We start from the raw sequence: 55,326 nt of genomic DNA, 5'->3' as shown, positions 1-55,326 counted from the left end.
GGCGGGATCATCATCGTCCCGGTGCTGGTGTTCAGTTTCACCCTGCAAGGTTTCGATCAGTCGATCCTCACGCATCTGGCGGTGGGGACGTCGCTGGCGACGATCATATTCACCTCGGTCAACGCCGTGCGTGAACATCACCGTCGCGGCGCAGTGCGCTGGGCGATTTTTCGCTGGATGACCTTGGGTATTCTGCTCGGCGCCGGTTTCGGCGCGCTGACGGCAGAGGCGATCTCCGGGCCGAACCTGCAAAAAATCATCGGCGTATTTGCTCTGGTGATTGCCGTGCAACTGGCGCTGGATGTCAAACCCAAGGCCAGTCGAACGGTACCGGGCAAGCTCGGTCTGACTGCCGCTGGCACGGTGATTGGCTGGGCCTCGGCGATCTTCGGCGTTGGTGGCGGCTCGCTGACCGTGCCGTTTCTGACCTGGCGCAGCGTGCCAATGCAGCAGGCTGTGGCGACGTCGTCGGCGTGTGGTCTGCCGATCGCTTTGGCCAGTGCGGCAAGTTTCATGATTCTGGGGTGGCACGATCCGTTGTTGCCACCGCATAGTCTCGGTTTTGTGTATTTGCCGGCGTTGTTGGGCATTGCCCTGACCAGCATGGTTTTCGCCCGTCTCGGCGCGCGTCTGGCGCACAGGTTGTCGCCGCGTTTGCTGAAACGGCTGTTCGCCGCTTTGCTGTTCAGCGTCGGGTTGAGCTTCCTGCTGTAAAAATCCTGGCTTAATCCTGTGGTGGCAGTGTCGCCCGGGAATTTTGGTTTCACTCTTACGAGGAGTCGCAATGCTGCCTTACCCGCAGATCGACCCGGTGGCCCTGGCCATCGGTCCGCTGAAAATCCACTGGTACGGTCTGATGTACCTGATCGGCATCGGCGGCGCGTGGCTGTTGGCGTCGCGCCGGCTCAATCGTTTCGACCCGACCTGGACCAAGGAGAAACTCTCCGACTTGGTGTTCTGGCTATCGATGGGCGTGATCGTCGGCGGCCGTCTGGGTTACGTGCTGTTCTACGACCTGAGCGCTTATCTGGCCAACCCGACGCTGATTTTCGAAGTGTGGAAGGGCGGCATGTCGTTCCATGGCGGCTTCATCGGCGTGATGCTCGCGGCCCTGTGGTTCGGCAAGCGCAATGGCAAGTCGTTCTTCCAGTTGATGGACTTCGTCGCGCCGATGGTGCCGATCGGCCTGGGCGCCGGGCGTATCGGCAACTTCATCAACGCCGAGCTGTGGGGCAAGGCCACTGACGTGCCATGGGCGATGGTGTTCCCACCGTTCAGCGATCCGGCGCAACTGCCGCGCCACCCTTCGCAGCTGTATCAGTTCGCCCTCGAAGGCGTGGCACTGTTCCTGATCCTGTGGATCTTCTCGCGCAAACCGCGGCCAACCATGGCAGTGTCGGGCATGTTCGCGCTGTTCTACGGCATCTTCCGTTTCATCGTCGAGTTCGTCCGCGTGCCTGATGCCCAGTTGGGTTATCTGGCGTGGAACTGGCTGACCATGGGCCAGGTGCTCTGCGTGCCGATGATCGTCGGCGGGCTGTTCCTGATCTGGCTGGCCTATCGTCGCGCCCCGGCAGCGCCGCTCGCACCGACGGCATAAACTACGAACCCCGGCGCGCAACGCCGGGGCTCAAAGGACACAGGTAACTCATGAAGCAATATCTCGAACTGGTCTCGCACGTCATTCAGAACGGCACCAAGCAGGCCAACCGCACCGGCATCAACACCATCAGTTTCCCGGGGGCGATGCTGCGTTTCGATCTGCAGGAAGGCTTCCCGGCGATCACCACGCGCAAAATGGCCTTCAAATCGGCCATCGGCGAGATGTGCGGCTTTCTGCGTGGCGTGAACAACGCCGCTGAATTCCGCGCGCTGGGCTGCAAGGTCTGGGACCAGAACGCCAACGAAAACGCGCAGTGGCTGGCCAACCCGTTCCGTCAGGGCGACGACGACCTCGGCGAAATCTACGGCGTGCAGTGGCGTAAATGGCCGGCGTACAAGCAGATCCCGCTGAGCAATACGGCCGCTATCGAACAAACCCTGAGCAATGGCTACAAGCAGATCGCTCAGGGCGAAGAAGACGGCCAGGCCTACGTCGTGCTGTACAAGGCGATCGATCAGGTGCGCCAGTGCGTCGACACGATCATCAAGGATCCGGGCAGCCGCCGCATTCTGTTCCACGGCTGGAACTGCGCCCAACTCGATGAAATGGCCCTGCCGCCGTGCCACCTGCTGTATCAGTTCCACCCGAATGTCGAGACCAAGGAAATCTCCCTGACTCTCTACATCCGCTCCAACGATCTGGGCCTGGGCACGCCGTTCAACCTCACCGAAGGCGCCGCGCTGCTGAGCCTGATCGGTCGCCTGACCGGCTACACGCCGCGCTGGTTCACCTATTTCATCGGCGATGCGCACGTCTACGAGAACCACCTGGACATGCTCAACGAACAGCTCAAGCGCGAGCCGTTTGCCATGCCGAAACTGAAGATCTCCGATCGCGTGCCGGAGTTTGCCAAGACTGGTGTATATCAGCCGGAGTGGCTGGAATTGGTCGAGCCGAGCGATTTCTCGCTGGAAGGCTATGAGCACCATCCGCCGATGACCGCGCCGATGGCGGTCTGATAGTCCATACGCAAAACTCTGTGGGAGCGGGCTTGCTCGCGAAAGCGGTGTATCAGTTAACGATGATGTCGACTGACACGCTGCTTTCGCGAGCAAGCCCGCTCCCACATTGAATGCCGTGCCAGTTTAATGGCCGTGGCTACGGCCCACATGGGAATGCTCAACCTCGGTCGCCACAACCCCGCCACTCACTTCCAGGCGCTGCAAAATCCCGCATTGATCCGCCTCCGGCCCTTCGCCACAGCGTTGGCGCAGGTCGAGCAGTTGTGTCTGCAACGCCAATAACCCATCAATTCGCGCCTTCACGTGCTGAATATGTTCGTCGATCAGCGCATTGACGCTCTCGCACTGATCCTGCGGGCTGTCGCGCAGGGCGAGGAGGCTGCGGATTTCTTCGAGGGTCATGTCGAGGGTGCGGCAGTTGCGGATGAAGGTCAGGCGCTCGGCGTGGGCCTGGGTGTAGACGCGGTAGTTGCCGTCGCTGCGCGCCGGTTCCGGCAGGAGGTTTTCGCGCTCGTAGTAGCGGATGGTTTCCACGGCGCAGTCGGTGAGTTTCGCCAGTTCGCCGATCTTCATGACGGCCATCTCCAAAAGGGTGCTTGACCCTATAGTGGCTACAGGGTCTTTACTTGGCAACAGGCACCTTCATGGACGCGACCAATGAGCGATTCCCTGCACACCCACAAGCCCGGCGACGGCCACGATCACAGTCATAAATTGCAGCCGGTGCATAAACACTCCCACGGCGGCGATGCCTGCTGCTCGTCGAAAGCCGCAGCGCCGGCATTGGTGCAACTGAGTGACAAGACCAGCGCCGACGCGCGCCTGAGCAGCTTCCGCATCGAGGCAATGGACTGCCCGACCGAGCAGACGCTGATCCAGAACAAGCTCGGCAAACTGGCCGGCGTGCAGCAGCTGGAATTCAATCTGATCAATCGTGTGCTTGGCGTGACCCATAATCTGCCGGGCACCGAGCCGATCACCGAGGCGATCAAATCCCTCGGCATGCACGCCGAGCCGCTCGAGGCGGGTGTCGACGCGCCGGCCCCGGCTGCGGTGAAAAAACACTGGTGGCCACTGGCGCTGTCCGGCCTGACCGCGCTGGGCGCCGAAGTCATCCACTTCACCAGCGCCGCACCCGACTGGGTGGTGGCGATTGTTGCGCTGGTGTCGATCCTCAGCGGCGGCCTCGGCACCTACAAAAAGGGCTGGATTGCCCTGAAGAACTTCAACCTCAACATAAACGCACTGATGAGCATCGCCGTGACCGGCGCGATCCTCATCGGCCAGTGGCCGGAAGCGGCGATGGTGATGTTCCTCTTCACCGTTGCTGAACTGATCGAAGCACGCTCGCTGGACCGCGCGCGCAATGCGATCAGTGGCTTGATGCAAATGACTCCCGAGCAAGCCACGGTTTTGCAGGCCGACGGCAACTGGCGCGAACAAGAGGTCAAAAGCGTCGAACTGGGCGCCCGCGTGCGGGTGAAACCCGGCGAACGCATCGCCCTGGACGGCGCGGTGGTCAGCGGCAGCTCGACCATTGATCAGGCACCGATCACCGGTGAAAGCCTGCCGGTGGAAAAAACTGTCGGCGATAAAGTCTTCGCTGGCACCATCAATCAGGCCGGCTCGCTGGAATACACGGTCACCGCTGCGGCGAACAACTCGACGCTGGCGCGAATCATTCACGCCGTTGAACAGGCCCAGGGCGCGCGGGCACCCACGCAGCGCTTCGTTGATCAATTCTCGAAAATCTACACCCCGGCGGTGTTCGTCTTCGCCTTGGCCGTGGCGATCATCCCGCCGTTGTTCATGGGCGCGGCGTGGTTCGACTGGATCTACCGCGCGCTGGTGTTGCTGGTGGTTGCCTGCCCGTGCGCACTGGTGATTTCCACCCCGGTGACCATCGTCAGTGGCCTCGCGGCAGCCGCGCGCAAGGGCATTCTGGTCAAGGGCGGCGTGTATCTGGAAGGCGGTTTCAAGCTCGATTATCTGGCGCTGGACAAGACCGGCACGATCACCCACGGCAAACCGGTGCAGACCGATTACCTGTCGCTCGATCCGACAGCCGATGCCAGCGCGCCGGCCATCGCTGCCGCGCTGGCCGGGCGCTCCGATCATCCGGTGTCGCTGGCGATTGCCAGTGCCGCTGTGGATAAAAACTTAAGCGCACTGCCTGTGGACAACTTCGAGGCACTGGGCGGGCGGGGCGTCAAAGGCGATATCAACGGCCAGACTTATCACTTGGGCAACCATCGTCTGGTTGAAGAATTGGGCCTTTGCTCGCCGCAACTGGAAGAGAAGCTGTTCGCGCTGGAACAACAGGGCAAATCCGTGGTGCTGCTGCTCGACAACTCAGGCCCGCTGGCGCTGTTCGCCGTGGCCGACACGGTCAAGGAAACCAGCCGCGAAGCGATTCGTCAGCTGCATGAACTCGGGGTGAAAACCCTGATGCTGACCGGCGACAACGTCCACACCGCGCAAGCGATTGCCGCCCAGGTCGGCATCGACGAGGCGCGCGGCGATTTGCTGCCGACCGACAAGCTGCAAGCCATTGAAGATTTGTACAAGCAGGGCCACCGGGTCGGCATGGTCGGCGACGGCATCAATGACGCGCCGGCACTGGCTCGCGCCGAGATCGGTTTTGCCATGGCCGCTGCCGGCACCGACACCGCGATCGAAACCGCCGATGTTGCCCTGATGGACGACGATTTGCGCAAGATCCCGGCGTTCATCAGCCTGTCGCGCAATACCGCCAGCATCCTGAAACAGAACATCGCCCTGGCCTTGGTGATCAAGGCTATCTTTCTTGGGGTAACCTTCGCCGGGCTCGCCACCATGTGGATGGCAGTGTTCGCCGACATGGGCGTGAGCCTGCTGGTGGTGTTCAACGGTTTGCGCCTGCTGCGCAAGTAAGTGACGAGGGTGGGTTGTGCTGAGTGCCGAGCTGAAAGCGTTTTACATGGTCGCCCGCCTGGGCAGCATCACGCTGGCGGCGAAGAAACTCGGCCTCAGCCAACCCACCGTGACCACGCAGATCCGCAATCTGGAAAGCCAGTATTCGGTGGAGCTGTTCTACCGCGGCGGCCGGCGTCTGAGTGTCAGCGACGAAGGCGCGCGGCTGCTGCCGATGGTCAAGACGCTGTTGCAGCAGGAGGCCGACATAGAGTTCTTTCTGCGCAACAGCGGCCAGGTGCAAGGCACGTTGCGCATCGCCGCGACGGCGCCGTATTACATCCTCGATCTGGTGAAGACCTTTCGCGAACGCTTGCCGCAGGTGGAAGTGTCGGTGGAGATCGGCAACTCGCAGCAAGTCCTCGAAGCGCTGGAGGATTACCGGGTGGACATCGCCGCGTCATCGCAGCTGCTGGATGACGCGCGGCTGATTCGCCGCGTGCTGGGCACCGATCCGCTGGTGCTGGCGGTGCATCGCAACCACCCGTTGGCGACGCAGACGCATGTGGCGTTGACCGCGCTGGCCGGGCATACCTTGTTGATGCGTGAGTCCGGCTCGACCACGCGGAGGCTGACCGAAGAGTTGCTGGCCGGCGCCGGCGTGAGCTTCGGGCCGTTGCTGGAGATCGGCAGCCGCGAATCGATCCGCGAGGCGGTGCTGCGCAACATCGGCATCAGCATCATCGCTCGCCAGGAAGTGCCGCACGATCCGCAGCTGCGCGTGCTGAGCATCGAGAATGCGCCGCAGATTCCCGAGTATCTGTATTGCCTGAAAGAGCGCAAAGGCGCGCGGTTGCCGGCGGCATTTCTTGGCCTGGCGCAGGAAATGTCCCCCGCATAATGATCGTTCCCACGCTCCGCATGGGAACGATCGGCGGTGAACCAAAATCCCCGAATGTCACTATCGGCGCTTTTTGCCTCGCTGCCACATGACGGACGCATTACAACCCTAGGATTGGCCTCATCCGTTTGATGAGGTCTGTCCATGAACCCTGCCATCGCAACTGTCCTGACCCACCCCGGTGCGCCGATGAAAGTGCGGAGCGTACAGAAGCGCTTCGGCGCGTTCACCGCGCTGGATAACGTCTCGCTCGATGTCGCCGCCGGTGAACTGGTCTGTCTGCTCGGCCCGTCGGGCTGTGGCAAGACCACGCTGCTACGCTGCATCGCCGGGCTGGAGAAGCAGGACAGCGGCGAGTTGTATCTGGGCGAGCGCGACGTCTCGCACCTTGCCCCGCAGGCCCGCGATTACGGGATTCTGTTCCAGTCCTACGCGCTGTTCCCCAATCTGACCGTTGAAGCGAACATTGCCTACGGCCTCGCCGGTAGTGGTCGCGATGAAGTGCGTCGCCGGGTCGGTCAAATGCTCGAACTGGTCGGCCTGACCGGCAGCGAGAAAAAGTACCCCGGCCAATTGTCCGGCGGCCAACAGCAGCGTGTAGCGCTGGCCCGCGCGCTGGCGCCGGCACCGTCGCTGTTGTTGCTTGATGAACCGATGTCAGCCCTGGACGCCCGCGTTCGTGAGCATCTGTGCACCGAGCTGCGCCAACTGCAGCGCAACCTTGGCATCACCACGCTGATGGTCACGCACAACCAGGACGAAGCCATGCTGATGGCCGACCGCATCGCCGTGATGAACAACGGCCGCGTCGAGCAATACGCCACCCCGCAGGAAATCTACAACCGCCCGGCCACGCCGTTTGTGGCTGAGTTCGTCGGCCAGGGCAACTGGCTGCCGTTCCAGCGCAGCGGCGACAGTCACGCCCAGGTCGGCGGGATGAATATGCGTCTGGCCGATGGCAGCGTGCAGAGCGCCTCGGGTCGACTGTTCTGCCGCCCGGAAGCGATCAACGTCAACCCGCCGGTGCACGAAGAAAACCTGTTCCCGGCCAAGGTCCGCGAGATCACCTTTCTCGGCAACCGCTGCCGCATGAGCTTCGAACTCGATCAATTGCCGGGCCATGCACTGCTCGCCGAACTCGCCCCGGAAGCGATGCCGCGCCTCGGTGCCCAGCAGATCATGGTCGCCTTGCCGCCGCGCAGCCTGCAGGTGTTTGCCTGATGAGCGCCGGGATTGCCTTGCCCTTGCCGACCAAGCAGGTACGGCAGACGTCCCGTGCCGAGGTGGGCGACCGGGTCTTCGTGGTCGGCGGCAAAATCCTTTTGCTGCTGTTGCTCGGTGTCGCGGTACTGCTGCCATTGCTGGCGATCTTCTGGCGCGGTTTCAGCAATGACGCCGGGCAGGGCGGCGGATGGCTCGCGGCGAAAGAACTAGTGACCAGCGCGAATTTCCACTGGCTGCTCGGCAACAGCCTGAAAGTTTCCCTCAGCGTCGCGGCCATCGTCGTACCGCTGGCCTACCTGTTTGCCTACGCGTTGCAGCGCACGCTGATTCCTGCGAAGGGCATCTGGCGTGGCATCTCGTTGCTGCCGCTGATGGCGCCGTCGATGCTGCCGGGCATTGCGCTGGTCTATCTGTTCGGCAACCAGGGCATGCTGCGTGGGTTGCTCTCGGACAATATCTACGGATTCTGGGGCATCGTGCTCGGCGAGGTGATTTACACCTTTCCGCATGCGCTGATGATTTTGCTCTCGGCGTTGTCGCTGGCCGATGCGCGGCTGTTCGATGCCGCATCGAGCATGGGCGCCAGCCCGGCCAAGGCGTTTCGCAGCATCACCTGGCCGGCGACCCGCCAAGCGGTGTTCGCCGCGTTCTGCCTGGTGTTCACCCTGACCATCACCGATTTCGGTGTGCCGGTGGTGGTCGGTGGCGATTACCAAGTGCTGGCGCTGGAAGCCTATAAGGCCGTGGTCGGCCAGCAGCAATTTGGTCGCGGCGCGTTGATCGGCATGGTGCTGTTGCTGCCGGCGCTGTTCAGTTTCGCGGTCGACGCTTGGCTGCGTCGGCGTCACGGCGACTCCATGAGCGGGCGCGCGCAAGTGTTCAAACCGCTGCCGTCGACAATGCGCGATGGCTGCTATCTGGCGATTGTGCTGTTGATCAGCGCGGCGTTGATTCTGGTGTTCGGCATGGCGGTGTTTTCGTCGCTGGTGAAGTTCTGGCCATACAACCTTTCGCTGTCGCTCAACCACTATCAGTTCAACGAGACCGCCGGCGGTGGCTGGCTCGCCTACAGCAACAGTCTGAAAATGGCGTTGGGCACCGCGCTGATCGGCAGCGTGCTGATCTTCACCGGCGCTTATCTGATGGAGAAGACCCGCACCCAGCGCGGCTTGAACCTGACGTTGCGCATGCTCAGTTTCATCCCGATGGCGGTGCCGGGGCTGGTGCTTGGCCTGGGTTACGTTTTCTTCTTCAACCTCACCGGCAATCCGCTGCACGTGCTCTACGGGACGATGACGCTGCTGATCGTCTGCACCATCGCGCACTATCTGACCACCGCACAAATGACCGCCACCACCGCACTGCGCCAGCTCGACGCCGAGTTCGAAGCGGCGGCGCTGTCGCTGAAGGCGCCGCTGTACCGGCATTACCTGCGCGTCACCGTGCCGATCTGCCTGCCGGCGCTGCTGGACATCGTGCGCTACCTGTTCGTCTCGGCGATGACCACGGTTTCCGCTGCGATCTTCCTCTACAGCCCCGACACCATCCTCGCGGCGGTGGCGGTGCTGAACATGGACGACGCCGGCAACGTCGGCGGTGCGGCGGCGATGTCGACCCTGATTCTGTTCACCTCGGCCGGCGTGTCGCTGCTGCTGGCATGGGCTTCGCGCGGTTTGCTGCGCCGGTCCCAGGCCTGGCGGCAAACCGCGCCCGGTCACTGATTGCAAACCCGATCAACTCATCTACAGGAAAACGCTCATGTTCAAGCCTATGGCCCTGGCCGCTGCTGTGCTCGCGACTTTCAGCCTGAATGCCTTCGCGGCAAAAACCGAGTTGACGGTGTACACCGCCCTCGAAGCCGAACAACTGAAGTCCTACAAGGAGGCCTTTGAAAAGGCCAACCCGGACGTCGAGATCAAATGGGTGCGCGATTCCACCGGGATCATCACCGCTAAACTGCTCGCCGAAAAGGCTCGTCCGCAGGCTGACGCGGTGTGGGGACTGGCGGCGTCGAGCCTGGCGATCCTCGATCAGCAAGGCATGCTGCAAAGCTATGCGCCGAAGGACCTCGGCAAGATCGGCGCGAACTACCGCGACGCTGCCAACCCGCCAGCGTGGGTCGGCATGGACGTCTGGGCGGCGACCATCTGCTTCAACACGGTCGAGGCCGAAAAACAGGGTTTGACCAAGCCAGTGAGCTGGCAGGACCTGACCAAGCCTGAGTACAAGGGCAAGATCGTTATGCCTAACCCGGCGTCGTCCGGCACCGGTTTCCTCGACGTCAGCGCCTGGCTGCAGACCTTCGGCGAGAAGCAGGGCTGGGCCTATATGGACGGCCTGCACCAGAACATCGGCCAGTACGTTCACTCCGGTTCCAAGCCGTGCAAACTGGCGGCCGCGGGTGAATTCCCGATCGGTATTTCCTTCGAGTACCCGGCCGTTCAGCTCAAGCGCCAGGGCGCGCCGCTGGACATCATCCTGCCGAAGGAAGGCCTGGGCTGGGAGATCGAAGCGACAGCGGTAATCAAAGGCACGCCGCACGAAGAGGCGGCGAAGAAACTCGCCGATTTCTCCGCCAGCGCCGAGGCGATGGACCTGTACAAAGAGAACTTCGCCGTGCTCGCCCAGCCGGGGATCGCCAAACCGCAAACCGAATTGCCCGCCGATTATGAGCAGCGTCTGATCAAGAACGACTTTGCCTGGGCCTCGAAGAATCGCGACGAGATCCTGGCTGAATGGCGCAAGCGCTATGACGGCAAGTCCGAGAAAGTGGCTGCCAAGTAAGATTTCTATCGACTGACGAGGCCCCTTCGCGAGCAAGCCCGCTCCCACATTGGACCGTGTTCACAGCACAATTCCCTATGGGACTGGCGAACTCTCGCATTGGATCTTTAGTGAACACACATGTTGTGGGCACCAAAATCACCTGTGGGAGCGGGCTTGCTCGCGAAAGCGGTCTTTCATGCAGGACAATCCCATATGACACAACACAAAGACCTGCTCATCGTCGGCGCCGGCATCCTCGGCCTGTCCCACGCCTACGCCGCCGCCAAACGCGGGCTGAAAGTTGCGGTATTCGAACGCACCGCCACGCCCCTCGGCGCTTCGGTGCGCAACTTCGGCCAGGCGCTGGTCACCGGCCAGCCGCCTGGCACCATGCTCGAACTGGCCAAGGCCAGCCGCGAGATCTGGGGCGACTGGGCGCAGCTCGCCGGTCTGCAGATCAAGCGCAATGGTTCTTACCTGTTCGCCCGCAGCGAAGCCGAAGAAGATTTGCTGGAAGCGTTCTGCGCCGCTCGTGCGCTGGAACACGGCTACAACGTTGAGCTGCTGCGCGGCGCTGCACTGCGCGATCTGTATGGCGGCCAGTTCAGCCATCACCGCGCCGCGCTGCATGGCAGGGATGATCAACAGTTATATTCACGCGAAGCGATTCCGGCGCTGATCGACTACCTGCGCCGCGATCTCGGTGTCGAGTTTCATTTTTCCACGCTGGTGCGCGACGTTGAGCCGGGGCGACTGCGCAGCACTGTCGGTGACTTCACTGCAAAGCAGATCATCGTCTGCTCCGGTCACGATTATCAGACCCTGCTGGCCGAGCCGATTGCTGCGCTCAATCCGCAGGTGTGTCGTTTGCAAATGCTCCGCGCCAGACCAAGCATCGAGTTGAACCTGCAACACGCCGTGCTCACCGGCCTGAGCTGCGTGCACTACGGCGCTTTCGCCGATCTGCCGGAAGCCGCAGCGGTGCAGGCGCAGATCATCCGCGAGCATCCACACCTGCACGCCAACGGCATTCACCTGCTGATCAGCCCGACGCCCCATGGCGAGCTGATCATCGGCGATTCGCATCATTACGGCAGCGATGCTTCACCGTTCAACGCCGAGCAGATTGACGACTGGATGCTGCAACTGGCCGAGCAGACGTTGGGCTGCACGCTCCAAGTGGTCGAACGCTGGCAGGGCGTCTATGGTGCTCGTGGGCCGGGGCCGTTTTCATTCCTGCGCCCGGCACCGGGGTTGAGCGTGGCGCTGATGCACACCGGCGTCGGCATGAGCGTCGGCCCGGCGATGGCCGAGCGCGACATTGCGCAGTTGCTGGAGGAGGCATGAATCCGGAGCAAGTGGTGGCGCGGGTGTTCGGCTTGTACGAACGCTTCGGCGCCAGTGATTACATCGGCGAACCGGTGTCGCAGCTCGAGCACATGTCGCAAGCGGCCGAGCTGGCCATGGCCGAGGGCTGTGACGATGAAGTGGTGCTGGCGGCGTTTTTCCATGACATCGGCCATTTGTGTGCCGAGGGCGCGGACAACATGGGCGGTTACGGCGTGGTCAGCCATGAACGGCTCGGTGCGGCTTATCTGCGTGAGGCCGGTTTCAGCGAGCGGCTGGCGCGGCTGGTCGAATATCACGTTCAGGCCAAGCGCTATCTGACGTTGCGTGAGCCGGGGTATTACGCGCGGTTGAGTGAGGCGAGTCGGCGCACGCTGGAATATCAGGGTGGGGTGATGAGTGAGGCTGAGGCGGATATGTTTGAGCGGGATCCGTTGTGTGCTGTCAGCCTGCGGATGCGCCAGTGGGATGAGTTGGCCAAGGAAATGGCGGTGCCGGTGATTGATTTGGCGATGCTGAAAGAGAAAGCGGCGCGGCTGCTGGCGGCGTAAACCCTTGGAACCGAGGTGCTGCATTCGCGAGCAAGCCCGCTCCCACATTTGACCGGGTACCCCCTGAACGAATGCGATCAAACTGTGGGAGCGGGCTTGCTCGCGAAGAGGCCGGAACAGCCGCTACAACGCCTTGACCAACGCCTCAACCTGCTCCTGCCTTTGCGCCTGATTCAGCTTCGGATGGGGATTGAGCGACGACCACTGCGGATGCGCCCGGGCCTTGCCCAAGGCCTCGGGCAACTTGCCCTCGCGCCAGGTTTTATCCACAGGCGTGGCAACTTTAATGCTGTCCATCGCCGCATGCCCGCGCTGATCCAGCGCCAACAGCAACTGGCGCTGGCGCAATGCCAACAAACGCAGCACGGCGTCATCCACCGTCAGTTCCCGCTGGCCTTTGATCTTGCCGAGCAGGCGACTGCCGTAACTGCGCGCGGTTTGCAGGGCGCCGCCGGCGATCGCCCCGGCCAGTGCTGCCGCGCCGAGGGTAATGCCGCCGACCAGCAAATCCACGCCAGCCCCGGCCGCTGCACCGGCAGCAATGCCGCCGCCGACGCGCACGCCGAGTTGTTTCAGGGTTTCCGGGTTGAACAGGTCATCGCCCCAACGCCCGTCGAGCAGCGGCAAGTCACTGGCCGCCGCGTCCTGCGGGCGAAACGCGTAGAGCTTGAGCAACGCCTCAACGCATTTCTGCTCACGCTGGCGTACGGCTTTGCGCAGCTCGCTGATCGCCTGCTGTTCCTGCTCGGCTTCGCTGACCACACTGCGCCGGCACGCAGCGCAGTCGATCAGCAATTCGGCAATCAGGCGTGCGGCGCTTTGCTGACGGGCGAGGCGCTGCGCCTGCTGGTCGGCGATCAACCGCTCCAGTTGCGGCCGGGCGTTTTCCAATAGCAGGGCGAGGCTCTCGTACAAGCGCCGCTCGCCATCCTCGGGTGGCGCGACGCTGTCGAAACGCACCAAGGCGTGCAGCCCGAGCCGCGCCAAGGCTTCACGCCAGTCGGGTTCGCGATGGTTGGCGCTGCTCACGAAATTCAGCACTGGCAGCAGCGGTTTGCCACAACTGGCGAGCACTTGCAGCTCGTCGCGGTACTTGGCCAGCACCGGCTCGCGGGCATCGATCACATACAGACCGGCGTCGGAGGCGAGCAGCTGTCGCAGCACCTTGGCTTCCTGTTCGAAACGCTGGCGCGCCTCGCTGCCGTCGAGAAACCGCGCCAGCCGCGCCGGGCCGTCGAGGCGTTCGCCGGGGCGTTCCAGACGCTCGAGAAAATCGAGCAGGGCAATCGCATCTTCCAGCCCCGGCGTGTCGTACAGATCGAGTAACGGCTCGCCATCCACCGACAACCGCGCGCCTTCGACATGCCGTGTGGTACTCGGCCGATGCGAGACTTCGCCGAAGCCGACGTCACGGGTCAGCGTGCGCAGCAGCGAGGTCTTGCCGACGTTGGTGTGGCCAACCACCGCCAGTTTCAGCGGCGCCTTGCGTGTATCAGTCATGTCCGCTCTCCAGCCAGTTCATCGGCGCGCAATCGGCGAACGGCAATTCCAGTTGTTGCAGCGCCGCGTGCCAGTCACCCAGACGTTGCCCGTCCAGCGCTTCGCCAGGCGGCGCTTGCAGCAGCCAGATGCGAGTGGCGCCGGCATTGCGTGCGAGTTCGGCGATCAGCGCGAGGCTGCCGCGATCCGGCGAGCGTCGCGGATCGCAGGCGATGGCCAGCCGCGCCGGCGGGAAGCGACTGAGTTGTTCGAGCAGTTTGTGCCGCGATTCGCGACTGTCGAGGATGCCCGCGTTGCTGACGTTTTTCGGCAGCGCGGGTGGCCATGGGCGCTGTTCGTCCAACTCGATCGCTACCAGCAGCGCGCCCTCGCTGGCGATTTCGCCGACGTTGCTCTCGACACGATGCAGTTGCGCAGGCGCAGGGTCGTTGACGCCGAGGCGTTCGCTGGTTGGCATCAACCGTTCGCGCAGTTGCGCGTAGCCGGGCAGATTCAGGTCCAGGCGCAGCGCGGCTTTGCCGCTGTTCCAGCGCCACAGGCAGAACAGCGCGAGCAGCAGGCGCGGCAGCACGCCGTAGACCACCAGCACACCGACCAGCCACGTCGCCCAGGCCTGTCGCGCGCTTTCAATATCCAGTGCGCCGGCGCCGCTGGCGCGGATCATTTCCTCAGTCGGCACGTTGAAGCCAAGCAGCGACGGCAAATAGCCGAGGGCCTGGGTGACGTGGATGAAAGTGTCGGCGCCGAGGATCGTGGTTTCCCAGACGAAGCCGTAGCGCCGCGTGGCCATCAGCGCCAGCAGCAGGATCAACGCGCTGAGCATCGCCAGCAGCCACAGGCCATTGACCAACGCGCCGAGTGCCCAGCGGTTGAGCTTCTTGCGTTGCAGCAGCAACAGCAGGGCCGGCGCCAGTTGCGCGGCTTTGGCATCGCGGGCGAGTTTTTCGCTGAGCCACAGCCACAAACGCCCAAGCGTGGCGCCGTGTTCGCCAGCGAAAATCAAACCCAGCGCCCAGCTCAGCAGCAAAATCAGATTGATCCCCAGCAGACTGCCCAGCGCCCAGAACACATTCACCGGCGTCTGCCCGAGGGCGGCGAAAGCCAGGCCGGCGCCGCTCAGCACCGCGAAGATCATCAACAACACCAGCGCCAGGCGCGCGCCTTGCAGCCAGTGCTTGAGCGCGGCGGTCAGCCCGTCACGCTCGGCCAGCCATGACGCCCGGCGCGCAATACGGCTCGGCAGATCGCCGCCAGCGGCGCGGGCCAGACGATTGGCTTCCAGATCATCCAGCGGCCCCGCGTGTTCTTCGCGCAGGCGGATGGTTTCGGTGAGCCAGAGGTTTTGCAATGGAGTCAGTTCAGTCACGCGGCGTCCCGTCGCTAAATCGAGCGCTGAGCATAACCGCTGTGGCGCTTATCGGGGTAAGCGCGGCTCTGGTATCCTCGCCGGCATGACTAAATCACTTCCCCTCAGCCTGATCGCAGCCCTCGGTGAAAACCGCGTGATCGGCGTCGACAACAGCATGCCCTGGCACCTGCCGGGGGACTTCAAATACTTCAAGGCGACCACGCTCGGCAAGCCGATCATCATGGGCCGCAAGACCTGGGATTCGCTGGGTCGGCCGTTGCCGGGGCGTCTGAATATCGTGGTCAGCCGTCAGCCCGATTTAGTGCTGGAGGGCGCCGAGGTGTATGCATCGCTGGAAGCTGCCGTGATTCGCGCCGAGGAATGGGCGAAGGCGCAGGGCGTTGATGAATTGATGCTGATTGGCGGCGCGCAGTTGTATGCGCAGGGACTGGCGCAAGCTGATCGTCTGTACCTGACCCGCGTGGCGCTGAGCCCTGAGGGCGATGCGTGGTTTCCGGAGTTTGATGTGCACCAGTGGAAACTGGTGTCGAATGTTGAAAATCCGGCGGTTGAAGATAAACCCGCGTACAACTTCGAAGTCTGGGAAAAAGCCTAAAAGATCGCAGCCTTCGGCAGCTCCTACAGGATGTACGCATCTCTCCTGTAGGAGCTGCCGAAGGCTGCGTTCTTTTGATCTTGCTTTACATCACGCCTGAGCCAACTCGGCATGCTCATCAGCATCCAGCAATGCTTTATCCGTCTGCTGCATCACCTGACTGGTAATCGCCCCGGCGGTAATCGAGCCACTCACGTTCAGCGCGGTACGCCCCATATCAATCAACGGCTCGACCGAAATCAGCAACGCCACCAATGACACCGGCAAACCCATCGCCGGCAGCACGATCAGTGCCGCGAACGTCGCGCCACCGCCGACCCCGGCCACACCGGCCGAACTCAACGTGACAATCGCCACCAGCGTCGCGATCCACAGCGGATCCAGCGGATTGATACCCACCGTCGGCGCCACCATCACCGCCAGCATTGCCGGGTACAGGCCGGCGCATCCGTTCTGGCCAATGGTTGCGCCGAACGACGCAGCGAAACTGGCGACCGACGACGGAATCCCCAGACGCCGGGTCTGCGCCTCGATGCTCAGCGGAATGGTCGCCGCGCTGGAGCGGCTGGTGAAGGCAAACGTCAACACCGGCCAGATCTTGCGGAAGAAGCGCAGCGGGTTGATCCCGGCGGCCGACACCAGCACACCGTGCACCACGAACATCAGTCCCAGGCCGAGGTACGAGACCACGACGAAACTGCCGAGCTTGATGATGTCCTGCAGGTTGGAACCGGCGACCACTTTGGTCATCAGCGCCAGCACACCGTACGGGGTCAGCTTCATCACCAGACGCACCAGGCGCATCACCCAGGCCTGCAGGGTGTCGATGGCATTGATCACTTTCTGACCTTTTTCCACGTCATCCTTGAGCAGTTGCAGCGCGGCGACCCCAAGGAACGCGGCGAAAATCACTACGCTGATGATCGAGGTCGGTTTGGCCCGCGCCAGGTCGGCGAACGGGTTCTGCGGGATGAATGACAGCAGCAACTGCGGCACATTCAGGTCGGCGACCTTGCCGGCGTAGTCGTTCTGAATGGTTTGCAGACGCGCCATTTCCTGAGTGCCGGCAACCAGACCTTCGGCGGTGAGGCCGAACAGGTTGGTCAGGCCGATGCCGACCAGCGCCGCGATGGCGGTGGTGAACAGCAGCGTGCCGATGGTCAGGAAACTGATCTTGCCCAGCGACGAGGCGTTGTGCAGACGCGCCACGGCGCTGAGGATCGAAGCGAAGACCAGCGGGATCACGATCATTTGCAGCAACTGCACGTAACCGTTGCCGACCAGATCGAACCAGCTGATCGAGGCTTTCAGTACCGGGTTGCCGGCACCGTAAATCGTGTGCAGGGCAACGCCGAACGCCACACCGAGGACCAGTGCAAGCAGGACTTTTTTCGCCAGGCTCCAGGTCGTGTGGCGGGTTCGCGCAAGACCCAAAAGCAGGGCGAGGAACACCAGCAGGTTGAGAATCAGCGGTAGATTCATGGGAACTCCAGAAAAGACTGTGCCAACAGCCATCCGAGGCTGCTGCGAACCGGCAAGCCTAACAGCTTGATTTGCAATGATTTAATACCGAAATGGCTGGGCGTCCGTCGTTTTTGGAATAAGCGCGTGTCGCTGTCGGCAATGCATCTGGCGCGCAGGGGACGTATGCAGTCGCTGACAGGCGAGGGTTGTCACACTTATTTGTTAGCGTCGAACTCTTTGCATCGGGGGAGTAGCGCTATGAGAATTGCACGCACGTTGTTGGCTGTGGCATTGGCGGCGGGCCTCGCCGGTCAGGTGTTTGCCACGGAGCTCAAGCATTGGCCGGCGGATCAGGCCAAGGCACTGAACGCGATGATCGCCGCCAACGCCAACAAGGGTCATTACGCGGTGTTCGACATGGACAACACCAGTTACCGCTACGACCTCGAAGAGTCCTTGCTGCCGTTCATGGAAAACAAGGGCCTGATCACCCGCGACACGCTTGATCCCTCGCTGAAGCTGATGCCGTTCAAGGACACTGCCGAACACAAGGAGAGCCTGTTCAGTTATTACTACCGGCTCTGCGAAGTCGACGACATGGTTTGTTACCCGTGGGTGGCGCAGGTGTTTTCCGGCTTCACCCTCAAGGAGCTCAAGGGCTACGTCGACGAACTGATGGCTTCGGGCAAACCGGTGCCGGCGACGTATTACGAAGGTGATGTGGTGAAGAAGCTCGACGTCAATCCGCCGAAAATCTTCACTGGCCAGCAGGAGCTGTACAACAAACTGATGGAGAACGGCATCGAGGTCTATGTGATGACCGCCGCTTCAGAGGAACTGGTGCGCATGGTCGCGGCGGATCCCAAGTACGGCTACAACGTCAAACCGCAAAACGTGATTGGCGTTTCACTGCTGCTCAAGGATCGGAAAACCGGTGAACTGACCACCGCGCGCAAGCAGATCACCACCGGCAAATATGACGAGAAGGCCAACCTCGGCCTCGAATTGACGCCGTACCTCTGGACTCCGGCAACGTGGATGGCTGGCAAGCACGCGGCGATCCTCACCTATATCGATGAATGGAAAAAACCGGTACTGGTCGGTGGCGACACCCCCACCAGCGACGGTTACATGCTGTTCCATGATGTCGACGTGGCCAAGGGCGGCATCCACTTGTGGATTAACCGCAAGGACAAGTACATGACGCAAATCAACGGCATGATGGCCAAGCACGCCGCGGCGCAGGCCAAGGAAGGGCTGCCGGTGACGGCGGATAAAAACTGGGTGATCGTCAAGCCAGAGGATATTCAGTAACCCACACCGTATTCCTGTAGGGACGTGAGCCAGATTTGATCGTTCCCACGCTCCGCGTGGGAATGCAGCCCGTGACGCTCCGCGTCACTGGACGCGGAGCGTCCCTTGAGGCATTCCCACGCAGGAGCGTGGGAACGATCAGTGTCAGACGGCTAAAAAAATGCCCCGCACGTTGGCGGGGCATTTTTGTTTCTGCGCCTGGACGTTTACAGCCCGTCGAGCATCGCTTTGTTACGCACCGCACCCTTGTCCGCACTGGTCGCCAGCAGGGCGTAGGCCTTGAGCGCAGTGGTCACTTTGCGTGGACGCACCTCAACCGGTTTCCAGCCTTTCTTGTCCTGCTCGGCGCGGCGTGCCGCCAGTTCTTCATCGCTGACCAACAGGTTGATCGAGCGGTTCGGAATGTCGATCAGCACTTTGTCGCCGTCCTGCACCAGACCGATCGCTCCGCCAGCCGCAGCCTCCGGCGAAGCGTGGCCGATCGACAGACCGGAAGTACCGCCGGAGAAGCGGCCGTCAGTCAGCAGTGCGCAGGCTTTGCCCAGGCCTTTGGATTTCAGGTACGAAGTCGGGTAGAGCATTTCCTGCATGCCCGGGCCGCCTTTCGGGCCTTCGTAGCGAATGATGACGATGTCACCTTCCTTCACTTCGTCGGCGAGGATGCCGCGCACGGCGCTGTCCTGGCTTTCGAAGATTTTCGCGTTGCCTTCGAAGACGTGGATCGACTCATCGACACCTGCGGTTTTCACCACGCAACCATCCTGCGCGATGTTGCCGTACAGCACGGCGAGGCCACCTTCTTTCGAATAGGCATGTTCGAAGCTGCGGATGCAGCCGTTTTCACGGTCGTCGTCCAGGGTTTCCCAACGGGTCGACTGGCTGAACGCAGTCTGGGTCGGGATGCCTGCCGGGCCTGCCTTGAAGAAGTGATGCACGGCTTCATCGTCAGTCTGGGTGATGTCCCACTTGGCGATGGCTTCTTCCATGCTGCGGCTGTGCACGGTCGGCAGGTCGGTATGCAGCAGGCCGCCACGGGCCAGCGAACCGAGAATGCTGAAAATGCCGCCGGCGCGGTGCACGTCTTCCATGTGGTATTTCTGGATATTCGGCGCCACTTTGCACAGCTGCGGCACGCTGCGCGAGAGACGGTCGATGTCGCGCAGGTCGAAATCGATCTCGGCTTCCTGAGCCGCTGCGAGCAAGTGCAGAATGGTGTTGGTCGAACCGCCCATGGCGATGTCGAGCATCATTGCGTTCTCGAATGCCTTGAAGTTGGCGATGTTGCGCGGCAGCACGGAATCGTCGTTCTCGCCGTAGTAACGCTTGCACAGCTCGACGATGGTGCGCCCGGCCTGCAGGAACAGTTGTTCGCGGTCGCTGTGGGTGGCCAGAGTGGAACCGTTGCCCGGCAAGGCCAGACCCAATGCTTCTGTCAGGCAGTTCATCGAGTTGGCGGTGAACATGCCGGAGCACGAACCGCAGGTCGGACAGGCGCTGCGCTCGTACTCGGCGACCTTCTCGTCAGAAGCGCTGGAGTCGGCGGCGATCACCATGGCGTCGACGAGGTCGAGACCGTGGGAGGCGAGTTTGGTCTTGCCGGCTTCCATCGGGCCGCCGGAAACGAAGATCACCGGAATGTTCAGGCGCAGCGCGGCCATCAGCATGCCCGGGGTGATCTTGTCGCAGTTGGAAATGCAGACGATGGCGTCGGCGCAGTGGGCGTTGACCATGTACTCGACGGAGTCGGCGATGATCTCGCGGCTCGGCAGCGAATACAGCATGCCATCGTGGCCCATGGCGATGCCGTCATCGACTGCAATGGTGTTGAATTCCTTGGCCACGCCACCGGCACGTTCGATCTCGCGGGCGACCAGTTGACCCAGGTCCTTCAGGTGCACATGCCCCGGGACGAACTGGGTAAACGAGTTGGCAATGGCAATGATCGGCTTCTTGAAGTCGTCATCTTTCATGCCGGTGGCGCGCCACAATGCGCGGGCGCCGGCCATGTTGCGACCGTGGGTGGATGTTTTCGAGCGGTAATCTGGCATGGAGCACTCCGGGCGGCTAATCACGTACTAAAGGGGAGTGAGCTTCTGTTGACCTCTGAAACACCCGAAAAATGGCCGTGTGTCCTGAAGCTGCCGATAACGTTGCGGGATCGCCGCTGGTCTCAGCCTGAGCTCATAAACCCGCCGGGGATGAATGGCGATGAATGAGGCGATTCTACACCGCTGGCGTCTTGAGGGAATGGCGTAAAACATTGTTCCCGTGCCGAAGAGGCTTGCGTAATGACGACTGGCAAGGTCAATGGTCGCCTCCCGGCACTACCGGATTGCTGTGCAGTTTGCTGGCGCGCCGGCCAATCGCGCTGTTGAGCAACAGGGATATGCCGCTGAGCACCACAAAACCGTAACCCAGCGTCGCTTGCAGGTTGGCCGGGCCGAGGCTGATCAGGGCACTGACCAGCCCGCCACAGATAAAGATGATGGTACTTCCAGCTGATGCCGATGCTCCGGCATTTTCGGCAAACAGGCTCATGGCGCGGGAGGTGGCCGGTGGCCGAGAAATGGTGGTACCCGCGGTGCAGATCAGCATTGGAACCAGCACCGTCGCAGCTGACAGCTCATGATTAGTGGCCAGATAGAGCATCACCAGACCCGAGAGCAGGATCAGACTCAGCCCGGTGAAAATCTGCTGTTGCGCATCGATAAGCCGGTTCAGCACGCTGGCGAGCAGGCCGCCGAGGACATAAGCGCCGCCATAGATCAGCAGAATCAAAGCGAAATCGTAAGGCGCCATCTGCAACTGCTCCATGAAGATCAGCGGCGATGTGACGATGAAGGAGAAGTGGCAGGCGAAAGCGAATGCGGAAATCAGCCAATAGCCGACAAACGGGAAACTACTCAGCACCAGTCTGTAGGACTGAATGAAGCTCAGGTGTGGACCGTTCTGAACAGGCCGGCTGTTGTCGAGCAGTCGCCAGGTTTTGACCAGAACCACCGCTGCAAGGGCGATAAACACCCAAAAACTGCCGCGCCAACCAAGGGTTGCCTGCAGAAACGTGCCCGCCAGCGGTGATACCGAAATGAAGATGCCTGTCGCTGTGACCATCAGGATCCGCAGCCGATCACGTTCGTGGTCTTCGAACAGATCCTGCACCAGCGCCTGAGACAGCACGAAGCACCCGCACCCCATCGCCTGCATCAGCCGGAAAACCAGGAACAGTATGTAGTCATTGCTCAGCGCGCAGCCGAGGGCGCCGAGCAGCGACACGCTCACGCCTCCCAGCAGCAGACCCTTGCGCCCGATCATGTCGGACAACGGGCCGATCAACAGTTGGGCAAACGCGATGCCTAAGGCGAACAGGCTGATCGATAGTGCGATGTCGCTCGGCGAACGACCAAAATGTGCCGCCAACGCCGGGAAGGAGGGCAGCAGTACGTCCAGCGGGAATACGCCGAGCAGGATCATTGCCAATAACAGGCTGACGGCACCGCGCTGTCGTTGATGGGTTACGACACGGCTGTGGTCATTCATCGAGCAGTCCCGCCTTGGCGAAAAGGGTCAGGTTATGGGGCAGCGCAAAAAAAACCGCCTTGTGCAGGGCCTCCAGGGTGGATTTGGAGCCGGCGCGGGCACGCTCACGGCTGGCCTGCACCGTTGCCATGGCGCCGACAATCTCTTTCATGTCGGTTTCGGCAATACCGGCCGAGCGCAAGCTTTGTTGCAGCCAGCTTTCATCGACTTCGAAGAAAATCGGGATGATCTCCACAAGGATCCTGGCGGCGAACAAACGCTGGCGACTGTTCATCGCAATCCAGAAGTAATGGAAGGCTTCAGCAAAGTAATGGCTGTGCCGGGCTTCGTCGGCAAGATGGTCACGCAGCATGTCGTTCACGCTGGACACCAGCGTGTTGCGGCACACATCGAGCAACTCACGGGCAATGATGGTTTCCGAGACGAAGCCGAGCAGAAACCAGGCCAGCGCACGGTTCTTTTCCGGTGCGCGCGCGATCAGAGCGTTCATGCGGGTGATCCGCTTCGGAATGACGGGTCGCCGGGTGATGCAGTAGTGCGCGGCGATCTGCTCAGCAATCTGGTTGGAAAACAGTGCGTGATATCCCTCATCGGTGTACAGCTGGAGCGCAGCGTGCTTCATAGGCAGCGGTATATAGATGGGCAGCTCGCGATGCACGATGACTTCCACGGCGCGGTTGACGATGCGGTGCTCAAGCAGGGTGGTGTAATCGAGGAAATACACCAGATGATTGGCAGTGAGGCGGTGCAAGGTCTCGCTACCCTTGGCCTGGATGGCCGGGTGCGCCAGATAAGGCAAAAAGGCTGGCGGGAACCAGTAGCGGGTCTGCAGTTGCTTTTCGACATCGCTCGGCAATCGATAATCATGGGTGCTACTGCGTACGGACGCGCGGCTTTCCCAGTCGGGAAGAGTGAATTTGAGCGACCATGACACCGGGGCTTCGCTCTGATCCGGCAGCGTAGAAATCAAGACGACACCCCCCACAGCAGTTCCCGCATTTCCTGGCACATGGCCTGGCCGTCGCTTTCGCCGCAACCGACGAAAAACAACGGTTGCTCGGCGCTGCCTTTGAGGCCGAGCAGGTTTTCGACCTGCGCATCGGCAAAAGCGCCGGTCAGCCAGGTATTGAGCCCCAGCGTCGTTGCAACCAGCTGGAAGGTTTGCGAAAGGTGGCCCGCCTCGATGAATGCCATGCGGTAGGCGCGCGAGTGTTCGTACTTCCACCAGAGACGATCGAACCTGGCGGTGATGAATACGCCCAACGGCAGATTGTTGATGAAGTGCTGGCCCCCGAGCATTTGCCCCAGGGCCGGTTCGGGCAAAGGATTAACCTGGCTCAAGGCGTGCTCGCCCGGATGATAGGCGTAAATTCCCGGTTCAAGCCCGACAACGTTCTGCGCCAGAACAAAACCTTCACAGGCGTTCAGCCCCCCGCCTGATGGACTGCTCCGGCGGGCCTCAAGCCCGGGTGCGACAGGATCGTCCTCGGCATTCTTGCGCGCAGGGAGATAGCCGAGAGTGAAATACAGCAGCGTGGCAATCTCTTCCAGTGTCACCGCCGCCCCGGTATAGGCGCGGCAGGTTTTGCGCTTCAGCAATGCCTGAGTCAGGCTGTCACCATTCATTGCGCCGGGTGCAGGCAAGGTGATGAGTGCCTCCACTGGGTGCTGCTTTCTGGCTGTCGCTGGTTCTGGTTTCGCCAACACTTCGCTGCAATGCGCCAGATATTGTCTTGACCACTCGTGAATGTTCTGCGGTGCATGTTCGCAGGGGATGTTCTGCGTGCCGATATGATAAATCTTCGATAATTCATCCCAGCCCCAGTTCGGACTGTCTATTTTTGAAACTGTTAGAATGCCTGCGGCCAGAAGTTGTGTGTCTATTATGTTGTTCGGGTCAAACAAGTTCGGGTTGTAGATAAGAGTGGCGAGGCGATGGGAGTAATCAAGATCAAGCTCATGTTGAGTATGATTCTTGTAGTTCCAGACAACTTGTCCGGGCGGGCGCGGCAATATAAACAGGAAAGGATTGATATGCATTGATTCAGATCACTCAGGGAAAGTCTTGAGGACACCGGAGTGCCGGCACTCCCCGGCGTCCAGACTTACTTAGCGGGCGTTGGCTGCAACGAGGAAGGCCAGGTTGGCGATTTTATTTGTTTCCAGATAAACCGTTTTCATGATGTGAACTCCTTGTTCATTGAAAGTTGAGGTCGCTTCGTGGCGACAACTTCATAATAGTTTGTAATCGGATATTGGCAAGCGGATATTAAGTAGGAATATTCCAGTAATTTTGTCGGAGCGATCTATTGCGGTGGGCTAACTGTGTAGGTTTAATTTCGCTAATTAATAGGCGCGACGAAACTTCCTGCAAGGCAGTGAGAAAATAGTTGTAGGAAGAGGGCAAAACACTCACGTCGAGTGTGAATCAGCGCAGAGGGCGGGGCAAAAAAAACGGGGAGCTCGGCGGCTCCCCGTGTGCAATTGCGATCAGCTGTTGGGCAATAGCCGGCAGGTGATGCTCTTGATGTAGCGCGTTTCGGCGATGGCTGGATGCACCGGGTGATCCGGGCCCTGACCGCCACGCTCGAGCATCTGGATGTTGCGGTCCAGATGACGGGCGCTGGTCAACAGGATGTTCTGCAGATCATCTTCCGGCAGATGCATCGAGCATGAAGCGCTGACCAGAATGCCGTCCTTGGTCAGCAGGCGCATGGCTTGCTCATTCAGACGACGATAGGCGCCTTCGCCGTTCTTCATGTCTTTTTTACGCTTGATGAAGGCTGGCGGATCGGCAACGATCACGTCGAAACGCTCTTCGCTGGCCTTCAGTTCCTTCAGCGCTTCAAAGACATCGCCTTCGATGCAGGTCATCTTGTCGGCAAAGCCGTTCAGCGCAGCGTTGCGCTCGACGCCGTCGAGGGCGAATGCGGACGCGTCGACGCAGAACACTTCGCTGGCGCCGAATGCAGCGGCCTGCACACCCCAGCCACCGATGTAGCTATAGAGGTCGAGTACGCGTTTGCCTTTGGCGTACGGTGCCAGGCGTGCGCGGTTCATGCGGTGGTCGTAAAACCAGCCGGTTTTCTGGCCTTGAATGACCGGCGCTTCGAACTTGACGCCGTTCTCCTCCAGCGCGACCCATTCCGGCACCAGACCGAACACGGTTTCGACATAACGGTTGAGGCCTTCGGCGTCCCGGGCGGCGGAGTCATTCTTGAAAAGGATGCCGCTTGGCTTGAGCACCTGGGTCAGCGCGGCGATCACGTCGTCTTTATGCGCTTCCATGGTCGCCGAGGCGATCTGCACTACGAGGATGTCACCGAAACGATCAACCACCAGGCCCGGCAACAGGTCGGAATCGCCGTAGACCAGGCGGTAGAACGGCTTGTCGAACAGACGCTCGCGTAGCGACAGCGCGACATTCAGGCGATGTACCAGCAGCGACTTGTCCAGGGCCAGCTTGATATCGCGCGACAGCAGGCGCGCGCAAATCAGGTTGTTCGGGCTCATGGCGACGATGCCCAACGGCTTGCCGCCGGCGGCTTCCAGCACCGCCTGATCACCGGCCTTGAAGCCGTGCAGAGGCGTGGCGGCCACGTCGATTTCATTGCTGTAGACCCACAAGTGGCCGTTGCGCAGGCGACGGTCGGCGTTGGCTTTGAGGCGCAGGCTAGGCAGGGACATGACGTCGCTCCGGAAAAAAGAGCGGGAGTATAGCGTGTTGAGGTTTGCGCTGGGCTGAGGATGCGATGAAACGCTGACGATGCCTTCGCGAGCAAGCTCGCTCCCACAGATGAACACAAAATCCGGTGTGGGAGCGATGCCGAAGATTACGCAGCCAGTGCGTCAATCAGCGCTTGACTGAACGCCGGCACATCATCCGGCTGGCGGCTGCTGATCAGGTTGCCGTCCTTGACCACTTCCTGATCGACCCAGTTCGCGCCGGCATTGACCAGATCGTCCTTGACCGTTTTGTAGCTGGTCATGGTCTTGCCATTGACCAGTCCCGCCGAGATCAGCAGCCAGCTGCCATGGCAGATCACGGCAATCGGCTTGCCGGCCGAGGCTGCGGTCTTGACCAGATGCTGAGCGTCCTGGTCGATACGGATGGTGTCGGAATTCTGCACGCCACCGGGCAGGAGCACGGCATCGTATTGATCGACGCTCACAGCCTGGAAGGTGTTGGCGACCGGGAAGTCGTCCGCCGGTTTGTCATGGTTCCAGCCTTTGACCGTGCCGGTCTCGGCCGACAGGATATCGACCTGCACGCCGGCCTGCTCCAGGGCATCCTTGGGACCGGTCATTTCGACCTGTTCGAAACCATCGGTAACCAAAATAGCGACGCGTTTGCCATTGAGGGAAGTTGCCATCGGTAAGCTCCTGAGTCTGTGGAGATTTTGCCTTCGCAGCGAACCGTCGAGGTCCGATGCGCCCTACAGAGTCCGAAGCCTGTGCGCGGATGAAAGTTCCGGCGATGTGCCCATCGGTGTGTCCCCCTGCCGTTTCAGCGGTTAGAATCGCCGCCTGCCCCGGAGTGTGTACTTATGTCCCAAGAGCTGACCACCGAACAGATTCAACAATCGCTGCAAGGCATCAGTGTGCCGGCGCAACCGCAGATCATGGTGGATCTGCAAATGGAGCAGTACATGCCCGACCCGGACCTGGAGGTGATCGCCAAACTGATCTCCCAGGACCCCGGTCTGTCCGGCGCGCTGCTGAAAATCGTCAACTCGCCGTATTACGGTCTGAGCAACAAGATCACCTCGATCCAGCGTGCGGTGAACCTGTTGGGCAGCCGCTCGATCATCAACCTGATCAACGCGCAGTCGATCAAGGGCGAGATGAACGACGACACCATCGTCACCCTCAACCGTTTCTGGGACACCGCGCAGGATGTGGCGATGACCTGCCTGACCCTGGCCAAGCGCATCGGCACCCAGGCCGGCGACGAAGCCTATGCCTTGGGCCTGTTCCATGACTGCGGCGTGCCGCTGATGCTGCAACGTTTCCCCAATTACATGACCGTGCTGGAAGAGGCCTACGCCAGCGCCAGCCCGGAATGCCGCGTGGTCGATACGGAAAACCGTGTGTTCAACACCAACCACGCCGTGGTCGGTTATTACACGGCCAAGTCCTGGCGCCTGCCGGAGCATGTCAGCGCTGCCATCGCCAATCACCACAATGCCCTGGCGATTTTCAGCGACGAATCGTCGAAAAACAGCCAGCTGAAAAACTTGCTGGCGATTCTGAAAATGGCCGAGCACATCTGCGCCTCTTACCGGGTGCTGGGCAACCAGAACGAAGATTTCGAATGGAATGCGGTCGGCCCGCTGGTGCTCGATTACGTCGGTCTGTCTGACTACGATTTCGAAACACTCAAACAAACGATTCGCGACCTCGGCGCGCATTGATCCGAGGACACCATGCCTGAACTGCCGGAAGTCGAAACCACCCGTCGCGGGATCGCCCCGCACCTGGAAGGCCAGCGGGTCAGCCGGGTCATCGTCCGCGACCGGCGTCTGCGCTGGCCGATCCCGGAAGACCTGGATGTACGCCTTTCCGGGCAGCGAATCGTGCAGGTCGAGCGGCGCGCCAAATACCTGTTGATCAACGCCGAGATCGGCACGCTGATCAGCCATTTGGGCATGTCCGGCAATCTGCGTCTGGTCGAGGCCGGGTTGCCGGCATTGAAGCACGAGCACGTCGACATCGAACTGGAATCGGGACTGGCCCTGCGCTACACCGATCCGCGGCGCTTCGGCGCGATGCTGTGGAGCAACGACCCGCTCAATCACGAGCTGCTGATTCGCCTCGGGCCGGAGCCGCTGACTGATCTGTTCGATGGTGAAAGGTTGTACAAGCTGTCACGCGGACGTTCGATGGCGGTCAAACCTTTCATCATGGACAACGCGGTGGTGGTCGGAGTCGGCAATATTTATGCGACCGAAGCGCTGTTCGCTGCGGGCATTGATCCGCGCCGCGAGGCGGGTGGTATCTCCCGTGGGCGTTATCTGAAACTGGCGATCGAGATCAAACGAATCCTCGCCGCCGCCATCGAGCGTGGCGGTACCACGTTGCGCGATTTCATTGGCGGTGATGGTCAGCCGGGCTATTTCCAGCAGGAGCTGTTTGTCTACGGCCGCGGCGGTCAGCACTGCAAGGTCTGCGGCACCGGCCTGCGCGAAGTGAAGCTGGGCCAGCGCGCCAGCGTGTTCTGCCCGCGCTGCCAGAGCTGAAAAAATCCTTGGGTCTATAGTGAGAAGTCTCACTGTGCAGCCCGAAGGATCGTGCCATGAAAGTCCTGCAAGTCTTCTCCGTCACGCTGCTGCTGTGTTCCAGCCTGCTCGTTCAGGCCTCGGAAAACGGCAGCGGTGACCCGCGTTACACCATTCAGAATCCCCCGGCCTACGCCATGCTCGGTGATTTGCTGATTGCCCGGCCTTTGCTGGTGGTGGCCACGGTAATCGGTGCGGGAGCATTTGTGGTGTCGTTGCCGTTTACCGCGTTGGGCGGCGGTGTCGGCGATGCCGGGCAGGCGCTGGTGGTTGACCCGGCGAAAGCGGCGTTCATGCGGTGTCTGGGGTGTACGGGGGAGGGGTTCGAGCAGCGCGAGTGAAGGACAGGATCAAAAGATCGTCCGAAGGCTCGGGCCGCGATCGGACGATCTTTTTAGCGATTCAGGCCTTGCCGGTGATCTTGCGGTACTTCTCCATCAACTGTTCTTCAGTCTCCGGATGGGCTTCGTCCAGTGGAATGCAATCCACCGGGCAGACCTGCTGGCACTGCGGTTCGTCATAGTGGCCGACGCACTGAGTGCACAGGTTCGGGTCGATCACGTAGATCTCTTCGCCTTGGGAGATGGCGGCGTTCGGGCACTCGGGTTCGCAGACGTCGCAGTTGATGCAATCGTCGGTAATGATCAGGGACATGCTAACTCCAGCCGGGGCGGCAGGCCCGGGCGCTATAAATCAATGCGCGCAATTGTGCCGCATTGGCGAGCGCAGTGCACGCGGGGGCGATCAAGGGCATGGCTGCGATCAAAAAACAAAGATCGTCTGATCGCAGCCCGAGCCTTCGGCAGCTCCTACTTTTTAAAGCGTAGGGTCAGCGCGTCGGCCACGGCCGGGTGGACGAACTTGCTGATGTCGCCGCCCAGCGCGGCAATTTCCCGGACCAGCGTCGAGGAAATGAACGAATAACGCTCGGACGGCGTGAGAAACAGGCTCTCCACATCCGGCGCCAGTTGGCGGTTCATGTTGGCGAGCTGGAATTCATATTCGAAGTCTGACACCGCTCGCAAACCACGCAGGAACACGTTGGCGTTCTGCTCTTTGGCGAAGTGCGCAAGCAGCGTCGAAAAACCGACCACTTCTACGTTCGGCAGGTGTTTAGTGACCTCGCGAGCCAGTTCGACCCGTTGTTCCAGCGGGAACAGCGGGTTCTTTTTCGGGCTGGCGGCGACCGCAATGATCACGTGATCGAACAGGCGCGAGGCGCGTTCGACCAGATCGCCATGGCCCTTGGTAATAGGGTCGAAGGTACCTGGGTACAACACTCGGTTCATCGCGTCGTCCTGGCGGGAGTCCGTTGGGGAGTCGGATGGTATCGCAGCCTTCCCGGTCGGCCAAGTCGCCTGTTGGGTAAGAAAGCACTATAGACGATAGGAATATTCTGCTTTTTCATGGATTTTTCAGTCGGTCAGCCAAGGCTGTCGCCAGTTGCGCGGTCAGACCATACACCGACAGCTGCGGGTTGGCGCCAATGCTGGTGGGGAACAGCGAGCCGTCGTGAATCGACAGATTCCTGAGCTGATGATGGCGACCGAGGCTGTCGGCGACCGCGCTTTTCGGATCTTCACCCATTGCGCAACCGCCCATGACGTGGGCACTGCCGAGTCGCGTGCGGTACAGCTCCAGGCTCAATCCATCGATCATTGAGCGCGCCTCGGCGAGTGTCTTCACATAACGACCATCGGCATGCATCGGCATGACCGCTTGCGCACCGCCAGCGAACTGAATGTCCGCCATGACATGAAAGGCCCGACGCAACCCGTCCCAGGCGTATGGCGAGACTTGATAGTCGAGCACCGGCGAGCCGTCGCCGCGCAACTCCACCGAGCCACCGCTGCTGTCCGGATGGAAGCCGTCGCGCAGCAGCGCCAGCATTGCGTGGGTGTGCGGCAGATCAGCCATGTGTTGCGCGTTCTCCCCACCAGAACCACCGAGCAGCGTCGCCGCCAGCGCCGGGTGCAGCGGTGGCACTTCGAGTTTGAACGCCATCGGCCCGGTAGTGCCGTCCTTCCACTGGAAATGATCGGAATAGATTGACTGCGGCGCGCCGTAGAACGGATTGACCACCTCGGCGAAGCGCGCGGCGGACATGTTCACCGGGTGCAGAAAAGTACGCTTGCCTGCCCGCTCATGCGGATCCGGCGCGTCAGAGCGCAGCAACAGCGCCGGGCTGTTGATACCACCGCCGGCCAGCACGTAATGCCGAGCCTTGACCGTGATGCTGCGCCCGGTCGGCTCGACGCAGCGTTCGTCCATCGCCACGCAATGCAGACCGGTAACCTTGTCGCCGCTGATGAGCAGTTTCTGCACCCGCGCCAGATACAGCAGCTCGCCGCCCTTTTCCAGCGTCGCCGGGATGGTCGTGACCATCATCGATTGCTTGGCGTTGCTCGGGCAGCCCATGCCGCAATAGCCGAGGTTCCAGCAGCCGCGCACGTTGCGTGGAATCACATGCCAGCTGTAGCCGAGTTGCTCGCAGCCTTTGCGGATCACGTCGTTGTTGGCGTTGGGCGGCACCGTCCACGGCGCGACGCCCAGGCGCTGCTCCATTTTTTCGAACCACGGCGCCATCTCTGCCGGGCTATGGCCTGTGACGTTGTGCTCGCTGGCCCAGTGTTCGAGGGTCGGCTCGGGCGTGCGGAAACTCGAGGTCCAGTTGATCAGCGTCGTGCCACCGACCGCGCGCCCCTGCAGGATCGTGATCGCGCCGTCCTTGCTCATGCGCCCGATGCCTTCCTGATACAGGCTGCTGTAGGCCTCGTCTTCGAGCAGTTTGAAATCCGAGCTGGTTTTCAACGGGCCTTCTTCGATCAGCAGGACTTTGTAGCCGGCCGCGCTGAGAATCTCTGCCGTCGTACCACCACCGGCGCCGCTGCCGATGATGGCGACGTCGGCTTCCAGAGTGAGGTCGCCGCTCAGTTGCGCGCCGTTGTAGGTTTTCCAGCCTCGGGCAAGGCCTTCGCGGAAGGGATCGGGTACGGGCATCGGTCAGGTTCTCTGGTTTTTATTGTTCTTGAGGGACTTTTCGCGAGCTCGCTCGCGAAGGCCACGCCGCCGATCTCAGACGGTCGGCGGCCCGGGATAACCGCAATGCGCCCAGGATTCAGCGCGGGTGTACCAAGCCATCATCACCATTTGCTGCAACGAGCTATGGCCCATGCGCAGCAGGTTCAGAGCACTGTTCTCCCAGCGTTCGAGGAATTGCCGCATCGCTTCGGCACTGGCGTTTTCCCAACTGCCCCAGATCCCCGTAAGCGGCCCGCGGGTCACGGCCATGCCCAGCACGTCGAACAGTTGTCGGGTGAGCTTGAGCATTTCCGGCGACAGGTGATCGAGGCTGTAGTCCAGCGACTTCAGCGTGCCGTCGACCGCTGCGGGCATTTCCCCGGCGGCAACGGCGCCGTCGAGCATCAGCGGGATCAGCGCACGCAGGAACAGCAGGTCGCCGTCGCGCAAACTGACAAAGCCGTTGGCGCTGACGCTCGACGAGCAGCCAGTCAGGCTGGCGCCAAGGCCGGCAGTGGCCAGAAATGCGGTGGCGCCGAGGCTGAATTTCAGCAGGCCACGGCGCGACAGGGTGGGGGTTTCGGTCAGGCTTGGGTGCATTGTTGTTATTACCCGGCGTCGACGAACGTTTAGCGAATGAACAGCTTTTGAATCAGTTTCTGAATTGATGTGCCGTAAGGCGGGTAGATCAGCCGCGCCGCATTGAAACGCTGTTTGATCAGTACGCCCTTGGCCTTGCTGAACGTCAGGAAACCTTCGTGGCCGTGGTAATGGCCCATCCCCGAGGGACCGATGCCACCGAAGGGCATATCGTCCTGGGCAACGTGCAGCAAGGTGTCGTTCAGGCATACGCCGCCGGAATGGGTCTCGTGCAATACGCGATGCTGTTCGCGTTTGTCGTAGCCAAAGTAGTAAAGAGCCAGAGGACGAGGCCGCTGGTTGATGTAAGCCAATGCCTGCTCCAGATCGCGATAAGGCACGATCGGCAGCAGCGGGCCGAAGATTTCGTCCTGCATCACGGTCATCTCATCGCTGACATTGAGCAGCACGCTGTGCGGCATGCGGCGCCCCTGGCCTTGCTCGAACAACGGGATCAGCAGCGCGCCTTTGCTGGTCGCGTCGCTGACGTAACCGTTGAGCCGGGCCAACTGGCGTTCGTTGATGATTGCCGTGTAGTCGGCGTTGTCGGTCAGGGTCGGGTAGAAGCCTTTCACAGCCTGACGATAGGCCTCGACGAAAGCGCCGACGCGGTCTTCCGGCACCAGCACATAGTCGGGCGCGACGCAGGTCTGCCCGGCGTTGAGGGTTTTGCCGAAGGCGATGCGTTCGGCGGCGTCCTTGAGCGGTACGTCTCTGGAGACGATGGCCGGCGACTTGCCGCCCAGTTCCAGCGTCACTGGCGTGAGGTTTTCCGCCGCAGCGCGCATGACATGTTTGCCTACGCTGGTGGAGCCGGTGAACAGCAGGTGATCGAAAGGCAGGCGCGAGAAGGCTACGCCGACATCCGCCTCGCCAAGCACCACGCAAACCAGATCTTCGGGGAAGATCCGTGCGAGCAATTGCTTGAGCAGCAGCCCGGTGGCCGGGGTCGATTCGCTGAGCTTGAGCATCACCCGATTGCCCGCCGCCAGGGCGCCGACCATCGGTCCTACGGCCAGATACAGCGGGTAGTTCCACGGCACGATCACCCCGACCACGCCCAGCGGCTGATAGACCACCTTCGCCGAAGCCGGCTGAAACGCTACGCCGACCTTGCGCCGCGATGGCTTCATCCAGTTTTTAAGATGACGGCTGGCGTAGTGAATGCCGTGCAGGCTCGGCATCAGCTCGGCGAGCAGGGTTTCGTCGGCGCTGCGGTGACTGAAATCGGTGCTGATCGCTTCGATCAATGCCTGACGCTCACTGCTGAGCAGATCGCGCAGAGCCTTGAGCCACTGTTGCCGTTGCGCAGCGGGAGGCATCGGGTGGGCGGCATACGCCGAGCGTTGCGCCTGGAACTGCCGACCAAGCGTTTCAAGAGGCTGTTGCAGGGTTTGCAGGTAGGCAACATCGGCAGTCATCGCAGGCTCCGGATTTTATTGTAGTGAGCACTTTTTAGAGTCGATACTCTAGAAAGTCAAACGACTTCCGCACACGTCAGTGTTTTATCCGTTTCCGGTTAGGTCGTAAGATGCGCCGTCAACGCACTCTGAATTAAAGCTCAAGCCATGGCCCCACGAATAAAAACCAGCGAGCGCATCGTTCAGAACAGCCTGGAGCTGTTCAATCAGCAGGGCGAGCGCAGCGTCAGCACCAACCACATCGCCGCGCACATGGAGATTTCTCCGGGCAACCTGTACTACCACTTCCCCAACAAGCAGGCGATCATCGCCGTGTTGTTCAGTGAGTACGAAGCCCTGGTGGACAGCTTTTTGCGTCCGCCTCAGGGCCGTCCGGCGACGGTCGAGGACAAGCGTTTCTATCTCAAGGAACTGCTCTCGGCCATGTGGCGCTACCGTTTTCTGCACCGCGACCTCGAGCATCTGCTCGACAGCGATGCGGAACTGGCCGCGCGTTATCGGCGCTTTTCCCAGCGCTGCGTGATCCAGGGTGCCGCGATCTACGAAGGTTTTGTCGCCGCCGGAATCCTGAAAATGGACCGCGTACAGATCGAATCGCTGACCCTCAACGCGTGGATCATCCTGACCTCGTGGGTACGTTTTCTGTGCACCACGCGGGAAAACTCCAACCACCTCAGCGAACAGGCCGTAAAGCGAGGCGTGTATCAGGTGCTGGTGCTGGAAGCCGGGTTTGTCACCGATCAGGCGCGCGATGAGGTCAATGCCTTGTTCGACGAGTTCTATGTGCCGCTGGCGCAGGCTCTCGAAGATGTGAAATAAACCGTTCAGCCGAATGCCACAGGAGCCCGTTATGTCGATTGCGCAGTTGATCAGCCCGCAAGCACTGGACGTTCGCAAAGAGCAGCCGGGGCTGGTAATTCTCGATTGTCGTTTCGCCCTCGAAGATCCGGATTACGGTCAGCGCAGCTACGCCGAAGGGCATATTGCCGGGGCGAGTTTCGCCGATCTGGAGCGTGATCTGAGCGGTAAAGTAGAGAGGGGCGTGACCGGTCGGCATCCGTTGCCCGAGGCGGCGGAGCTGATCGAACGCCTGCAAGCCTGGGGCATCAGCAACGACAGCGATGTGGTTCTGTATGACGACGGCCCGGGTACGTATGCGGCGCGGGCATGGTGGTTGCTGGCATGGCTGGGTAAACGCGACGGTGTGTTCATTCTCGATGGCGGGCTCAAGGCCTGGCACGCGGCCGGCCTGCCGCTGAGCCTGGATCCGCCGAGCGTGACACCGGGTAACTTCAGCGGTCAGCCGGACATGCACCTGCTGCTCAGCGCCGAGCAGTTGCAGCAACGCCTCGGCCAGCCAACGCTGACCTTGCTCGACGCCCGCGCCTTGTCGCGCTTCAAGGGCGAAATGGAGCCGATCGATCCGGTCGCCGGGCATATTCCCGGCGCACAGTGTGCGGCGTTTACCGACAACCTCGGCAGTGATGGGCGCTTCTTGCCGGCGGAGCAGCTCAAGCAGCGCTTTGCCGCGAAACTGGGCGAGCGCTCTGCGTCGGAACTGGTCGCTTACTGCGGATCCGGGGTGACGGCGTGCCATAACCTGTTTGCGCTGTGCCTGGCTGGCTATCCGCTGGGCGCGCTGTATGCCGGATCGTGGAGCGAGTGGATAAACGAACCGTCGCGCGGCATTGCCACGGGCGAATAAAGTCGCTGATCCCTTGTCGGAGCGGGCTTGCCCGCGAAGGCGTCGGCACATCCAGCATCACCGCCAACTGACCCACCGCTTTCGCGAGCAAGCTCGCTCCCACGATGGAATGAACTGAGCCATCCATTTTCATTCCAGCACGATCCCTGTGGGAGCGGGCTTGCCCGCGAAGGCGTCGGCACATCCAGCATCACCGCCAACTGACCCACCGCTTTCGCGAGCAAGCTCGCTCCCACAATGGAATGAACTGAGCCATCCATTTTCATTCCAGCACGATCCCTTGTGGGGGCGGGCTCGCCCGCGAAGGCGTCGGCACATCCAACATCGCGGCCAACTGACCCACCGTTTTCGCGAGCAAGCTCGCTCCCACAATGGAATGAACTGAGCCATCCATTTTCATTCCAGCACGATCCCTGTGGGAGCGGGCTTGCCCGCGAAGGCATCGGCACATCCAGCATCACCGCCAACTGACCCACCGCTTTCGCGCGCGAGCTCGCTCCTGCCAAGAGTTATGTTCTGCGATCTGCTGCGATCAACCACTGCGGGATACGCCGCTCCAGGTAATACCCGGGCCTGCGCATCGAGCCGTCGACGAAACCGACATGACCGCCACGCGCCTGCAGTTCAAATTGCGTACAGGCTGACAATTCGTCGGCCTGCGGCAGGCTGTGCGGGAACACGAACGGATCGTCCGCTGCCTGAATGATCAGCGTCGGCGTGCGGATCTCACCGAGGTAGTAGCGGCTCGAGGCGCGGCGGTAGTAATCCTCGGCATCATCGAAGCCGTGCAGCGGGGCGGTAATCCGGCCATCGAAATCCCAGAACGTGCGCATGTTTTCCAGCGAACCGAGCGCCGCCAGTTTCGCCAGGCCGTCTTCGCGCCCGTCATGCTGGAACTGGCGTTGCTTGTTCTTGATGTAGGCGACCATCTCGCGCATGAAGTGCGCCTGATACACCCGCGAAAATCCCTGACCGATACGGTCCGCGCACTGGTCGAGCCTGAACGGCACCGACACTGCCACCGCGCCGAGTACGCCGCTGGCGCTGCCGGTTTCGCCAAGATGTTTGAGCAGCACGTTGCCGCCCAGTGAATATCCGACCGCGTAGAGCGGTGCCACCGGTCGTTTAGCGCGCAGGTGCTGGATGGCTTCGGCAAGGTCTTCGCTGGCGCCGGAGTGGTAGCTGCGCGGCAACAGATTCGGCTCGCCGGAACAACCGCGCCAGTTCAGCGCGACGCTGGCCCAGCCCTGCTCGGCCAGGGCTTTTTGAATGCCCGCCACATAGGGCGAATTGGAAGAACCGGTCAAACCGTGCAGCACCAGTACCAAAGGCGCCTCGGCGCTGTGCGGGCCGTGCCAGTCGAGGTCGAGGAAGTCGCCGTCTTCGAGCCACAGGCGTTCTCGTTCGCGCTCGATGTGCACGGTGTTGCGCCACAGCGGCCCCCACAAGGTTTGCAGGTGCGGATTGCCGAGGCCGAAGGCGGGAATGAAGCGTTCTGGCGAAGGGGGCACGATGATTCTCGATGTGCTCGTGGCGAGGAAGCACGCTCCCTCGCCGCAGGTTGCTTGCGAGCTGGTCAGCCGGCGATGTCCGCCGTGCGCTGCCACAGCGCGTAATACACGCGACCGGATTTCTGCTCGCGGTGCAAACGCCAGTTGCCCGGCAGGCCCAGCGTCGATGGCGCTGTTTCGCTTTCAGTGTAGATCCACGAATCGGCCGCCAGCCATTGGCGCTCTTCCAGCAAAGTACAAACCGCTGGTAACAGGTTCTGGTTGAACGGCGGGTCGAGGAACACCAGATCGAACGGCGTCGCGGTCTGGGTCTCGAGGTATCGCAGCGCGTCGGCGGTTTGAACCTGGCCGTTGCTGCAACGCAAGGTGCCGAGGTGTTCTTTCAGGCTGGAAACCGCAACGTTGCTCGCATCCAGCGCCTGAGCCGTGGCCGCGCCACGAGAAAGCGCTTCGAGAAACAGCGCGCCGCTGCCAGCGAACGGGTCGAGCACTTTCGCCCCTTCGACATACGGCGCGAGCCAGTTGAACAGGGTTTCACGCACGCGGTCCGGGGTCGGGCGCAGGCCCGGTGCATCGGGAAAGCTCAGCTTGCGGCTGCGCCACTGGCCGCCAATGATACGCAGCTGATTCACGCCGTTGTGCACGTTTTGCACAGGTTTTTTCGGTGCTCGAGTCGCCATTAATGCTCCGGAACCCCGAGCGGTTGCTCGGCAGGTTTATCAGATGGGGCCGGTAGCGGCTTTTGCGGCACGGTCGGGCCAGCGGTGACGATGACCATTTTCTCCGTGCTCAGGTGTTTGTTCAGCGCATCGCGGACCTGCTCCACAGTCAGGCTCTGCGACTGACGCATGAAATCGTCCAGATAGCTCAGCGGCAGATTATAGAAGCCCATCGCGCCGAGTTGGCCAACGATGTCGGCGTTGCTGGCGGTGGACAGCGGGAAGCTGCCGGCCAGTTCGCGCTTGGCATCGTCGAGTTCTTTCTGCGTCGGCCCGGTTTTCAGGTAGTCGGCGAGCACGTCCTGCACCAGTTTCAGAGTGCCTTCGCTCATCTCGGCGCGGGTCTGCAGGTTGATCATGAACGGGCCACGAGCCTGCATCGGGCTGAACGCCGAGTACACGCCATAGGTGAGGCCACGCTTCTCGCGCACTTCGCTCATCAGGCGCGTGCCGAAACCACCGCCGCCAAGAATCTGGTTGCCCATCGACAGCGCAGCGTAATCAGGATCGTCGCGGTCGATGCCCAGTTGCGCGAGCATCAGGTTGGTCTGTTTCGACGGAAACTCGATGTGGTTGACGCTGGCCTTCGGTTCCTGCGGCGCAGCGATCTTGGCCAGCGCCGGGCCTTTCGGCAAGGCAGAGGAGACCTGATTGGCAATCGCCTCGGCTTCGGCGCGCGACAAATCGCCGACCAGCGCGATCACCGCATTGCCTGCGGCGTAGGCCCTGGCGTGGAATTCACGCAACTGCGCGACGGTGATCTTCGGCACGCTTTGCGGATTGCCATCGCTGGAATGTGCGTAAGGGTGGTCGCCGTACAGACGCTTCATCAGCTCGAGGCTGGCGAGTTTGCCGGGGTTCTGTTTCTGGTATTCGAAACCGGCGAGCAACTGGTTCTTGATGCGCGCGAAGGAATCGGCGGGGAAGGTCGGTTTGCCGACCACTTCGGCGAACAGCTCAAGCGCCGGTTCGCGCTGCTCGGCAGCACTCAGGCTGCGCAGCGAGGCCAGCGCCATGTCCTTGAACGCACCGTTGCCAAAGTCCGCGCCGAGGCCTTCAAATCCTTGAGCGATGGCGCCGACGTCCTTGCCGGCGATGCCTTCGTTGAGCATGGCGTTGGTCAGCACCGCAAGGCCGGGTACGTTGCCATCCTGGCTGCTGCCAGCGGCGAAGATCAGGCGCATGTCGAACATCGGCAACTCATGGGCCTCGACGAACAGCACTTTGGCGCCTTCAGCAGTGGTCCAGGTCTGCACATCGAGCTTGCGGCTGGCCGGGGCCTTGCCGTCGAGTTCGGCCAGCGATTGCAGTTTCTGACTGGACTTGGCGTTATCCAGAGCTTCACTGGCCTGGCTGTCCGCGCTTGGCGACAGATAAACCGCTGCCGAGCCGATCACTGCGACAGCGAGCAGGCCAAGCAGCATCAGGCGTGGGGTTTTGCGCTCACTCATGAGTCGTCTCCATTGGCAGGACGTGGGCGACGCTGAGACGTTCGCGGGTGAAATACTTTTTCGCGGCGTTCTGGATGTCTTGCGGGGTCACGCTTTCCAGGTCGGCCAGTTCGGTGTCCATCAGCTTCCACGACAGGCCGACCGTCTCCAGTTGACCGATCGCGGTGGCCTGGCTGGTGATCGAGTCACGCTCGTAGACCAGGCCGGCGATGACTTGAGCGCGGACGCGTTCCAGCTCTTCGGCGGACGGCGCGGTGGTTTTCAGTTGCTCAAGCAGTTTCCACAAGCCGGCTTCGGCCTGAGCGATGGTCTTTTTCTTCTGCGTGTTTGGCGTGGCCGACAGGGTGAACAGGCTGTCGCCGCGGGTGTAGGCGTCATAGTCCGACGAGCCGCCGGAGACCAGCTCTTCGCCGCGTTCCAGTTGCGTCGGGATGCGCCCGCTGTAGCCGCCGTCGAGCAGCGCCGAGATCAGGCGCAGGGCGTTGACCGAGCGTTTGTCTTCAGCGGTAGCAATGCTCGGCACGTTGAAGCCGAGCATCAGGCTGGGCAGTTGGGTTTGTACGCGCAGGGTGATCTGGCGTTCGCCGGGCTCGGCCAGTTCCAGCGGTTTTTTCGCCGGCGGCACGGCGCGTTTGGCGACCGGGCCGAAATAGCGCTGGGCGAGGGTTTTCACTTCGTCCGGAGTGACGTCACCGACCACCACCAGCGTGGCGTTGTTCGGCGCGTACCAGGATTGGTACCAGTGGCGCAGTTCCTCGACTTTCATGCGGTCAAGGTCAGCCATCCAGCCGATGGTCGGCGTGTGGTAGCCGCTGGCCGGGTAAGCCATGGCCTTGTAGCGCTCGTAGGCCTTGGACATCGGTTTGTCATCGGTGCGCAAGCGGCGCTCTTCCTTGATGACTTCGATCTCCTTGGCGAACTCGTCGGCCGGCAGGCGCAGATTGGCCATGCGGTCGGCTTCCAGCTCAAAGGCCACGCCGAGACGATCGCGGGCCAGTACCTGGTAATAAGCAGTGAAGTCGTCGCTGGTGAACGCGTTCTCTTCGGCGCCGAGGTCACGCAGGATCAGCGAAGCTTCGCCGGGGCCGACTTTTTCACTGCCCTTGAACATCATGTGCTCGAGCGCATGGGACAGACCGGTCTGGCCCGGGGTTTCGTAGCTGGAGCCGACCTTGTACCAGATCTGCGAAACGACCACAGGCGCACGATGGTCCTCTCGCACGACGACCTTGAGGCCGTTATCGAGGGTGAATTCGTGGGTCGGTTGCGGGTCGGCCGCCAGGGCCGAAAGGGGCAGGCAGACTGCGCTGAGCAGCAGGCCAGCAGCGCGGCGGGCTAGAGCATTCATTCGATTTTCAACCTGTTGGGCTGCCCGCTTGGTCTTAGCCTAGGCGGGCGAGGAGGTGCTAGGATACTGATCCGTTTTACCGGAGACCACGCCTATGAGGTTCTGCAACCTGATAAGGCTGAATGGGTTTGCGGCACAAGGCAGCGGTTTGGCAACCAGACTCTGCGTTTTCGCCGATTTTTCGCCGGTTTAGACCATCGTAAAGACGATCCTTGAGGTGCCTTCGGTGCCTCGACAAAATGTTGCGCGTGAACAAGCTGGGTGAAACACAGTCTGTTCTGCATCGAATATTTATTTGCCGGGGCGCCCTGTTGGCGCGTCGCTACCGTGAGATAGCCGTCCTCCATGTTTGGTTCCAACGACGACAAGAAGAGCCCAGCTGCGGCTGGCGAGAAGAAAAGCCTGTTCGGATGGCTGCGGAAGAAACCGCAGGAACCCGTCGTCGAACAGCCGCCCGCGATTCCTGAGCCGGCCCCAGCGCCAGCACCTGTAATAGAAGAAGAGCCGGCGCCGATTGTGCTGCCTATCGCCGAACCGGTGTTGCAGCCGGAGGTCGCGGCCGAGCCTGAAGCGCCAGTGGCTGCGGAGTTGCCGCTGACGCCGGCCGCCGAGCCTTGGCTGACCTTGCCGGTGGCGGAAGAACCGGTGGCCTTCGTTGAAGAGGCAGCGCCGCATGTGACGCCGGCGATCCCTGAAGTGGTTGTGGAACCTGCTGTCGAGCCCGAGCCTGTGGTGGAAGCGGTCATCGAGCCGGCGCCGGTTGTTCCTGCACCAGCGGCACCGATCATTCAAGCGCCCGAGCCAGCGCCTGTTCTGGTGCCTGCGCCGGTTGTCGCTGCGCCAGTCGTGCCGGATGAGGCGGCTGCTGAGCCTCCTGTAGAAGCCCCGCGCACCGAAGAAACCAAAGCCGGTTTCTTCGCCCGTCTCAAGCAAGGCCTGTCGAAGACCAGCGCCAGCATCGGCGAGGGCATGGCCAGCCTGTTTCTGGGGCGCAAAACCATCGATGACGATTTGCTCGATGACCTTGAAACCCGTCTGCTCACCGCCGACGTCGGCGTTGAAGCCACCACCCAGATCATCCAGCGCCTGACCCAGAAAGTTGCGCGCAAGGAGTTGGCCGACGCCGACGCCCTGTACAAATCCCTGCAAGCTGAACTGGCGGCGATGCTCAAGCCGGTCGAGCAACCGCTGAAAATCGCCTCGCAGAACAAGCCGTTCGTGATTCTGGTGGTCGGCGTCAACGGCGCCGGCAAAACCACCACTATCGGCAAGCTGGCGAAGAAGCTGCAACTGGAAGGCAAGAAAGTCATGCTCGCCGCCGGTGACACCTTCCGTGCCGCAGCCGTCGAGCAATTGCAGGTGTGGGGCGAGCGCAACAAGATTCCGGTCATCGCCCAGCACACCGGTGCCGATTCGGCTTCGGTGATTTTCGACGCCGTGCAGGCCGCCAAGGCCCGTGGCATCGATGTGTTGATCGCTGACACCGCCGGTCGTCTGCACACCAAAGACAACCTGATGGAAGAGCTGAAAAAGGTGCGCCGGGTGATTGGCAAGCTCGACGCCGACGCTCCGCACGAAGTTCTGCTGGTGCTGGATGCTGGCACCGGGCAGAACGCGATCAACCAGGCCAAGCAGTTCAACCAGACCGTCGAACTGACAGGCCTGGCGCTGACCAAACTCGATGGCACCGCCAAGGGTGGGGTGATTTTCGCCCTGGCCAAGCAGTTCGGTCTGCCGATTCGCTACATCGGCGTCGGCGAAGGCATCGACGACTTGCGTACCTTTGAAGCCGAACCCTTTGTCCAGGCACTGTTTGCCGAGCGGGAGCGTTCATGATTCGTTTCGAACAGGTCGGTAAACGCTACCCGAACGGTCACGTCGGCTTGCATGAGCTGAGCTTTCGAGTCCGTCGTGGCGAATTCTTGTTTGTTACCGGCCACTCCGGTGCCGGTAAATCCACGCTGTTGCGCCTGTTGCTGGCGATGGAACGCCCGACCAGCGGCAAGCTGCTGCTCGCCGGGCAAGACCTCAGCACCATCAGCAACGCGCAGATTCCGTTTCTGCGCCGACAGATCGGCGTAGTGTTCCAGAACCACCAGTTGCTGTTCGATCGCACGGTGTTCAACAACGTCGCCTTGCCGCTGCAGATCCTCGGCCTGTCCAAGGCCGAAATTGCCAAGCGTGTCGATTCGGCGCTGGAGCGCGTGGCACTGTCGGATAAAACCGATCTGTACCCCGGCGACTTGTCCACCGGCCAGCAACAGCGCGTCGGCATCGCCCGCGCCATCGTGCATCGCCCGGCCTTGCTGCTGGCGGACGAACCGACCGGTAACCTCGACCCGCGTCTGGCGGCGGAAATCATGGGCGTGTTCGAAGACATCAACCGTCTGGGCACCAGCGTGCTGATCGCCAGTCACGACCTGGCGCTGATCGCGCGCATGCGTCACCGCATGCTGACCCTGCAGCGCGGCCGTTTGATCGGCGACGGGGAGGCCGGCGTATGAGTGCGACACGCAGTCCTAAGGTTTCCGAGCGCGTGGCCCCGAAAGCCGCCGACCCGCAACCGCAAAAGAAGAAAAAACACGACGATGACGACGGCCCGGACTTCGCCACGCTTTTCCGCGCCTGGGTCGAAAGTCATCGTGCCAGCCTGCTCGACAGCCTGCGCCGCCTCGGTAAACAGCCGATCGGCAGTTTCTTCACCTGCATGGTGATGGCCGTGGCGTTGAGCTTGCCGATGGGCCTGTCGCTGCTGCTGAACAATGTCGAACGTCTCGGCGGTTCGTGGCAGCGTGCGGCTCAGATCTCGCTGTACCTGCAACTCGACGCGACGCCGGAGCAGGGCGAGTCGTTGCGCGAGCAGATCAAAGGCATGCCCGGCGTAGCTGATGCCGAATATGTCGGCCGCGACCAGGCGCTGGAAGAGTTTCAGCAGCAGTCCGGTTTGGGCGAAGCCCTGCGTGAGCTGCCCGAAAACCCTTTGCCCGGTGTGGTGCTGGTGACACCGAACGAAGTCGACAAGGCGACACTCGAAGCATTAAGACAAAAACTTTCCGAGCTGCCCAAGGTACAACAGGCGCAACTTGATCTAGTCTGGGTCGAGCGTCTGGCCGCCATCCTCAAGCTGGGCGATCGGTTTGTCTTCGGTCTGACGGTGCTGCTGGTTTCTGCATTACTTTTGGTGATAGGCAATACCATTCGTCTTCATATTGAAAACCGCCGCACCGAGATAGAAGTGATTAAACTCGTCGGCGGCACTGACAGTTATGTGCGTCGCCCTTTCCTTTATATGGGCGCGTTGTATGGCTTCGGTGCAGGGCTGTTGTCCTGGGGTGTATTGGCGTTCGGCCTGAACTGGCTGAACGATGCGGTGGTCGGACTGGCCGGCTTGTACGGCAGTGATTTCGCCCTGGCCGGTGTGCCAGTGGCCGACGGTCTGTCGCTCTTGCTTGGCGCGGTGCTGTTGGGTTATATCGGTGCATGGATTGCAGTCGCACGTCATCTCAGGGAGCTGGCGCCGAAGTAGAATCTTTTTTGCGCGTGATTGACCTTGCGGTTTTTATGGGAACTTGTACCTGAGTTCCCGGTCAATTTTTCGCAGTGCCGAGAGGCACGAGTATGTAAGTGGGAGGTTTTTTCGTATGACCAATTCTTTGCAACCTGCATATGCGCTGGTTCCGGGTGCGAACCTGGAAGCCTACGTGCACACCGTCAACAGCATTCCATTGCTGACGCCGGAGCAGGAGCGTGAACTGGCCGAGAGTCTCTACTATGAGCAGGATTTGGGGGCGGCTCGGCAGATGGTGCTCGCCCACCTGCGTTTTGTCGTACACATTGCCCGTAGCTATTCCGGCTACGGTCTGGCTCAGGCTGACCTGATCCAGGAAGGTAACGTCGGCCTGATGAAGGCCGTCAAGCGCTTCAACCCGGAAATGGGCGTGCGTCTGGTGTCGTTCGCCGTGCACTGGATCAAGGCGGAAATTCACGAGTTCATCCTGCGCAACTGGCGCATTGTGAAGGTCGCGACCACCAAGGCCCAGCGCAAGCTGTTCTTCAACCTGCGCAGCCAGAAGAAACGTCTGGCGTGGCTGAACAACGAGGAAGTCCACCGTGTGGCGGAAAGCCTCGGCGTCGAGCCGCGGGAAGTGCGCGAGATGGAAAGTCGCCTGACCGGTCATGACATGGCCTTCGATCCGGCCGCCGAAGCCGACGACGACAGTGCTTTCCAGTCGCCGGCCAACTACCTGGAAGACCACCGGTACGACCCGGCGCGTCAACTCGAAGATGCCGACTGGAGCGATAACTCGAACACCAATCTGCACGAAGCACTGGAAGTGCTCGACGAGCGCAGCCGTGACATTCTCTACCAGCGCTGGCTGGCGGAAGAGAAAGCCACGCTGCACGACCTGGCGCAGAAGTACAACGTGTCGGCCGAGCGAATCCGTCAGCTTGAGAAGAGCGCGATGAACAAGCTCAAGTTGTCGATCGCCGCGTAACTGGCGAGCAGGCAATAAAAAACGCCCCGATCAGCGAAGATCGGGGCGTTTTCATTTGGAAAATCAAAAGATCGCAGCCTTCGGCAGCGCCTACAGGTGAACCGCAATCCCATGCGGGAGCTGGCGAAGGCTGCGATCTTTGCTTTGGACTCATTCAGCCCAAGGTGCCCGCCGCGAGTCGTTCAGCCCCAGCAAATAACTGTCTCCGCCCAGCTGACTCATCTGCTGCCGAATCCACCCGGCCCGGCGCGATACATAACCGGTCGGCCGGCTCGCGCTCCACACCCGAGGATTGGGCAGGACGGCGGCCAGATAGCTCGCCTGCTGGCGCGACAACGATTTTGCGCTCACGCCAAAGTGATGACGAGCCGCCGCTTCGGCTCCAAACACGCCGTCATCCCATTCGACGCTGTTCAGGTAAACCTCGAGAATCCGCTGTTTGGGCCAGAACACCTCGATCAACGCGGTAAACCACGCTTCCAGGCCTTTGCGCAGATAACTACGGCCCGACCACAGAAACAGGTTTTTCGACACCTGCTGGCTCAGGGTGCTGGCGCCGCGAATCGAGCCGCCCAGTTCGTTGTGAGCCAGTGCGGCCTGGATGGCGCGCAGATCGAAGCCCCAATGTTCGGGAAATTTCTGATCCTCCCCGGCAATCACCGCCACCTTCAGATCGTCGGAGATCTCGTCCCACGGCTTCCAGGTGCGCTGCAGGTCGATCGGCTCGCCGTCGACCCACGATTCAACCTTGCGCTCGACCATCAACGCCGTGCCCGGCGGTGGCACGAAGCGAAACAGCAGCACCAGCAAGACACTGCCACCGGCGAACCAGAGCAGAGCCTTAATGAGACGACGGAAAATTGAACGCAGCATAGAGATGGCTTGGCCGAACCCGTGGAGCGGGCCATTATACAGACCCTGCCGACGGCGTCTGACTGGAGTTCCCCATGCTGCGTGGCTTTTTGATGCTGGCCGCTTTTTTCGGTTTCACCGGTGTTGCGTTAGGCGCGTTCGCCGCCCACGGTCTGAAAAACCGACTGACCGCCGACTATCTGGCGATTTTTCATACAGGTGTCACCTATCAATTGGTACACGCCTTGGCACTGTTCGGTGTAGCGCTGCTGGCCACGCAGGTGCAGGGCCGACTGGTCGCCTGGGCTGGCGTGTCGTTCTCGGTGGGTATCCTGTTGTTTTCCGGCAGCTTGTACCTGTTGACCATGACGGGTGTCAGCAAGCTCGGCATCATCACGCCGTTCGGTGGCCTGGCCTTTCTCGCCGGCTGGGTATGTCTCGGCCTCGCAGCGTGGCGCTTGCAGCCGACCGCTTGACGCTTGGTACTGACCTTTAGGTCATGATCGGGCTAGAATGCCAGCCCCTAAAAATGATGGCGGCGTTGTGCATGCGCATTCAATTGAACGGCGAACCCTTTGAACTGCCCGACGGCGAGACCGTTGCGGCGCTGATTACCCGCCTGGAACTGACCGGACGCCGGGTAGCAGTCGAGCTCAATCTGGACATCGTCCCGCGCAGCCAGCACGCAAATACCACGCTTAATGACGGCGACAACGTCGAAGTGGTACACGCCATCGGCGGCGGTTGATTGCCCCGGCCCGCGAGGGCACAGAATTCTGCAAGACCCTCATCCCTCAAGAGGATTCCTTATGAGCATCGTTCGTAGCGACAAGCCTTTTGTGCTGGCCGGTCGTACCTACCAGTCGCGTTTGCTGGTCGGTACCGGCAAGTACCGCGACATGCAAGAAACCCGTCAGGCCATCGAAGCCTCGGGTGCCGAGATCGTCACCTTCGCCGTGCGCCGCACCAACCTGGGCCAGATCGAAGGCGAGCCGAACCTGCTCGAAGTGCTGTCGCCGGAACGCAACACCTTCCTGCCGAACACTGCCGGTTGCTACGACGCCATCGAAGCCGTGCGCACCTGCCGCCTCGCGCGTGAGCTGCTCGACGGCCACAACCTGGTGAAGCTGGAAGTGCTGGCCGATCAGAAGACCCTGTTCCCCAACGTGATCGAAACCCTCAAGGCCGCCGAAACGCTGGTCAAGGAAGGCTTCGACGTGATGGTCTACACCAGCGATGACCCGATCATCGCCCGGCAGCTGGCGGAAATCGGTTGCATCGCCGTGATGCCGCTGGCCGGTCTGATCGGCTCCGGTCTGGGCATCTGCAATCCGTACAACCTGCAGATCATCCTCGAAGAAGCCAGGATCCCGGTGCTGGTGGATGCTGGCGTCGGTACCGCTTCCGACGCGACCATCGCCATGGAACTGGGGTGCGATGCGGTGTTGATGAACTCGGCCATTGCCCACGCTCAGCAGCCAGTGATGATGGCGCAAGCCATGCAACACGCCATCGTCGCTGGTCGCCTGGCGTACCTCGCCGGTCGCATGCCGAAAAAACTCTATGCCAGCGCCTCTTCGCCGCTGGATGGTCTGATCAAGTAAGAGCCATTGATGACTGAATCGAACGACACGCCTGTCCAGCCGGACGAAGGCGACGAGCGCCAACACCGCCGCATCAAGAGTTTCGTGATGCGCGCCGGGCGCATGACCGAAGGCCAGCAACGTGGCCTGGACCAGGGCGCGCCGCTGTACGTGCTGCCGCTGGCCGATGCGCCGGTCGATTACGACCAGGTGTTCGGCCGCTCGGCGCCGCGCTCGCTGGAAATCGGTTTCGGCATGGGCCATTCGCTGCTGGAAATGGCCGCGGCCGCTCCGGAACAGGATTTCATTGGCGTTGAAGTGCATCGTCCGGGTGTCGGCGCGCTGCTCAATGGTGTGCTGACCCAAGGCCTGACCAACCTGCGGGTCTATGATTGCGACGCGATCGAAGTGCTCAACCGCTGCATCGCCGACAACAGCCTCGATCGCCTGATGCTGTTTTTCCCGGATCCGTGGCACAAGAGCCGCCACCACAAGCGACGCATCGTGCAGGCCTCGTTCGCCGAACTGGTGCGCAGCAAGCTCAAGGTCGGCGGCATTCTGCACATGGCCACCGACTGGGAGCCGTACGCCGAATACATGCTGGAAGTGATGAACGTCGCCCCCGGCTACCGCAACCTTGCCGAAGACGGCAAATGCGTCCCACGCCCGGCCGAACGCCCGATCACCAAGTTCGAACGCCGCGGCGAACGACTGGGGCATGGCGTGTGGGATCTGAAGTTCGAAAAGATCGCTTAAACATCACGCACTAAACACTGTGGGAGCGGGCTTGCTCGCGAATGCGTCGTGTCAGACAACATCAATGTTGAATGATTTACCGCTTTCGCGAGCAAGCCCGCTCCCACAGTTGTTTTCGGGTTTTGCTCAAGTTTGGCCGTGACCCGCCGTAAGCTTCTCGCCCCCCATTTGTTAAGGAAGACAAATCTTGAAAGCCACTGGCGTTGACTCGTGGAGACAGCAGCGATCGACGCGACATCGGCAATATCGAAGACTTCGATAAAGCGATAGCGCTGGGCTGCAAGGATTCTGTTGGCCTCAAGGCGATCCTTCAGGCGCAGAGCCGCTTATCGAAGAGCCATTGAACCAAGTCCCATTGGGGGAGCGGGCTTGCTCGCGAAGAGGGACTGTCAACCGGCGTGGATGTTGAATGTCAAACCTTCATCGCGTGCAGGCTCACTCTACAGTTGTTTTGAGTATTCGGGATTTACAGAGTTGTCAGGAAACGCACAGGTACGAGTTCCGTCAGCCACACGCCGTTTTCGGCCTGATAGAACTTGAAGCCTTCTTCCTGCATCTGCTGCGCCGCGACTGCGAGTACCACTACGCTGCCGTAGCGTTGCCCTACGGCAGTGGCAGTGGCGAGTTCTTCAGAGAGATGCACATGGTGGCGTGATCCAGGAATCAAACCTTGTTCATTAATCGATTCAAGAAAACGCTTCGCTGTACCGTGATATAGCGATTGCGGCGGGTTCTTTTCTTCGAATTGCAGCTCGACGGTTTTCGTCGAGTGACCCTGAACAGCGCGGATGCACAAGCCGTCAGCGGAAATCGAGAAACGCTTCTTGTCGCTACTCGCCACCACAGCTTCAATCAAAACACGATCTAGGGTACGTCCGTCTCGGGCCGCGCCACTAATCAGTGCGTTGATATCTGCCCAGCCATGCGAATCCAGCGTCAGACCAATCGTCTGAGGCTCGTGGCGCAGTACGTAGCTGAGAAATTTGCTCGTTTCATCCAGCAGTTTTTTACTCATGTTCTTCCTTGAATGAGCCAAGCTGATCGTCCCCACGCGGAGCATGGGAACGATCACAAGCGGCTGACAGGTTAGCGGCGATCAGCAACCACGCCGATCAACACCAGCACCACCAGCAACACCGGCGCCAGGCTGTAGTTGTTGAACTGGCTCAAGCCTTTGATCACCCACGGAGTGGCGTAGATCAGCGCCGCGCCGCTGCCGATCAGGCACAGCAGGGCCATCAGGGGCACGCGCAGGGCGCCCGCGATGCTGCCCAGACGTTGCTCGACCCAGCCCTTGAAGTCGGCGCCGAACAGCACCAGCAGGCAACCGACCAGCGCCAGGGCGATTTCCGAGAGATTGCTGCGGCTCCAGCGGGAGACGGTGGCCAGCAGGTCGAGTATCAAATCCATGGGTTTATCCTTAGGCCGCCGTTGGGCTCAGCTCAGAAATTGTTGCAGCAAGTCGTTGAGGAACAATTGTCCGCGCTCGGTGGCCGCCAGACGTGACGGTTCGACCTGCAACAGACCGCTTTGTTCGGCCTCGCGCCGGCCTTCGGCAAGCGTGTCCAGCGACAGGCCGGTGCGTTCCGGATACAGGCGCGATTCGACGCCGGCAGTCAGGCGCAGGGCGTTCATCAGGAATTCGAACGGCATTTCCTCATTGCTCAGGTATTTCTCGCCCGCCTGAAAGCGCTTTGCCGGGTTCAGATAATCCTTGGGCAGTCGGGTTTTCCATGTGCGCACGATGCGCCCGTCCGGGTGGCTCAACTTGCCATGGGCGCCGGCGCCGATGCCGATGAAGTCGCCGAAGCTCCAGTAATTGAGGTTATGCCGCGCCGGCCGTCCGGCCTGGGCATACGCCGACACTTCGTATTGCGCGTAACCGTGCTCGGCCAGCAGCGCTTGGCCGGCTTCCTGAATGTCCCACAACGTGTCGTCCTCCGGCAGCACTGGCGGCTGGTTCCAGAACACCGTGTTCGGCTCCAGCGTCAGCTGATACCAGGAAATGTGCGTCGGCTTCAGCGCGATGGCCTGACGCAGGTCGCTCAAGGCGTCGTCCAGCGACTGATCGGGCAAACCGTGCATCAGGTCGAGATTGAAGTTATCGAACCCGGCCTGCCGCGCCATGCCTGCGGCACGCACGGCTTCGTCACCGTTGTGGATGCGTCCGAGGGCTTCAAGCTTTTCCTGCTGAAAGCTCTGGATGCCGATCGACAGCCGATTGATACCCAGCTTGCGATAAGCGACAAACTTCTCTTGCTCGAAGGTGCCCGGATTCGCCTCAAGGGTGATTTCGATATCGTCAGCGAACGGGATGCGTTGCTCGACACCCTTCAACAAACGCCCGAGGGCTTCGGCGCTGAACAGGCTCGGCGTCCCGCCACCGAAGAAAATCGAAGTCAGCTCTCGGCCATACACCGCATGCAGATCCTGATCGAGATCGGCCAGCAATGCGTCGACGTACTCCTGCTCCGGCAGCACGGGGCTGGCGGTGTGCGAGTTGAAATCACAATAGGGGCATTTGCGCACACACCACGGGATGTGGATATACAGCGCCAGGGGCGGCAGGGTTGGCAGCGGTGCCCGAGGCGAGGACGCGGCGCCGCCGATGATCAGCGACGACGCGGAAGAATCAGTGGTCATTGCAAGCCCAGACGCTGGCGCAGCAGATCCATTGCACGGGCGCGGTGGCTGATCCGGTTCTTGTCGGCCGGGCTCAGTTCGGCGCTGGAGCAGTCGCGCTCCGGCACCCAGAACAGCGGGTCGTAACCGAAACCGTGTGCGCCGCTGGCAGCGGTGAGGATGCGCCCGTGCCACAGGCCTTCGCAGAGAATCGGCAACGGATCGTCAGCGTGGCGCACCAGTGCCAGCACGCAGACGAACTGCGCGCCGCGCTCGGCTTGCGGCACATCTTTCAAAGCGTCGAGCAGTTTGGCGTTATTCGCCGCGTCGCCCTGGCCATCGGCGTAACGCGCCGAGTAGATGCCCGGCGCACCACCAAGAAAATCCACTGCCAGACCGGAATCGTCGGCCAGTGCCGGCAGCCCGGAAATGCGTGCGGCGTTGCGGGCCTTGAGGATCGCATTCTCGACGAACGACAGGCCGGTTTCTTCCGGCTCGACCTTGCTCCACTCGCCAATCGAGCGCAGTTGCACCGAGTCGCCGAGCATGGCCTGGAGTTCTTTGAGTTTGCCGGCGTTATGGCTGGCCAGTACGAGCTGCTTGATGTTCATCATTCGCCGGGAAAGAGTTCTTGGTTGAAATTGAGGGTGTTGATCTTGTCGCCATTCTGCACCTTGATTTCAAAGGTGCGGGTTTCCTGCTGCGGCACCGGGTACTGGGCGATGTAGTAGATCGCGCCCTGTTCGGTGACCTGGCGGAATTTCAGCGGCACGCTGTTGCTGGTCAGGTCCTTGATCGTGCCGGTGACGCTGGCGATCACCGGTTTGCCGTCCTTGACCACCGAGACGTTGATTACGCCCTGATTCTTGCTGCGAATCAGCTCGGCAGCCTTGGCGATGTCCGGTTGCAGGAACGTCGAGTTGAAAGTGTTGTAGTGCACCGTGATGTCGCCGAAGGTTTCCTTGCGCTCACCTTTGATGACGTCCGCCGCCATGGCGCTGGCGCTCAGGCAGGCGGTGAGTAACAACAACGCTAAACGACTCATGTTCGTGCTCCTCGAAATGGCTCGGCTCAGACCGCGACTTTGTGGTCCGCCAACTGCGGGCTGCTGACGCGGTAGATACCGATTTCACCTAACAGATTAGGCCATAGCTTACTGGCCCACCCGTGGCGGTGCTGTTGATCCACGGCAAGCCGATCAATGACCTTGGCATCACGTTCGCGACACAGTTCTTCGAAATCCTCGAAGGTGCAGAAGTGAATGTTCGGCGTGTTGTACCAGGTGTACGGCAGGAATTCCGACACCGGCATGCGGCCCTTGCTCGCCAGGTACCAGCGGCAGCGCCAGTGGCCGAAGTTGGGGAAGGTAATGATGCACTGGCGACCGACACGGAGCATTTCATCAAGGATCTTGTCCGGGTAATGCACCGCTTGCAGAGCTTGAGTCATGACAACGATGTCGAAACTGTTGCTGGCAAAGTTACCCAGGCCTTTGTCCAGGTCCTGCTCGATGACGTTGATGCCCTTGGCCACGCACTCGGCGATGTTCTCGGCGTCGTTTTCCAGGCCATAACCGGTAACGTTCTTGTTGTCGCGCAGCCAGCTCAGCAGCTCGCCGTTACCGCAACCGAGGTCGAGGACGCGGCTGCCGGCGGGGATCCATTCCTGGATGATTTCCAGATCAGCTCTCATGGCTTTCTCACAACGAAATGCGGTTCATGTAATTGCCGAACGCCTGCAAATAACGCGGGATCGGAATCAGGAAGGCGTCGTGGCCCTGCGGCGCGTCGATCTCCAGATAACTGACGTCCTTGCGCGCGGCCATCAGCGCATCCACCAGCTCCCGCGAGCGCGCCGGGGAGAAGCGCCAGTCGGTGGTGAATGACATCACACAGAACTTGGCTGTGGCATTTTCGAAGGTTTTCGCCAGATCATCGTCGAAGTTCGCCGCCGGATCGAAGTAATCCAACGCTTTGGTCATCAGCAGATAAGTGTTGGCATCGAAGCGTCCGGAGAACTCTTCGCCCTGATAACGCAGGTAACTTTCGACCTGGAACTCGACACTGTGGAAGTCGTAGTTGAGCTTTTCGCTCTTCAGACCACGGCCGAATTTCTCACCCATGGAGTCGTCGGAAAGATAGGTGATGTGCCCGACCATGCGCGCCAGCATCAGCCCGCGCTTGGGAATCACGCCTTGTTCCTGGAACGAACCACCGTGGAATTCCGGGTCGGTGAGAATCGCCTGTCGCGCCACTTCGTTGAACGCGATGTTCTGCGCCGACAGCTTCGGCGCCGAGGCGATGGCCAGGCAGTGACGCACGCGGTCCGGGTAAGTGATGGTCCACTGCAGCGCCTGCATGCCGCCGAGGCTGCCGCCAATCACCGCAGCCCACTGGCCGATACCGAGCATGTCAGCCAGGCGCGCCTGGCTGTGCACCCAGTCTTCAACTGTGAGCACCGGGAAGTCGGCGCCGAACGGCTTGCCGGTTTCCGGGTTGGTGCTGCTCGGGCCGGTGGAGCCATTGCAGCCGCCGAGGTTGTTCAGGCTGACCACGAAGAACTTGTTGGTGTCGATCGGCTTGCCGGGCCCGATGCAGCTGTCCCACCAACCGGGCTTGCGGTCGTCGACGCTGTGATAACCGGCAGCGTGGTGGTGACCGGACAGCGCGTGGCAGATCAGCACGGCGTTGCTCGCCTGGGCATTCAGCGTGCCGTAGGTTTCGTAGATCAGGTCATAAGCGGCCAGCGAACGGCCACAGGCCAGCGCCAGCGGATTGCTGAAGTGCGCGGTTTGTGGTGTCACCAGACCAACAGAATCGGGGGGAAAGGCAGTTGGCATCGACCCTGCTCTCGTTGAAATGAGGCGTAAGTCTAAAGACCGGTGGGGTTAGCGGCAAGCAACGATAGGGCCCGGTGTGTTCACTCTTGAACGTGGTGCGGCCATTCGCAAGCAGGCTCGCTCCCACAGAGAAATGCAATCCCCTGTGGGAGCGAGCCTGCTCGCGAAAAAGGCGACTCGGTCAGTCAGACCGAACGCGCAGGCTTACATCAGCAAACGCAGAATCTCCGGCATCATCGTCATCGCCGCCAGATTGTTGATCACCAGCATGTCGATCAATTTCAGCGCGAGGAAGGCGAAGATCGGCGACAGGTCCAGACCGCCCAGATTCGGCAGGAAGCGGCGGAACGGGGCCAGTGCCGGCTCGCAGATCTGGTTGACCAGCTCAGCGCCCGGATTGTGGCTGCCCGGTGCGACCCACGAGAGGATCACGCTGATGATCAGGGCGAAGAAGAAGATCTTCAGGAACAGCGCGGTCACGCCAATCAGCGACCAGATCAACAGTTGCAGCGGATTGCCGGTGGTGCCGTAGGTCAGCAGCAGGGTCAGCGCCATCAGCAGCAGCTGCACCAGGATTGCCAATACCAGCGACGACATATCGAGGCCGAACAGGCTCGGGATGATCCGGCGCAGCGGTTTGAGCAGTGGTTGGGTAGCCTTGACCACGAACTGGCACAGCGGGTTGTAGAAGTTCGCCCGCACCAGTTGCAGGACGAAGCGCAGCAGCACGATCAGCAGGTACAGGCTGCCGAGGGTTTGCAGCACGTAAACCGCTGCGGTGTTCAATCCGATCATGAAAGGCTCCTTATTTGCCCAGTTGTTCGGCCATTTCGGCCGAGCGGTGCGCGGCGGCGCCGAGTGCGGTTTCAACCAGCGCTTCGAAGCCGCCAGCCTGGAATGATTTGATCGCAGCTTCCGTGGTGCCGTTTGGCGAGGTCACGCGGCGGCGCAGTTCGGCTGCATCGACATCGCTAGACACCGCCATGTGCGCGGCGCCCAGAGCAGTCTGCACGGTCAGTTGCTCAGCGATCTCTTTTGGCAGGCCAAGTTTGACGCCGGCGGCGGTCATCGCTTCGATCAGCAGGAAGAAGTACGCCGGGCCGGAGCCGGACACTGCGGTGACTGCGTCCAGTTGCTGCTCCTCGTCCAGCCACAGGGCGATGCCGACGGCGGACAGCAGCTCTTCGGCTTGCTGACGCTGCTCGGCGGTTACTTCGCTGGTCGCGTACAAACCGCTGACGCCTTGGCGCAGCAGCGCCGGGGTGTTGGGCATGCAGCGCACGATCGGCTGCTCGCCAAGCCACGCGGTGATGCTCGCGCAGGTGATGCCAGCGGCGATCGACACCACCAGTTGATTGGGCTTGAGGCTCGGGCGAATTGCCTCGCACACGGCTTTCATCGCCTGTGGCTTGACCGCCAGCACGATGACATCGACGCCTTCGATGGCCTGGGCGTTGTCAGCAAAGGTCTCGATGCCGTGTTCAGCGCTGACCCTGGCGCGGGTGTCTTCGCCCGGATCGCTGGCGCGGATCTGCGCCGCTTCCAGACCCTTGGCGCGCAGGCCGCCAATCAGACTGGCCGCCATGTTGCCCGCACCGATAAACGCAATACGTGTGTTGCTCATGTGTGGTCCTTATCTGGAAACGTTCAAGACTGGGAATAATCTCTGGCGCCGAACAGTGCGGTACCGATCCGCACCCAGGTCGCGCCCTGGGCAATCGCCGACTCGAGGTCGTGACTCATGCCCATCGAAAGTGTGTCGAGCGGCAGGTCGAGGCTGGCCTGCAAACGCTGCACGGCAGCAAAAGCGGCATCCTGCTCGGCGCGCTCTTCGGTCGGCTCGGGAATCGCCATCAACCCGCGCAGTTTCAAGTGTGGCAACGCGCTGATGGCCTCGGCCAGCGCCGGCAGATCGGCCGGAGTACAGCCGGATTTGCTCGCTTCGCCGCTGACATTCACCTGAATGCAGATGTTCAGTGGCGGCAGTTCGGCCGGGCGTT

General features: G+C 61.3%; 55 protein-coding genes (2 of these 55 only partly in view). 25 read left to right on the top strand and 30 right to left on the bottom strand.

The window, feature by feature from the left end; all coding sequences use genetic code 11:
- From ACIGDJ_RS13690 to ACIGDJ_RS13680, 3 genes are all read left to right on the top strand, one after another.
- Positions 1-714, top strand: partial view of a sulfite exporter TauE/SafE family protein gene (locus ACIGDJ_RS13690; protein ID WP_397478656.1) — the 3' portion only. It extends 69 nt beyond the left edge of the window; 714 of the gene's 783 nt are visible here — the last part of the coding sequence; its start codon lies off the left edge, out of view; the stop codon is at positions 712-714.
- 70 nt (positions 715-784) lie between these two features.
- Positions 785-1,600, top strand: a complete 816-nt coding sequence (gene lgt / locus ACIGDJ_RS13685; protein ID WP_101161410.1) for a prolipoprotein diacylglyceryl transferase — start codon at positions 785-787, stop codon at positions 1,598-1,600.
- A gap of 50 nt (positions 1,601-1,650) precedes the next feature.
- Complete coding sequence (locus ACIGDJ_RS13680) at positions 1,651-2,622, top strand: thymidylate synthase (protein ID WP_016772684.1); 972 nt, start codon at positions 1,651-1,653, stop codon at positions 2,620-2,622.
- A 126-nt stretch (positions 2,623-2,748) separates the two neighbouring features.
- Here the strand turns inward: ACIGDJ_RS13680 and cadR are convergent, their stop codons facing one another.
- Positions 2,749-3,198, bottom strand: a complete 450-nt coding sequence (gene cadR / locus ACIGDJ_RS13675; RefSeq protein WP_016772685.1) for a Cd(II)/Pb(II)-responsive transcriptional regulator — start codon at positions 3,196-3,198, stop codon at positions 2,749-2,751.
- A gap of 84 nt (positions 3,199-3,282) precedes the next feature.
- On the opposite strand from cadR, the gene ACIGDJ_RS13670 reads away from it, so the two are divergent.
- The 7 genes from ACIGDJ_RS13670 to ACIGDJ_RS13640 all read left to right on the top strand — a co-directional run bounded on the left by ACIGDJ_RS13670 (position 3,283) and on the right by ACIGDJ_RS13640 (position 12,306).
- Positions 3,283-5,538: a heavy metal translocating P-type ATPase gene (locus ACIGDJ_RS13670; protein WP_397478655.1), complete on the top strand. Its 2,256-nt coding sequence runs from the start codon at positions 3,283-3,285 to the stop codon at positions 5,536-5,538.
- Positions 5,539-5,554: 16 nt separating this feature from the next.
- Complete coding sequence (locus ACIGDJ_RS13665; protein ID WP_312999728.1) at positions 5,555-6,418, top strand: LysR family transcriptional regulator; 864 nt, start codon at positions 5,555-5,557, stop codon at positions 6,416-6,418.
- Positions 6,419-6,562: 144 nt separating this feature from the next.
- Complete coding sequence (locus ACIGDJ_RS13660; RefSeq protein ID WP_101161355.1) at positions 6,563-7,639, top strand: putative 2-aminoethylphosphonate ABC transporter ATP-binding protein; 1,077 nt, start codon at positions 6,563-6,565, stop codon at positions 7,637-7,639.
- Complete coding sequence (locus ACIGDJ_RS13655; RefSeq protein WP_101161352.1) at positions 7,639-9,363, top strand: putative 2-aminoethylphosphonate ABC transporter permease subunit; 1,725 nt, start codon at positions 7,639-7,641, stop codon at positions 9,361-9,363. Before ACIGDJ_RS13660 ends, ACIGDJ_RS13655 begins: the two co-directional genes overlap by 1 nt.
- 37 nt (positions 9,364-9,400) lie before the next feature.
- On the top strand, positions 9,401-10,426 hold the full coding sequence (locus ACIGDJ_RS13650) for a putative 2-aminoethylphosphonate ABC transporter substrate-binding protein (RefSeq protein WP_223027643.1): 1,026 nt from the start codon (positions 9,401-9,403) through the stop codon (positions 10,424-10,426).
- Between the two features lie 195 nt (positions 10,427-10,621).
- The gene (locus ACIGDJ_RS13645) at positions 10,622-11,755 is read left to right on the top strand and encodes a TIGR03364 family FAD-dependent oxidoreductase (protein WP_397478654.1); all 1,134 of its coding nucleotides are present in this window, start codon (positions 10,622-10,624) and stop codon (positions 11,753-11,755) included.
- Positions 11,752-12,306, top strand: coding sequence for a phosphonate degradation HD-domain oxygenase (locus ACIGDJ_RS13640; RefSeq protein WP_397478653.1), 555 nt, complete (start codon positions 11,752-11,754; stop codon positions 12,304-12,306). Before ACIGDJ_RS13645 ends, ACIGDJ_RS13640 begins: the two co-directional genes overlap by 4 nt.
- Before the next feature lie 123 nt (positions 12,307-12,429).
- Here the strand turns inward: ACIGDJ_RS13640 and ACIGDJ_RS13635 are convergent, their stop codons facing one another.
- Both ACIGDJ_RS13635 and ACIGDJ_RS13630 read right to left on the bottom strand, forming a co-directional pair.
- Positions 12,430-13,806 carry a GTPase/DUF3482 domain-containing protein gene (locus ACIGDJ_RS13635; protein ID WP_397478652.1) on the bottom strand — a complete coding sequence of 459 codons (1,377 nt, stop codon included), beginning with the start codon at positions 13,804-13,806 and terminating at the stop codon, positions 12,430-12,432.
- Entirely contained in the window at positions 13,799-15,172 is a 1,374-nt protein-coding gene (locus tag ACIGDJ_RS13630; protein WP_397478651.1) for a DUF2868 domain-containing protein, read from the bottom strand. Before ACIGDJ_RS13630 ends, ACIGDJ_RS13635 begins: the two co-directional genes overlap by 8 nt.
- Positions 15,173-15,257: 85 nt before the next feature.
- Here ACIGDJ_RS13630 and ACIGDJ_RS13625 point away from each other — a divergent pair, with 85 nt between their 5' ends.
- Complete coding sequence (locus ACIGDJ_RS13625; RefSeq protein WP_101161335.1) at positions 15,258-15,770, top strand: dihydrofolate reductase; 513 nt, start codon at positions 15,258-15,260, stop codon at positions 15,768-15,770.
- Positions 15,771-15,860: 90 nt separating this feature from the next.
- Here ACIGDJ_RS13625 and ACIGDJ_RS13620 read toward each other — a convergent pair whose 3' ends face one another.
- Positions 15,861-17,252 (bottom strand): L-cystine transporter, encoded by a 1,392-nt coding sequence (locus tag ACIGDJ_RS13620; RefSeq protein ID WP_312999716.1) that lies wholly within the window; start codon positions 17,250-17,252, stop codon positions 15,861-15,863.
- 240 nt (positions 17,253-17,492) lie between these two features.
- On the opposite strand from ACIGDJ_RS13620, the gene ACIGDJ_RS13615 reads away from it, so the two are divergent.
- Positions 17,493-18,548: a haloacid dehalogenase-like hydrolase gene (locus tag ACIGDJ_RS13615; RefSeq protein WP_312999713.1), complete on the top strand. Its 1,056-nt coding sequence runs from the start codon at positions 17,493-17,495 to the stop codon at positions 18,546-18,548.
- 206 nt (positions 18,549-18,754) lie between these two features.
- On the opposite strand, the gene ilvD is transcribed toward ACIGDJ_RS13615, so the two are convergent.
- The 6 genes from ilvD to ACIGDJ_RS13585 form a co-directional block, all read right to left on the bottom strand.
- Positions 18,755-20,596: a dihydroxy-acid dehydratase gene (gene ilvD, locus ACIGDJ_RS13610; RefSeq protein ID WP_101161326.1), complete on the bottom strand. Its 1,842-nt coding sequence runs from the start codon at positions 20,594-20,596 to the stop codon at positions 18,755-18,757.
- Between the two features lie 256 nt (positions 20,597-20,852).
- Positions 20,853-22,085 carry an MFS transporter gene (locus ACIGDJ_RS13605; protein ID WP_312999710.1) on the bottom strand — a complete coding sequence of 411 codons (1,233 nt, stop codon included), beginning with the start codon at positions 22,083-22,085 and terminating at the stop codon, positions 20,853-20,855.
- Positions 22,078-23,055 carry a diiron oxygenase gene (locus ACIGDJ_RS13600; protein WP_397478650.1) on the bottom strand — a complete coding sequence of 326 codons (978 nt, stop codon included), beginning with the start codon at positions 23,053-23,055 and terminating at the stop codon, positions 22,078-22,080. Before ACIGDJ_RS13600 ends, ACIGDJ_RS13605 begins: the two co-directional genes overlap by 8 nt.
- The gene (locus ACIGDJ_RS13595; RefSeq protein ID WP_101161317.1) at positions 23,052-24,125 is read right to left on the bottom strand and encodes a SagB family peptide dehydrogenase; all 1,074 of its coding nucleotides are present in this window, start codon (positions 24,123-24,125) and stop codon (positions 23,052-23,054) included. Before ACIGDJ_RS13595 ends, ACIGDJ_RS13600 begins: the two co-directional genes overlap by 4 nt.
- A 450-nt stretch (positions 24,126-24,575) precedes the next feature.
- Entirely contained in the window at positions 24,576-25,772 is a 1,197-nt protein-coding gene (locus ACIGDJ_RS13590; protein WP_016772700.1) for a class I SAM-dependent rRNA methyltransferase, read from the bottom strand.
- 146 nt (positions 25,773-25,918) lie between these two features.
- On the bottom strand, positions 25,919-26,458 hold the full coding sequence (locus ACIGDJ_RS13585; protein WP_101161312.1) for a type 1 glutamine amidotransferase domain-containing protein: 540 nt from the start codon (positions 26,456-26,458) through the stop codon (positions 25,919-25,921).
- A gap of 228 nt (positions 26,459-26,686) precedes the next feature.
- On the opposite strand from ACIGDJ_RS13585, the gene ACIGDJ_RS13580 reads away from it, so the two are divergent.
- Genes ACIGDJ_RS13580 through ACIGDJ_RS13570 form a run of 3 tightly spaced genes read left to right on the top strand, consistent with a single transcriptional unit; the run spans position 26,687 to position 28,704 of the window.
- Positions 26,687-27,499 (top strand): HDOD domain-containing protein, encoded by an 813-nt coding sequence (locus ACIGDJ_RS13580; protein WP_397478662.1) that lies wholly within the window; start codon positions 26,687-26,689, stop codon positions 27,497-27,499.
- A 12-nt stretch (positions 27,500-27,511) separates the two neighbouring features.
- Complete coding sequence (mutM, locus tag ACIGDJ_RS13575) at positions 27,512-28,324, top strand: bifunctional DNA-formamidopyrimidine glycosylase/DNA-(apurinic or apyrimidinic site) lyase (protein WP_397478649.1); 813 nt, start codon at positions 27,512-27,514, stop codon at positions 28,322-28,324.
- Between the two features lie 56 nt (positions 28,325-28,380).
- Positions 28,381-28,704 carry a multidrug transporter gene (locus tag ACIGDJ_RS13570; RefSeq protein ID WP_101161304.1) on the top strand — a complete coding sequence of 108 codons (324 nt, stop codon included), beginning with the start codon at positions 28,381-28,383 and terminating at the stop codon, positions 28,702-28,704.
- Positions 28,705-28,765: 61 nt separating this feature from the next.
- Here ACIGDJ_RS13570 and ACIGDJ_RS13565 read toward each other — a convergent pair whose 3' ends face one another.
- From ACIGDJ_RS13565 to ACIGDJ_RS13545, 5 genes are all read right to left on the bottom strand, one after another.
- Entirely contained in the window at positions 28,766-29,017 is a 252-nt protein-coding gene (locus ACIGDJ_RS13565; protein WP_003195146.1) for a YfhL family 4Fe-4S dicluster ferredoxin, read from the bottom strand.
- Positions 29,018-29,172: 155 nt separating this feature from the next.
- The gene (gene coaD / locus ACIGDJ_RS13560) at positions 29,173-29,652 is read right to left on the bottom strand and encodes a pantetheine-phosphate adenylyltransferase (protein ID WP_003229157.1); all 480 of its coding nucleotides are present in this window, start codon (positions 29,650-29,652) and stop codon (positions 29,173-29,175) included.
- A gap of 115 nt (positions 29,653-29,767) precedes the next feature.
- Entirely contained in the window at positions 29,768-31,363 is a 1,596-nt protein-coding gene (locus tag ACIGDJ_RS13555) for a GMC family oxidoreductase N-terminal domain-containing protein (RefSeq protein ID WP_397478647.1), read from the bottom strand.
- 75 nt (positions 31,364-31,438) lie between these two features.
- Positions 31,439-31,984 (bottom strand): twin-arginine translocation pathway signal protein, encoded by a 546-nt coding sequence (locus ACIGDJ_RS13550; protein ID WP_312999697.1) that lies wholly within the window; start codon positions 31,982-31,984, stop codon positions 31,439-31,441.
- Between the two features lie 29 nt (positions 31,985-32,013).
- The gene (locus ACIGDJ_RS13545; RefSeq protein WP_397478646.1) at positions 32,014-33,444 is read right to left on the bottom strand and encodes a coniferyl aldehyde dehydrogenase; all 1,431 of its coding nucleotides are present in this window, start codon (positions 33,442-33,444) and stop codon (positions 32,014-32,016) included.
- Between the two features lie 147 nt (positions 33,445-33,591).
- Here ACIGDJ_RS13545 and ACIGDJ_RS13540 point away from each other — a divergent pair, with 147 nt between their 5' ends.
- Together ACIGDJ_RS13540 and ACIGDJ_RS13535 are read left to right on the top strand one after the other, a co-directional pair.
- A complete protein-coding gene (locus ACIGDJ_RS13540) occupies positions 33,592-34,263 on the top strand; it encodes a TetR/AcrR family transcriptional regulator (RefSeq protein WP_016772708.1) in 672 nt (223 codons plus the stop codon).
- Positions 34,264-34,294: 31 nt separating this feature from the next.
- Positions 34,295-35,149 carry a sulfurtransferase gene (locus ACIGDJ_RS13535; protein ID WP_397478645.1) on the top strand — a complete coding sequence of 285 codons (855 nt, stop codon included), beginning with the start codon at positions 34,295-34,297 and terminating at the stop codon, positions 35,147-35,149.
- A 509-nt stretch (positions 35,150-35,658) separates the two neighbouring features.
- Here ACIGDJ_RS13535 and ACIGDJ_RS13530 read toward each other — a convergent pair.
- The 4 genes from ACIGDJ_RS13530 to ACIGDJ_RS13515 all read right to left on the bottom strand — a co-directional run bounded on the left by ACIGDJ_RS13530 (position 35,659) and on the right by ACIGDJ_RS13515 (position 40,178).
- Positions 35,659-36,660: a hydrolase gene (locus ACIGDJ_RS13530; protein WP_397478644.1), complete on the bottom strand. Its 1,002-nt coding sequence runs from the start codon at positions 36,658-36,660 to the stop codon at positions 35,659-35,661.
- Between the two features lie 65 nt (positions 36,661-36,725).
- On the bottom strand, positions 36,726-37,340 hold the full coding sequence (gene rsmD, locus ACIGDJ_RS13525) for a 16S rRNA (guanine(966)-N(2))-methyltransferase RsmD (protein ID WP_101161286.1): 615 nt from the start codon (positions 37,338-37,340) through the stop codon (positions 36,726-36,728).
- Positions 37,340-38,830, bottom strand: coding sequence for a M16 family metallopeptidase (locus tag ACIGDJ_RS13520; RefSeq protein WP_397478643.1), 1,491 nt, complete (start codon positions 38,828-38,830; stop codon positions 37,340-37,342). Before ACIGDJ_RS13520 ends, rsmD begins: the two co-directional genes overlap by 1 nt.
- The gene (locus ACIGDJ_RS13515) at positions 38,823-40,178 is read right to left on the bottom strand and encodes a pitrilysin family protein (protein ID WP_101161280.1); all 1,356 of its coding nucleotides are present in this window, start codon (positions 40,176-40,178) and stop codon (positions 38,823-38,825) included. The genes ACIGDJ_RS13520 and ACIGDJ_RS13515 overlap by 8 nt, the downstream gene beginning before the upstream one ends.
- Positions 40,179-40,523: 345 nt before the next feature.
- Between ACIGDJ_RS13515 and ftsY the strand changes: the two genes are divergently transcribed.
- The 4 genes from ftsY to rpoH all read left to right on the top strand — a co-directional run bounded on the left by ftsY (position 40,524) and on the right by rpoH (position 44,674).
- Positions 40,524-42,014, top strand: coding sequence for a signal recognition particle-docking protein FtsY (ftsY, locus tag ACIGDJ_RS13510; protein ID WP_397478642.1), 1,491 nt, complete (start codon positions 40,524-40,526; stop codon positions 42,012-42,014).
- Entirely contained in the window at positions 42,011-42,682 is a 672-nt protein-coding gene (ftsE, locus tag ACIGDJ_RS13505) for a cell division ATP-binding protein FtsE (RefSeq protein ID WP_003229148.1), read from the top strand. The genes ftsY and ftsE overlap by 4 nt, the downstream gene beginning before the upstream one ends.
- Positions 42,679-43,704: a permease-like cell division protein FtsX gene (ftsX, locus tag ACIGDJ_RS13500; protein WP_101161270.1), complete on the top strand. Its 1,026-nt coding sequence runs from the start codon at positions 42,679-42,681 to the stop codon at positions 43,702-43,704. Before ftsE ends, ftsX begins: the two co-directional genes overlap by 4 nt.
- 115 nt (positions 43,705-43,819) lie before the next feature.
- A complete protein-coding gene (gene rpoH, locus ACIGDJ_RS13495) occupies positions 43,820-44,674 on the top strand; it encodes an RNA polymerase sigma factor RpoH (protein ID WP_016772717.1) in 855 nt (284 codons plus the stop codon).
- A 150-nt stretch (positions 44,675-44,824) separates the two neighbouring features.
- Here the strand turns inward: rpoH and mtgA are convergent, their stop codons facing one another.
- The gene (gene mtgA / locus ACIGDJ_RS13490; protein WP_101161268.1) at positions 44,825-45,547 is read right to left on the bottom strand and encodes a monofunctional biosynthetic peptidoglycan transglycosylase; all 723 of its coding nucleotides are present in this window, start codon (positions 45,545-45,547) and stop codon (positions 44,825-44,827) included.
- A gap of 74 nt (positions 45,548-45,621) precedes the next feature.
- Here mtgA and ACIGDJ_RS13485 point away from each other — a divergent pair, with 74 nt between their 5' ends.
- The 4 genes from ACIGDJ_RS13485 (at position 45,622) to trmB (ending at position 47,865) form a co-directional block, all read left to right on the top strand.
- Entirely contained in the window at positions 45,622-46,002 is a 381-nt protein-coding gene (locus ACIGDJ_RS13485) for a DUF423 domain-containing protein (RefSeq protein WP_101161265.1), read from the top strand.
- A 71-nt stretch (positions 46,003-46,073) separates the two neighbouring features.
- Complete coding sequence (gene thiS, locus ACIGDJ_RS13480) at positions 46,074-46,274, top strand: sulfur carrier protein ThiS (protein WP_178081225.1); 201 nt, start codon at positions 46,074-46,076, stop codon at positions 46,272-46,274.
- A 61-nt stretch (positions 46,275-46,335) separates the two neighbouring features.
- Complete coding sequence (locus ACIGDJ_RS13475; protein ID WP_397504563.1) at positions 46,336-47,130, top strand: thiazole synthase; 795 nt, start codon at positions 46,336-46,338, stop codon at positions 47,128-47,130.
- 9 nt (positions 47,131-47,139) lie between these two features.
- Positions 47,140-47,865 (top strand): tRNA (guanosine(46)-N7)-methyltransferase TrmB, encoded by a 726-nt coding sequence (gene trmB / locus ACIGDJ_RS13470; RefSeq protein ID WP_024014663.1) that lies wholly within the window; start codon positions 47,140-47,142, stop codon positions 47,863-47,865.
- Positions 47,866-48,331: 466 nt separating this feature from the next.
- Here the strand turns inward: trmB and ACIGDJ_RS13465 are convergent, their stop codons facing one another.
- The 10 genes from ACIGDJ_RS13465 to ACIGDJ_RS13420 all read right to left on the bottom strand — a co-directional run.
- Complete coding sequence (locus ACIGDJ_RS13465) at positions 48,332-48,880, bottom strand: RNA 2'-phosphotransferase (protein WP_397478641.1); 549 nt, start codon at positions 48,878-48,880, stop codon at positions 48,332-48,334.
- Positions 48,881-48,951: 71 nt separating this feature from the next.
- On the bottom strand, positions 48,952-49,275 hold the full coding sequence (locus tag ACIGDJ_RS13460) for a DUF3392 domain-containing protein (RefSeq protein WP_008083808.1): 324 nt from the start codon (positions 49,273-49,275) through the stop codon (positions 48,952-48,954).
- A gap of 27 nt (positions 49,276-49,302) precedes the next feature.
- A complete protein-coding gene (gene hemW, locus ACIGDJ_RS13455) occupies positions 49,303-50,508 on the bottom strand; it encodes a radical SAM family heme chaperone HemW (protein WP_397478640.1) in 1,206 nt (401 codons plus the stop codon).
- Complete coding sequence (gene rdgB / locus ACIGDJ_RS13450; protein ID WP_397478639.1) at positions 50,505-51,101, bottom strand: RdgB/HAM1 family non-canonical purine NTP pyrophosphatase; 597 nt, start codon at positions 51,099-51,101, stop codon at positions 50,505-50,507. The genes hemW and rdgB overlap by 4 nt, the downstream gene beginning before the upstream one ends.
- Positions 51,098-51,532, bottom strand: coding sequence for a DUF4426 domain-containing protein (locus ACIGDJ_RS13445; protein ID WP_312999682.1), 435 nt, complete (start codon positions 51,530-51,532; stop codon positions 51,098-51,100). The genes rdgB and ACIGDJ_RS13445 overlap by 4 nt, the downstream gene beginning before the upstream one ends.
- A 26-nt stretch (positions 51,533-51,558) precedes the next feature.
- Entirely contained in the window at positions 51,559-52,179 is a 621-nt protein-coding gene (gene metW / locus ACIGDJ_RS13440; RefSeq protein WP_101161244.1) for a methionine biosynthesis protein MetW, read from the bottom strand.
- 7 nt (positions 52,180-52,186) lie between these two features.
- The gene (locus tag ACIGDJ_RS13435; protein ID WP_312999678.1) at positions 52,187-53,326 is read right to left on the bottom strand and encodes a homoserine O-acetyltransferase; all 1,140 of its coding nucleotides are present in this window, start codon (positions 53,324-53,326) and stop codon (positions 52,187-52,189) included.
- A 204-nt stretch (positions 53,327-53,530) separates the two neighbouring features.
- On the bottom strand, positions 53,531-54,121 hold the full coding sequence (locus ACIGDJ_RS13430) for a YggT family protein (RefSeq protein WP_039757546.1): 591 nt from the start codon (positions 54,119-54,121) through the stop codon (positions 53,531-53,533).
- Between the two features lie 10 nt (positions 54,122-54,131).
- Complete coding sequence (proC, locus tag ACIGDJ_RS13425; RefSeq protein WP_312999674.1) at positions 54,132-54,950, bottom strand: pyrroline-5-carboxylate reductase; 819 nt, start codon at positions 54,948-54,950, stop codon at positions 54,132-54,134.
- A 23-nt stretch (positions 54,951-54,973) separates the two neighbouring features.
- Positions 54,974-55,326: the 3' portion of a YggS family pyridoxal phosphate-dependent enzyme gene (locus tag ACIGDJ_RS13420; RefSeq protein WP_397478638.1), read on the bottom strand. It continues 334 nt past the right edge of the window; the window shows 353 of its 687 coding nt (coding positions 335-687); the start codon falls outside the window, past its right edge; it ends in the stop codon at positions 54,974-54,976.

It is taken from the genome of Pseudomonas sp. NPDC079367 (genome assembly GCF_044542195.1).
Lineage (GTDB): Bacteria > Pseudomonadota > Gammaproteobacteria > Pseudomonadales > Pseudomonadaceae > Aquipseudomonas.
The sequence above is the reverse complement of the archived record's forward strand: the minus strand, read 5'-3'. Positions and strand labels throughout refer to the sequence as shown.

Coding starts and splice junctions, on each gene's coding strand:
- lgt (WP_101161410.1), top strand. CDS start 785: ATGCTGCCTTACCCGCAGATCGACCCGGTGGCCCTGGCCATCGGTCCG.
- ACIGDJ_RS13680 (WP_016772684.1), top strand. CDS start 1,651: ATGAAGCAATATCTCGAACTGGTCTCGCACGTCATTCAGAACGGCACC.
- cadR (WP_016772685.1), bottom strand. CDS start 3,198: ATGAAGATCGGCGAACTGGCGAAACTCACCGACTGCGCCGTGGAAACC.
- ACIGDJ_RS13670 (WP_397478655.1), top strand. CDS start 3,283: ATGAGCGATTCCCTGCACACCCACAAGCCCGGCGACGGCCACGATCAC.
- ACIGDJ_RS13660 (WP_101161355.1), top strand. CDS start 6,563: ATGAACCCTGCCATCGCAACTGTCCTGACCCACCCCGGTGCGCCGATG.
- ACIGDJ_RS13655 (WP_101161352.1), top strand. CDS start 7,639: ATGAGCGCCGGGATTGCCTTGCCCTTGCCGACCAAGCAGGTACGGCAG.
- ACIGDJ_RS13650 (WP_223027643.1), top strand. CDS start 9,401: ATGTTCAAGCCTATGGCCCTGGCCGCTGCTGTGCTCGCGACTTTCAGC.
- ACIGDJ_RS13645 (WP_397478654.1), top strand. CDS start 10,622: ATGACACAACACAAAGACCTGCTCATCGTCGGCGCCGGCATCCTCGGC.
- ACIGDJ_RS13640 (WP_397478653.1), top strand. CDS start 11,752: ATGAATCCGGAGCAAGTGGTGGCGCGGGTGTTCGGCTTGTACGAACGC.
- ACIGDJ_RS13635 (WP_397478652.1), bottom strand. CDS start 13,806: ATGACTGATACACGCAAGGCGCCGCTGAAACTGGCGGTGGTTGGCCAC.
- ACIGDJ_RS13625 (WP_101161335.1), top strand. CDS start 15,258: ATGACTAAATCACTTCCCCTCAGCCTGATCGCAGCCCTCGGTGAAAAC.
- ACIGDJ_RS13620 (WP_312999716.1), bottom strand. CDS start 17,252: ATGAATCTACCGCTGATTCTCAACCTGCTGGTGTTCCTCGCCCTGCTT.
- ACIGDJ_RS13615 (WP_312999713.1), top strand. CDS start 17,493: ATGAGAATTGCACGCACGTTGTTGGCTGTGGCATTGGCGGCGGGCCTC.
- ilvD (WP_101161326.1), bottom strand. CDS start 20,596: ATGCCAGATTACCGCTCGAAAACATCCACCCACGGTCGCAACATGGCC.
- ACIGDJ_RS13605 (WP_312999710.1), bottom strand. CDS start 22,085: ATGAATGACCACAGCCGTGTCGTAACCCATCAACGACAGCGCGGTGCC.
- ACIGDJ_RS13595 (WP_101161317.1), bottom strand. CDS start 24,125: ATGCATATCAATCCTTTCCTGTTTATATTGCCGCGCCCGCCCGGACAA.
- ACIGDJ_RS13590 (WP_016772700.1), bottom strand. CDS start 25,772: ATGTCCCTGCCTAGCCTGCGCCTCAAAGCCAACGCCGACCGTCGCCTG.
- ACIGDJ_RS13585 (WP_101161312.1), bottom strand. CDS start 26,458: ATGGCAACTTCCCTCAATGGCAAACGCGTCGCTATTTTGGTTACCGAT.
- mutM (WP_397478649.1), top strand. CDS start 27,512: ATGCCTGAACTGCCGGAAGTCGAAACCACCCGTCGCGGGATCGCCCCG.
- ACIGDJ_RS13570 (WP_101161304.1), top strand. CDS start 28,381: ATGAAAGTCCTGCAAGTCTTCTCCGTCACGCTGCTGCTGTGTTCCAGC.
- ACIGDJ_RS13565 (WP_003195146.1), bottom strand. CDS start 29,017: ATGTCCCTGATCATTACCGACGATTGCATCAACTGCGACGTCTGCGAA.
- coaD (WP_003229157.1), bottom strand. CDS start 29,652: ATGAACCGAGTGTTGTACCCAGGTACCTTCGACCCTATTACCAAGGGC.
- ACIGDJ_RS13555 (WP_397478647.1), bottom strand. CDS start 31,363: ATGCCCGTACCCGATCCCTTCCGCGAAGGCCTTGCCCGAGGCTGGAAA.
- ACIGDJ_RS13550 (WP_312999697.1), bottom strand. CDS start 31,984: ATGCACCCAAGCCTGACCGAAACCCCCACCCTGTCGCGCCGTGGCCTG.
- ACIGDJ_RS13545 (WP_397478646.1), bottom strand. CDS start 33,444: ATGACTGCCGATGTTGCCTACCTGCAAACCCTGCAACAGCCTCTTGAA.
- ACIGDJ_RS13540 (WP_016772708.1), top strand. CDS start 33,592: ATGGCCCCACGAATAAAAACCAGCGAGCGCATCGTTCAGAACAGCCTG.
- ACIGDJ_RS13535 (WP_397478645.1), top strand. CDS start 34,295: ATGTCGATTGCGCAGTTGATCAGCCCGCAAGCACTGGACGTTCGCAAA.
- rsmD (WP_101161286.1), bottom strand. CDS start 37,340: ATGGCGACTCGAGCACCGAAAAAACCTGTGCAAAACGTGCACAACGGC.
- ACIGDJ_RS13520 (WP_397478643.1), bottom strand. CDS start 38,830: ATGAGTGAGCGCAAAACCCCACGCCTGATGCTGCTTGGCCTGCTCGCT.
- ACIGDJ_RS13515 (WP_101161280.1), bottom strand. CDS start 40,178: ATGAATGCTCTAGCCCGCCGCGCTGCTGGCCTGCTGCTCAGCGCAGTC.
- ftsY (WP_397478642.1), top strand. CDS start 40,524: ATGTTTGGTTCCAACGACGACAAGAAGAGCCCAGCTGCGGCTGGCGAG.
- ftsE (WP_003229148.1), top strand. CDS start 42,011: ATGATTCGTTTCGAACAGGTCGGTAAACGCTACCCGAACGGTCACGTC.
- ftsX (WP_101161270.1), top strand. CDS start 42,679: ATGAGTGCGACACGCAGTCCTAAGGTTTCCGAGCGCGTGGCCCCGAAA.
- rpoH (WP_016772717.1), top strand. CDS start 43,820: ATGACCAATTCTTTGCAACCTGCATATGCGCTGGTTCCGGGTGCGAAC.
- mtgA (WP_101161268.1), bottom strand. CDS start 45,547: ATGCTGCGTTCAATTTTCCGTCGTCTCATTAAGGCTCTGCTCTGGTTC.
- ACIGDJ_RS13485 (WP_101161265.1), top strand. CDS start 45,622: ATGCTGCGTGGCTTTTTGATGCTGGCCGCTTTTTTCGGTTTCACCGGT.
- thiS (WP_178081225.1), top strand. CDS start 46,074: ATGCGCATTCAATTGAACGGCGAACCCTTTGAACTGCCCGACGGCGAG.
- ACIGDJ_RS13475 (WP_397504563.1), top strand. CDS start 46,336: ATGAGCATCGTTCGTAGCGACAAGCCTTTTGTGCTGGCCGGTCGTACC.
- trmB (WP_024014663.1), top strand. CDS start 47,140: ATGACTGAATCGAACGACACGCCTGTCCAGCCGGACGAAGGCGACGAG.
- ACIGDJ_RS13465 (WP_397478641.1), bottom strand. CDS start 48,880: ATGAGTAAAAAACTGCTGGATGAAACGAGCAAATTTCTCAGCTACGTA.
- ACIGDJ_RS13460 (WP_008083808.1), bottom strand. CDS start 49,275: ATGGATTTGATACTCGACCTGCTGGCCACCGTCTCCCGCTGGAGCCGC.
- hemW (WP_397478640.1), bottom strand. CDS start 50,508: ATGACCACTGATTCTTCCGCGTCGTCGCTGATCATCGGCGGCGCCGCG.
- rdgB (WP_397478639.1), bottom strand. CDS start 51,101: ATGATGAACATCAAGCAGCTCGTACTGGCCAGCCATAACGCCGGCAAA.
- ACIGDJ_RS13445 (WP_312999682.1), bottom strand. CDS start 51,532: ATGAGTCGTTTAGCGTTGTTGTTACTCACCGCCTGCCTGAGCGCCAGC.
- metW (WP_101161244.1), bottom strand. CDS start 52,179: ATGAGAGCTGATCTGGAAATCATCCAGGAATGGATCCCCGCCGGCAGC.
- ACIGDJ_RS13435 (WP_312999678.1), bottom strand. CDS start 53,326: ATGCCAACTGCCTTTCCCCCCGATTCTGTTGGTCTGGTGACACCACAA.
- ACIGDJ_RS13430 (WP_039757546.1), bottom strand. CDS start 54,121: ATGATCGGATTGAACACCGCAGCGGTTTACGTGCTGCAAACCCTCGGC.
- proC (WP_312999674.1), bottom strand. CDS start 54,950: ATGAGCAACACACGTATTGCGTTTATCGGTGCGGGCAACATGGCGGCC.